This window comes from Acidovorax sp. SRB_24, assembly GCF_012931925.1.
In genome coordinates this window covers 1-48,168 of the sequence record NZ_MWOM01000029.1, presented here as the reverse complement: position 1 = coordinate 48,168, position 48,168 = coordinate 1, and the positions used below count along the sequence as shown (strand labels likewise).

General features: G+C 66.8%; 45 protein-coding genes and 1 pseudogene. 22 read left to right on the top strand and 24 right to left on the bottom strand.

The genetic code is table 11. The features are described 5' to 3' along the window. Positions 1-185 precede the first annotated feature (185 nt). From B2J89_RS11910 to B2J89_RS11860, 11 genes are all read right to left on the bottom strand, one after another. The gene (locus tag B2J89_RS11910; protein WP_169169300.1) at positions 186-1,067 is read right to left on the bottom strand and encodes an SAM-dependent methyltransferase; all 882 of its coding nucleotides are present in this window, start codon (positions 1,065-1,067) and stop codon (positions 186-188) included. Then, positions 1,064-1,684, bottom strand: a complete 621-nt coding sequence (locus B2J89_RS11905; RefSeq protein WP_169169299.1) for a DUF1415 domain-containing protein — start codon at positions 1,682-1,684, stop codon at positions 1,064-1,066. The genes B2J89_RS11910 and B2J89_RS11905 overlap by 4 nt, the downstream gene beginning before the upstream one ends. A 75-nt stretch (positions 1,685-1,759) precedes the next feature. Further along, positions 1,760-2,926: a deoxyguanosinetriphosphate triphosphohydrolase gene (locus B2J89_RS11900; protein WP_169169304.1), complete on the bottom strand. Its 1,167-nt coding sequence runs from the start codon at positions 2,924-2,926 to the stop codon at positions 1,760-1,762. A 57-nt stretch (positions 2,927-2,983) separates the two neighbouring features. Next, positions 2,984-4,186: a 3-dehydroquinate synthase gene (gene aroB, locus B2J89_RS11895; RefSeq protein ID WP_169169298.1), complete on the bottom strand. Its 1,203-nt coding sequence runs from the start codon at positions 4,184-4,186 to the stop codon at positions 2,984-2,986. Between the two features lie 113 nt (positions 4,187-4,299). Next, positions 4,300-4,878, bottom strand: a complete 579-nt coding sequence (locus tag B2J89_RS11890) for a shikimate kinase (protein WP_205763798.1) — start codon at positions 4,876-4,878, stop codon at positions 4,300-4,302. A gap of 10 nt (positions 4,879-4,888) precedes the next feature. Then, entirely contained in the window at positions 4,889-6,484 is a 1,596-nt protein-coding gene (locus B2J89_RS11885; RefSeq protein WP_205763797.1) for an Ig-like domain-containing protein, read from the bottom strand. Positions 6,485-6,499: 15 nt separating this feature from the next. Next, complete coding sequence (pilQ, locus tag B2J89_RS11880) at positions 6,500-8,638, bottom strand: type IV pilus secretin PilQ (RefSeq protein ID WP_169169296.1); 2,139 nt, start codon at positions 8,636-8,638, stop codon at positions 6,500-6,502. Then, positions 8,635-9,180, bottom strand: coding sequence for a pilus assembly protein PilP (locus B2J89_RS11875; protein WP_169169295.1), 546 nt, complete (start codon positions 9,178-9,180; stop codon positions 8,635-8,637). Before B2J89_RS11875 ends, pilQ begins: the two co-directional genes overlap by 4 nt. Further along, positions 9,177-9,848, bottom strand: a complete 672-nt coding sequence (locus B2J89_RS11870; protein WP_169169294.1) for a type 4a pilus biogenesis protein PilO — start codon at positions 9,846-9,848, stop codon at positions 9,177-9,179. Before B2J89_RS11870 ends, B2J89_RS11875 begins: the two co-directional genes overlap by 4 nt. 3 nt (positions 9,849-9,851) lie before the next feature. Further along, on the bottom strand, positions 9,852-10,478 hold the full coding sequence (locus B2J89_RS11865) for a PilN domain-containing protein (RefSeq protein WP_169169293.1): 627 nt from the start codon (positions 10,476-10,478) through the stop codon (positions 9,852-9,854). Further along, the gene (locus B2J89_RS11860) at positions 10,475-11,554 is read right to left on the bottom strand and encodes a pilus assembly protein PilM (protein WP_169169292.1); all 1,080 of its coding nucleotides are present in this window, start codon (positions 11,552-11,554) and stop codon (positions 10,475-10,477) included. The genes B2J89_RS11865 and B2J89_RS11860 overlap by 4 nt, the downstream gene beginning before the upstream one ends. Before the next feature lie 268 nt (positions 11,555-11,822). Between B2J89_RS11860 and B2J89_RS11855 the strand changes: the two genes are divergently transcribed. Continuing rightward, positions 11,823-14,228, top strand: a complete 2,406-nt coding sequence (locus B2J89_RS11855; protein WP_169169291.1) for a penicillin-binding protein 1A — start codon at positions 11,823-11,825, stop codon at positions 14,226-14,228. Between the two features lie 12 nt (positions 14,229-14,240). Here B2J89_RS11855 and cyaY read toward each other — a convergent pair whose 3' ends face one another. Then, on the bottom strand, positions 14,241-14,570 hold the full coding sequence (cyaY, locus tag B2J89_RS11850) for an iron donor protein CyaY (protein WP_169169290.1): 330 nt from the start codon (positions 14,568-14,570) through the stop codon (positions 14,241-14,243). 12 nt (positions 14,571-14,582) lie between these two features. Between cyaY and B2J89_RS11845 the strand changes: the two genes are divergently transcribed. From B2J89_RS11845 to B2J89_RS11835, 3 genes are all read left to right on the top strand, one after another. Further along, a complete protein-coding gene (locus B2J89_RS11845) occupies positions 14,583-14,798 on the top strand; it encodes a lipoprotein (protein ID WP_169169289.1) in 216 nt (71 codons plus the stop codon). Then, positions 14,795-16,072 carry a diaminopimelate decarboxylase gene (gene lysA / locus B2J89_RS11840; protein ID WP_169169288.1) on the top strand — a complete coding sequence of 426 codons (1,278 nt, stop codon included), beginning with the start codon at positions 14,795-14,797 and terminating at the stop codon, positions 16,070-16,072. Before B2J89_RS11845 ends, lysA begins: the two co-directional genes overlap by 4 nt. A gap of 104 nt (positions 16,073-16,176) precedes the next feature. After that, positions 16,177-17,004, top strand: a complete 828-nt coding sequence (locus B2J89_RS11835) for an MBL fold metallo-hydrolase (protein ID WP_169169287.1) — start codon at positions 16,177-16,179, stop codon at positions 17,002-17,004. Positions 17,005-17,086: 82 nt separating this feature from the next. On the opposite strand, the gene B2J89_RS11830 is transcribed toward B2J89_RS11835, so the two are convergent. The 5 genes from B2J89_RS11830 to B2J89_RS11810 all read right to left on the bottom strand — a co-directional run bounded on the left by B2J89_RS11830 (position 17,087) and on the right by B2J89_RS11810 (position 23,210). Further along, positions 17,087-17,737, bottom strand: a complete 651-nt coding sequence (locus tag B2J89_RS11830) for a protein-methionine-sulfoxide reductase heme-binding subunit MsrQ (RefSeq protein ID WP_169169302.1) — start codon at positions 17,735-17,737, stop codon at positions 17,087-17,089. A 97-nt stretch (positions 17,738-17,834) separates the two neighbouring features. Continuing rightward, positions 17,835-18,830: a protein-methionine-sulfoxide reductase catalytic subunit MsrP gene (gene msrP / locus B2J89_RS11825; protein WP_169169286.1), complete on the bottom strand. Its 996-nt coding sequence runs from the start codon at positions 18,828-18,830 to the stop codon at positions 17,835-17,837. A 131-nt stretch (positions 18,831-18,961) separates the two neighbouring features. Further along, positions 18,962-20,311: a c-type cytochrome biogenesis protein CcsB gene (gene ccsB / locus B2J89_RS11820; RefSeq protein ID WP_169169285.1), complete on the bottom strand. Its 1,350-nt coding sequence runs from the start codon at positions 20,309-20,311 to the stop codon at positions 18,962-18,964. Beyond that, positions 20,308-22,452 carry a cytochrome c biogenesis protein ResB gene (locus B2J89_RS11815; RefSeq protein ID WP_169169284.1) on the bottom strand — a complete coding sequence of 715 codons (2,145 nt, stop codon included), beginning with the start codon at positions 22,450-22,452 and terminating at the stop codon, positions 20,308-20,310. Before B2J89_RS11815 ends, ccsB begins: the two co-directional genes overlap by 4 nt. A 134-nt stretch (positions 22,453-22,586) precedes the next feature. Further along, positions 22,587-23,210, bottom strand: coding sequence for a cytochrome c (locus B2J89_RS11810; protein WP_169169283.1), 624 nt, complete (start codon positions 23,208-23,210; stop codon positions 22,587-22,589). A 72-nt stretch (positions 23,211-23,282) separates the two neighbouring features. On the opposite strand from B2J89_RS11810, the gene yihA reads away from it, so the two are divergent. Both yihA and B2J89_RS11800 read left to right on the top strand, forming a co-directional pair. Then, a complete protein-coding gene (gene yihA / locus B2J89_RS11805; RefSeq protein ID WP_169169282.1) occupies positions 23,283-24,026 on the top strand; it encodes a ribosome biogenesis GTP-binding protein YihA/YsxC in 744 nt (247 codons plus the stop codon). A gap of 96 nt (positions 24,027-24,122) precedes the next feature. Next, positions 24,123-25,031 (top strand): alpha/beta fold hydrolase, encoded by a 909-nt coding sequence (locus tag B2J89_RS11800; protein ID WP_169169281.1) that lies wholly within the window; start codon positions 24,123-24,125, stop codon positions 25,029-25,031. Between the two features lie 55 nt (positions 25,032-25,086). Here B2J89_RS11800 and B2J89_RS11795 read toward each other — a convergent pair whose 3' ends face one another. Further along, positions 25,087-25,956, bottom strand: a complete 870-nt coding sequence (locus tag B2J89_RS11795; RefSeq protein WP_169169280.1) for a lysophospholipid acyltransferase family protein — start codon at positions 25,954-25,956, stop codon at positions 25,087-25,089. Then, entirely contained in the window at positions 25,953-26,825 is an 873-nt protein-coding gene (locus B2J89_RS11790) for a lysophospholipid acyltransferase family protein (RefSeq protein WP_169169279.1), read from the bottom strand. The genes B2J89_RS11795 and B2J89_RS11790 overlap by 4 nt, the downstream gene beginning before the upstream one ends. A 132-nt stretch (positions 26,826-26,957) precedes the next feature. Between B2J89_RS11790 and metK the strand changes: the two genes are divergently transcribed. The 12 genes from metK (at position 26,958) to B2J89_RS11730 (ending at position 38,046) form a co-directional block, all read left to right on the top strand. After that, on the top strand, positions 26,958-28,145 hold the full coding sequence (gene metK / locus B2J89_RS11785) for a methionine adenosyltransferase (protein ID WP_169169278.1): 1,188 nt from the start codon (positions 26,958-26,960) through the stop codon (positions 28,143-28,145). Between the two features lie 163 nt (positions 28,146-28,308). Continuing rightward, complete coding sequence (locus B2J89_RS11780; RefSeq protein ID WP_169169277.1) at positions 28,309-28,494, top strand: DUF1328 domain-containing protein; 186 nt, start codon at positions 28,309-28,311, stop codon at positions 28,492-28,494. 107 nt (positions 28,495-28,601) lie between these two features. Continuing rightward, positions 28,602-29,444 carry a cysteine hydrolase gene (locus tag B2J89_RS11775; RefSeq protein WP_169169276.1) on the top strand — a complete coding sequence of 281 codons (843 nt, stop codon included), beginning with the start codon at positions 28,602-28,604 and terminating at the stop codon, positions 29,442-29,444. Positions 29,445-29,493: 49 nt separating this feature from the next. After that, positions 29,494-30,681 carry a nicotinate phosphoribosyltransferase gene (pncB, locus tag B2J89_RS11770; RefSeq protein ID WP_169169275.1) on the top strand — a complete coding sequence of 396 codons (1,188 nt, stop codon included), beginning with the start codon at positions 29,494-29,496 and terminating at the stop codon, positions 30,679-30,681. Between the two features lie 180 nt (positions 30,682-30,861). Continuing rightward, entirely contained in the window at positions 30,862-31,899 is a 1,038-nt protein-coding gene (locus B2J89_RS11765; RefSeq protein WP_169169274.1) for a bifunctional nicotinamide-nucleotide adenylyltransferase/Nudix hydroxylase, read from the top strand. A gap of 176 nt (positions 31,900-32,075) precedes the next feature. Next, complete coding sequence (locus B2J89_RS11760) at positions 32,076-32,366, top strand: co-chaperone GroES (RefSeq protein WP_169169273.1); 291 nt, start codon at positions 32,076-32,078, stop codon at positions 32,364-32,366. Between the two features lie 83 nt (positions 32,367-32,449). Beyond that, the gene (gene groL, locus B2J89_RS11755) at positions 32,450-34,096 is read left to right on the top strand and encodes a chaperonin GroEL (RefSeq protein ID WP_169169272.1); all 1,647 of its coding nucleotides are present in this window, start codon (positions 32,450-32,452) and stop codon (positions 34,094-34,096) included. 214 nt (positions 34,097-34,310) lie between these two features. Continuing rightward, positions 34,311-34,763, top strand: coding sequence for a DUF1924 domain-containing protein (locus B2J89_RS11750; RefSeq protein WP_169169271.1), 453 nt, complete (start codon positions 34,311-34,313; stop codon positions 34,761-34,763). Further along, entirely contained in the window at positions 34,760-35,254 is a 495-nt protein-coding gene (locus B2J89_RS11745; protein ID WP_205763795.1) for a diheme cytochrome c, read from the top strand. Before B2J89_RS11750 ends, B2J89_RS11745 begins: the two co-directional genes overlap by 4 nt. An 8-nt stretch (positions 35,255-35,262) precedes the next feature. After that, complete coding sequence (locus B2J89_RS11740; protein WP_169169270.1) at positions 35,263-36,009, top strand: cytochrome b/b6 domain-containing protein; 747 nt, start codon at positions 35,263-35,265, stop codon at positions 36,007-36,009. Positions 36,010-36,022: 13 nt separating this feature from the next. After that, positions 36,023-36,688, top strand: coding sequence for a response regulator (locus tag B2J89_RS11735; protein WP_169169269.1), 666 nt, complete (start codon positions 36,023-36,025; stop codon positions 36,686-36,688). Next, a complete protein-coding gene (locus B2J89_RS11730; protein WP_169169268.1) occupies positions 36,685-38,046 on the top strand; it encodes an ATP-binding protein in 1,362 nt (453 codons plus the stop codon). Before B2J89_RS11735 ends, B2J89_RS11730 begins: the two co-directional genes overlap by 4 nt. An 11-nt stretch (positions 38,047-38,057) precedes the next feature. Here B2J89_RS11730 and pgi read toward each other — a convergent pair whose 3' ends face one another. Next, positions 38,058-39,668 carry a glucose-6-phosphate isomerase gene (gene pgi / locus B2J89_RS11725; protein ID WP_240964993.1) on the bottom strand — a complete coding sequence of 537 codons (1,611 nt, stop codon included), beginning with the start codon at positions 39,666-39,668 and terminating at the stop codon, positions 38,058-38,060. A 24-nt stretch (positions 39,669-39,692) separates the two neighbouring features. Continuing rightward, the gene (tal, locus tag B2J89_RS11720) at positions 39,693-40,640 is read right to left on the bottom strand and encodes a transaldolase (RefSeq protein WP_169169266.1); all 948 of its coding nucleotides are present in this window, start codon (positions 40,638-40,640) and stop codon (positions 39,693-39,695) included. A gap of 183 nt (positions 40,641-40,823) precedes the next feature. Here tal and zwf point away from each other — a divergent pair, with 183 nt between their 5' ends. Continuing rightward, the gene (zwf, locus tag B2J89_RS11715) at positions 40,824-42,320 is read left to right on the top strand and encodes a glucose-6-phosphate dehydrogenase (RefSeq protein ID WP_169169265.1); all 1,497 of its coding nucleotides are present in this window, start codon (positions 40,824-40,826) and stop codon (positions 42,318-42,320) included. 86 nt (positions 42,321-42,406) lie between these two features. Continuing rightward, positions 42,407-43,252 carry a MurR/RpiR family transcriptional regulator gene (locus B2J89_RS11710; RefSeq protein WP_169169264.1) on the top strand — a complete coding sequence of 282 codons (846 nt, stop codon included), beginning with the start codon at positions 42,407-42,409 and terminating at the stop codon, positions 43,250-43,252. Here B2J89_RS11710 and B2J89_RS11705 read toward each other — a convergent pair. Next, the gene (locus tag B2J89_RS11705; protein WP_169169263.1) at positions 43,243-44,055 is read right to left on the bottom strand and encodes an IclR family transcriptional regulator C-terminal domain-containing protein; all 813 of its coding nucleotides are present in this window, start codon (positions 44,053-44,055) and stop codon (positions 43,243-43,245) included. The two genes, B2J89_RS11710 and B2J89_RS11705, sit on opposite strands and share 10 nt — an antisense overlap. 142 nt (positions 44,056-44,197) lie before the next feature. Here B2J89_RS11705 and B2J89_RS11700 point away from each other — a divergent pair, with 142 nt between their 5' ends. Next, complete coding sequence (locus tag B2J89_RS11700) at positions 44,198-45,847, top strand: acyl CoA:acetate/3-ketoacid CoA transferase (RefSeq protein WP_169169262.1); 1,650 nt, start codon at positions 44,198-44,200, stop codon at positions 45,845-45,847. Positions 45,848-45,878: 31 nt separating this feature from the next. After that, entirely contained in the window at positions 45,879-46,889 is a 1,011-nt protein-coding gene (locus tag B2J89_RS11695) for a tripartite tricarboxylate transporter substrate binding protein (protein WP_169169261.1), read from the top strand. A gap of 76 nt (positions 46,890-46,965) precedes the next feature. On the opposite strand, the gene B2J89_RS11690 is transcribed toward B2J89_RS11695, so the two are convergent. Together B2J89_RS11690 and B2J89_RS11685 are read right to left on the bottom strand one after the other, a co-directional pair. Next, the gene (locus tag B2J89_RS11690) at positions 46,966-47,949 is read right to left on the bottom strand and encodes a tripartite tricarboxylate transporter substrate binding protein (RefSeq protein WP_169169260.1); all 984 of its coding nucleotides are present in this window, start codon (positions 47,947-47,949) and stop codon (positions 46,966-46,968) included. A gap of 93 nt (positions 47,950-48,042) precedes the next feature. Next, positions 48,043-48,168 (bottom strand): annotated as a pseudogene (locus tag B2J89_RS11685) (electron transfer flavoprotein subunit alpha/FixB family protein); the annotation flags it as partial.

Here is a 48,168-nt window from a genome sequence, read left to right as displayed (position 1 = left end):
GACTTTCTTTCGGCGAAGCGAAAGAAAGTTACTGCGCCGCCGGGCGCACATCCCGGCCAGCAGCCCCCAGCAAAAAGCGCAGCGATAGAGTCAAAGCGAACTTAAACAAGATAGCAACCAGCGCTTACCCAGCAAGCACTTGAGGCCAAAAAGCCAAAAACCGTCTAATGCCGCCGCACCGGTCTTCACACCACCGCAGACACCGGCTCCAGCCCAAAGCGCGCACCCAGCGCCTGCTCCAGCCCGAACTCGGCCAGGATGGCACGCAGGCGCTCGGCCGCGCTGCGCTTTTTCTGGCCGGTGTAGCGCGCAATAATCAGCTCGTTCTTCATGCTGTGCTCCCAGCCCACCAGCTCGGTCACCGTCACCTGGTAGCCGCTGGCCTCCAGGTGCAGGCAGCGCAGCACATTGGTGATCTGGCTGCCCAGCTCGCGCGTGTGCAGTGGGTGGCGCCAGAGCTCGGCCAGCGGCGTGCGCGCCAGCTGCAGCGCCTTGCCTTGGCGCAGGCAAGCGGCCACCTCGGCCTGGCAGCAGGGCACGATGACCATGGCGCGCGCCTGCTTTTGCAAGCCGAAGGCGATGGCGTCGTCGGTCGCGGTGTCGCAGGCGTGCAGCGCGGTCACGATGTCGATGCGCTCGGGCAGCTCGGCGGCGCCGGTCGATGCGGCCACCGACAGGTTCAGGAACGACATGCGTCCAAACCCCAGCCGCTGCGCCAACGCGCGCGATTTGTCGACCAGCTCGGCGCGCGTCTCGATGCCGTAGATATGGCCGCGCCCCAGCGCCTTGAAGTACAGGTCGTAGAGGATGAAGCCCAGGTAGGACTTGCCCGCGCCATGGTCGGCCAGCGTGGGCGCGTGGCCATCCTGTGACAGCTCCTGCAGCAGCGGCTCGATGAACTGGAACAGGTGGTAGACCTGCTTGAGCTTGCGCCGCGAATCCTGGTTCAGGCGGCCCTCGCGCGTGAGGATGTGCAGCTCCTGGAGCAGCTCCAGCGACTGGCCGGGGCGCAGTTCGGACAGGTCCGGCGCCGCTCCTTTGGCGGCGGCCTTGTGGGCGGGCTTCATGCGCCGTCCTTCGCCGGCGCATGCGCCACCGGGCAGCGCGCGCCCACGTCCAGGGCCTGCCAACCCTCCATACCGAGCTTTTCCAGCACTTCGATGTTGCGCTCGAAAATGGCTTCCGCCTCGGGGAAGGCCTCGACCGCGCGGTCGATGCTGTCTTCGCGCAGCAGGTGCAGCGTGGGGTACGGCGCGCGGTTGGTGCAGTTGGTCACGTCGTCCGGCTCGGTGCCGGCGAACTGGAACTGCGGATGGAACGAGGCGACCTGCAGGATGCCGCCCAGGTCCATGGCGTCGATCAGTTCATCGACGACTTCGAGGAAGTCGTTGAAGTCGAGAAAATCACCGAGGCAGGCGGGCGCCATTAGCAGCGTGGTGTCGCGCTGGTCGGGCGCAATCTCGGCCAAGGCCTCCAGTTCGCGCTGCAAATCTTGCAGCAGCCCGCGCCCGTCGGTGGCGGCGCTCACCACGTAATGGATCTGCTCCTTGGTGTGCACGCCCTTGGCGAACGGGCACAGGTTGAGCGCGATCACCGCACGCTCCAGCCAGCGCACCGTGTCTTGCACCACGGTGTCGGAATCAAAGGATGCGGCCGGCAACGGGGCGGCGGAAGGCGTGGACATGCAATGGGTCTGAAGAGGAAAAGGGCCCGATTTTACCGGCCGCGCTCCCCAGGCCCGCCTTGCAGCGCGATGCCCTCAGCCCAGCAGGCGCTGTCCGGTCAGGCGCTCGTGCTCGCGCGCGGCATAGCGGTCGGTCATGCCGGCGATGAAGTCGGCCACGGTGCGCGCGCAGCCGTCGGGCCCCGCCGCCGCACGCGCGGCAAAGCGGGGCTTCATCTGCTGCGGCTGCGCCAGATAGAGCGCAAACAGCTCGCGCACGACCTGGCGCGCCTTGTCCGTCATCGCCACCACCTGCGGGTGGCGGTACAGGTTCTGGAACAGAAAGCGCTTGAGCTCCTGCGACTGCCCCCGCATGCCGGCGCTGAAGCCCACCAGGGCCGGCGCGGCGCGCACGGCGTCGACATCGCCCGGCCGGGCCTGCGCCAGCGCGGCCTGGGTGGCGTCGATCACGTCGTAGACCTGGGCGCTCAGCATGCGCCGGATGGATTCGTAGAGCAGGCGCCTCTGGCCCGCCGCAGCCCCCAGGTCCGGGTACTGCGCCTCGGCCTCGGCGCGGTAGCGGTCGAACAGCGGCACCTCGCGCAGCTGCGCGAGCGTGATCAGGCCCGAGCGCACGCCGTCGTCGATGTCGTGGGCGTTGTAGGCGATCTCGTCGGCCAGGTTGCACAGCTGCGCTTCGAGGCTGGGCTGCTGGCGCCGCAAGAAGCGCTGCCCCACGCCGCCGGGCTCGGCCGCCTCCAGCTGCTCGGCGTGCCGGCGCGAGCAGTGCTTGAGGATGCCCTCGCGCGTCTCGAACGTGAGGTTCAGGCCATCGAACTGCGGGTAGCGCTCTTCCAGCGCATCGACCACGCGCAGGCTTTGCAGGTTGTGCTCGAAGCCGCCCTGCCCGGCCATGCAGGCGTTCAAGGCGTCCTGCCCGGCATGGCCGAACGGCGTGTGGCCGAGGTCGTGTGCCAGCGCAATGGCCTCGACCAGGTCTTCGTTGATGCGCAGCGAGCGCGCCACCGAGCGCCCCAGCTGCGCCACTTCCAGCGAATGCGTGAGCCGCGTGCGGAACATGTCGCCCTCGTGGTTCAAGAACACCTGGGTCTTGTAGACCAGGCGCCGGAAGGCCGACGAGTGCACGATGCGGTCGCGGTCGCGCTGGTAATCGGTGCGCGTGGGCGCAGCGGGCTCGGGGTGGCGGCGCCCGCGCGTCAGCGCCGGGTCGCAGGCATAACGCGCCAAAGCAGGGTTTTCGATCAAATCGGCCTCTAGCGCTTTACCAGCAAGCGCTGGCAGCTATCAATTTATAAATGGTCAAGCGGCGCAGCAGGCGTCGATCACCGCGCGCACCAGCGCGTCGGGCGCGGCGCGCACGGCAGCGCGCCCCGGCCCGTCGATCAGCACAAAGCGGATTTCGCCGGCTTCGGACTTCTTGTCCACGCGCATCAGCTCCAGGTAGCGGCCGGCGTTGTCGGCAGCATCGAGCACCGCCCCGCGCAGCGGCAGGCCGGCACGCTGCACCAGCGCCTTCAGGCGCGCGGCAAAGGCCTCGTCCACCAGGCCGAGGTGGTGCGAGAGCTCGGCCGCCATCACCATGCCCGCACCCACGCCCTCGCCATGCAGCCAGGCGCCATAGCCCATGCCGGCCTCGATGGCATGGCCGAAGGTGTGGCCAAAGTTCAGGATGGCGCGCAGTCCGGCCTCGCGCTCGTCCTGCCCCACCACCGCGGCCTTGATCTCGCAGCTGCGCCGCACCGCATGCGCCAGCACCGTGCGCTCGCGCGCCAGCAGCGCGTCCATGTGGTCTTCGAGCCAGCCCATGAAGTCCATGTCGGCAATCGGCCCATACTTGATGATTTCTGCCAGCCCGGCGCTCAGCTCGCGCGCCGGCAGGGTGTCGAGCGTGGCCAGGTCGCAGACCACCAGCAGGGGCTGGTAGAACGCGCCGACCATGTTCTTTCCCAGCGGGTGGTTGATGGCCGTCTTACCACCCACCGACGAGTCGACCTGCGCCAGCAGCGTGGTCGGCACCTGCACAAAGGGCACGCCGCGCATGTAGCTCGCGGCGGCAAAGCCCGTCATGTCGCCGACCACGCCGCCGCCCAGCGCAAACAGCACGGTCTTGCGGTCGCAGCCGTTGGCCAGCAGCGCATCGAAGATCAGGTTCAGGGTCTGCCAGTTTTTGTGCTCCTCGCCGTCGGGCAGCGCCACCACATGCACCTGCGCGTATTTCGGCGTCAGTGCCGCGCGCAAGGCCTCGGCATAGAGCGGCGCCACCGTGGTGTTGGTGACGATGAGGGCGGCGGCGGCCTGGGGCAGCGCCGCGTAGGTGGCGGGGTCCCCCAGCAGGCCGGCGCCCACCACGATGGGGTAGCTGCGCTCGCCCAGGTCAATGGCGACGGTTTGCACACCCGTGGCCAGAGATGAGACCGGCAGAAAGGCGGGCGAAAACAGCGGCGCGGATGCGGCGCCTTCGCACTGCAGTGCGGGATTCGGGGAAGTGAGGGCAGTGGACATGGTGGGGCAAGTTTAGGGCAGGCGCGGCACTGGTCTGGCTGCACGCTCTGCGCGATAAAGCGCGTCAAAAGATTGCGGGACCGCCACGGGCGGGCAGGCCCAGCGGGCCAAGGTCACTGGCGGGGCACTGCGCCGCCCGGCCCACCCGCCCGCTGCCGCGGAAGCGCATCCGCCAACTCCAGCTGCATCACGACCATGTTCACCAGCGTGGCCACCGAGGGACGCCCGGTTTCAATGACGAAGTGGGCGGTTTCGCGGTAGAGCGGGTCGCGTTGCGCGTAGAGGCCGCGCAGGCGCCCGAGCGGGTCGTCGACCTGAAGCAACGGGCGCGTCGTGTCATGGCGCAGGCGCCGGTAGATGTCCTCGGGCAAGGCATGCAGGTACACCACGTGGCCGCGCTCGCGCAAGTGCGCGCGGTTGGCTGCGCGCAAGACCGCCCCGCCGCCCGTAGACAAAACCGCCGGCGTGGTGCCGGCGGTCAGTTCATCGAGCGAGGCTTCTTCGATAGCGCGAAAGGCCTCCTCGCCCTCGCGCTCAAAAAACTCCCGGATCGGGCACCCGATGCGGTGCTCGATCACGTGGTCGGAGTCGATGCACGCCACCCCCAACCGCCGGGCGAGATGCCGCCCGATGGTGGATTTTCCAGAGCCTGGGAGGCCAACGAGGACAACGCTGCTCACATTTTCACGCAAGAAGGGACCCTTAATTGGGCGTATTGCAGCCGTTCATACCATAGGGAGGTGTCAAGAATGAACCGTTCTTGTCATCGCCCTCGATGAAATCCGTTCGGTAGAGCTTCTCGACTACCCCTTCTGAACCGGCCACGCTGGTGGTGACTTTCACGGCATAGAAGAGCCAAGTCGCCACATTCATGGGGTATTCGACCTGGATGGTTGCACGGCCATTTGTCCCGGTTGTTTTTGCGCCTACATAAGACAAGACCACGTCGGCCTTTCGGGGGGATAGCACGCCATTGCCGTCGGCATCCTCACCGGCATCCAAGAAGCCATTGCGATTGATGTCCTCGTTCGAGCACAGGGAGCGTGGGCCGGCATACGGGCCCTTTCCATAAACACGCAGATCCACGCTTGCAGAAATTTGTGCATTGGGAACCGCGTTGCCTGCGGCATCCGCAACCGCAATGTCAAACTTCTTGATGTATGTAAGGTTATCCGCACCTCTGGCCAGCTCATTGTTATCACCCAAAGTGATGGAAAGCGGCTGGCTCGCAACAGTCATGGTTGCAGTTCTGAAATTTGGACAGGCACCGTTTGCGATCTCTGCATCGGTCATGCCATAGCAGACACGAATACGAACACCATCCGTTGGGCTGGATCGCGTTCCGGCAATATAGTCGGCCAAAGCTTGACCGTTGGCGTCGCTATACACCGTTGCAGCGCCTGTGGAAATCACTTCACCGCTGCCCAGCCCCGGCGGAACGATCTCGAATCGGGCGCGTACATTCTGAATAGCTTGGTTGGACGCGTTCTGAAAAACCGCCCTCAGGCCCGCCCGACTCGTGGTAGAGCCTGTCCCATTGGGCGCGATGGTGTTCGGCGTGATGGCCAAGCTGGCTGCACTGATCACTCCCGTGGCGTTGGGAATGCCGGTGCCTCCAGGGAGCAGAACCTGAACATCTTGGCGAACCGTCACACCAGACGCAGCGGCTTCAACCGAATAAGTTCCTGGAGTGCCAGGCACAGCCTGCAATTGCACCGAAGCATTGCCACTGCTATCGGTATTCAAACTCTGGGAGAAACCCAGTGTTCCCCCCAACTTGATAGGCGTCTGTGCGATACCAGACCCATTGACATCGGTCACTTTGATGGACAATGTCGCAGCCCCGCCCGGAAGAGGCGTGGCAGGAACCAAAGACAAGCCAACTTGGCTGCCTGTCACAGGAATAATTGCCGTTGCGGTTTGGCCTCCCATTTTCATTACCGCAGTGATTTCTCGATTGGCTTTGCTCCCCCCCACTGAGATCTTCCCAGACGCCTGACCCGTAGCGTCAGAAACCGCCACCAACGGCGTATAGACGCCGGAATTCACAGAAACCGTCAGAACGGAATTTGCTACCGGGTTGTTATTGGCGTCCAGAGCAGTGACAATTAACACTGCTTCATCCGCACCTGAGTTATTCAATGCATTCTTATCGAGACGATAAACAATGCTTGCAACGTTGGGTGAAACTGTCCCTCCTCCAGGCTTAGAGCCTGACTCACCCCCACCTCCACCGCACGCCACCAAGGCCAAAGACAGGCCCAATCCAAAAAGTTGCGTTATTTTTCTCATTTTCACCTCATACACCAATAATTAACGGACGGGTCCACGATCGGTAATCACTTTTGGCGTTATGAACACCAGCATCTCTCTTTTAGAAGATTCCTTCGTATTGTTCTTAAAGAGATGCCCCAGCACAGGCACATCCCCCAACAGCGGAATCTTGTTTTCCTGATTCGTTTCTTCCATTTCGAAAATTCCACCGATCACCACCGTACCGCCGTTTTCAATCAGGATTTGCGTCTTGATGTGCTTTGTATCGATCGCGACACCTTGCGTCGTGGTTTCGCCTCGGCTGTCCTTGTTGATGTCCAGGTCGAGAATGATGCTGCCTTCCGGCGTGATCTGTGGCGTCACCTCGAGCTTGAGAACGGCTTTTTTAAACGCAATGGTCGTAGCCCCGTTGGGGGCGGTGACCGAATAGGGATACTCCGTTCCCTGCTCGATCAAGGCCTTGGTCTGGTCGGCAGTGATAACCCGTGGGCTCGATACGATCTTGCCCTTGCCGTCGGCTTCCATAGCCGACAGTTCCAGCGTTAGGAACCGGTTGGCTGCCGAGTTGAAGATGGACAGCGCAAAACTGCCCACCCCCTGCACCCCGGACAGCCGCGCAGGCAGGTTCACGAAACTGCCCAAGGTGTCCACCTGCCCGCCCGCTCCACTGGTGGCCACGGCGTTGCTATAACTGGTGCCAAAACCAATGCGGTTGCCACCCCCGATGCCGTAGCCGCCATCGCCACCGCGGTTGGCACGCAAATCGGTTCCGCCCAGGCGCACGCCCAGCGACCGCCCGAAGGTGTCGCGCGCTTCCACGATGCGGGCTTCGATCAGCACCTGGCGCACCGCCACGTCCAGCGAGGCCAGCAGCTTGCGCACCTCTTCGAGCTTGGCTGGCGTGTCCGTCACGAACAGCTGGTTGGTGCGCGGCTCGGCAATGGCGCTGCCTCTTTCTGACAGGAAGCGCGTGGTGGCGCCACCGGTGCTTCCCTGGCTGGAGTTGGTGAGTTGGGCCACCATGTCGACGGCCTTGGCGTAGTTCATCTGGTAGGCCTGCGTGCGCAGCGGCTCCAGTTTCTCGATTGCCTGCGCGGCTTCAAAATCCTTGCGCGTGCGTGCGTCGATTTCGTCCTTGGGCGCAATCCAGAGCACGGTGCCCGCCTTGCGCATCCCCAGGCCCTTGGCATCCATGATGATCTGCAGTGCCTGGTCCCAGGGAACGTCCTTCAAGCGCAGGGTCAGCGATCCGGTCACCGTGTCCGACGTGACGATGTTGAAGTTGGTGAAGTCGGCGATCACCTGCAGCAAGGACCGCACCTCGATGTTCTGGAAGTTCAGCGAGAGCTTCTCACCGCTGTAGCCCGGGCCCTGCGTGAGCTTGGTCAGGTCCACCTTTTTCTGGCGCACTTCCACGACAAACTGGTTGTCGCTTTGGTAGGCGCTGTGCTCCCACTCACCCACGGGCTCGATCAGCATGCGCACCCGGTCGCCCTGCTGGCTGGTGGTGATGAGCTGGATGGGCGTGCCAAAGTCGGTGACATCGAGGCGCCGGCGCAGCCCTTCGGACAGGGAGGAGCGCAGAAAATCCACGGTAATGCCCTTGCCCTGCTGGCGCAGGTCCACGCCGACCTGGTTGCTGGCCAGGCCAACCACTACACGCCCCGACCCGTCAGGCCCGCGCCGGAAATCCACGTCCTTGATGGGCAGGATATCGCTGCTGCCGGGTTCGGCGAACACGGTGTTCTGGGCCGGCTGTCCGGACGCTGCGGCGGCGACAGGCTCCAGGGAGATGAGCAGCACCTTGCCCTGGATTTCTGCCCGGTAGGCCGTGGCTTGCTTCAGGTTGAGCACCACCCGCGAGCGGTCACCCGCCTGCACCACGTTGACAGACCTCAGGTTCCCCTGGTTCACCTCCACCAGCGAGCGCCCCATGGCATTCGACGTGCCCGGGAAGTCCAGGGCGATGCGGGCCGGCGACTGCGTGGCAAAGCCCGATGGAACCACCGACAGGGGGGTGCTCAACTCAATGCGCACGACTTCCGCACCGCCTTGCAGGGCGCCCGTCACAGCCTCGATGGCACTCTGTGCCAAAACCATGCCCGAGCCCAAAGCAGCAAGGGCCACCACAGCGGCCCGCCCCAGCGCCTTCATGATTGCGACGTTGTTTGGTTTCATTTTTTCGCCCCCTCTTGCAGCTCTAGCGATGCCGTGCGCTCAATCCAGTCGCCAGTGGCGTCCTGGACGATTTCGCGCATTTGAATGGCGGTTTCGGTAATTTTTGTGATGCGCCCATAGTTCTGCCCGAGGTAAGACCCCGCCTGAACCTGGTACAGCAGGTTGTCCACCTTCAACAGCGCGGTGGGCTTGCCAGACTTCTCCAGACTGCCCACCATGGACATGGTGTCGAGCGGAAACGCCTCCAGTGGCTCTTTGCGCCGTGCCATTTCAGGTGCGATCAGGGCGGCGTTGGACGCGACCTGTGCCGAGTCGCGTCGCAGCGCCTGGGTCAGCTTGAGCGGATTGAACGGCTCCATGCTGCCTTCGGCCGTGTATGCCTGGGGTTGGAACTGTTTGGGTTCGGTGATCGGCGTGACGCGGGGCTTTGTCTGCGCACGCTCGTCGGCCATCCACTGGCGCAACTCGTCTTCTCCCGAGGGCCCGCAGCCGGCGAGCGGCAAAAAACTCAGCGCGATCAGCACTGCTGTGGTGCGGTTCATTTTTTGCCCTCCGTCGCCTTGCGCTGCGCCTGCACCTCTTCAGGGTCCAGGTAGCGGAATGTGCGCGCCGTGGCATCCAGGGTCAGATTGCTGCTGTCCTTGGTCGCGGGAGCGATGGACAGGTTGTTCAAGGTGACGATGCGGGAAAGGTGGGCGATATCAGACGCAAATGCGCCCATATCGTGGTACTTGCCCGTGACCCGCACCGCGATGGGCAGCTCGGCATAGTAGTCGCGCACCACGATCTGTCCCGGACGGAACAGGTCGAACTGCAGGCTGCGGCCCAGGCCGGCCTGGTTGATGTCGGACAACAGGGCGGCCATTTCGGCCTTGCTCGGCAGTTGTTTCTCTAGCTGAATGACGTATTGCTGGATCTGCTCACGCTGCTTCTTGAGGGCATCCAGACTCACGGCTTTCACCAGCTTCTTTTGGTAGTCCTGCCGGAGCGTGACCTCTCGGGAGCGTTCGGCTTGCAGTTCTTCTTCGTAGTCGGTCAGCTTTGCAAACCACAAAACCACCGCAACGCCGATGGCGATGCCCGCGCACAGCAAATAACGCGGCAATGCAGGCCAGAGTGACGGGTCTTTGGGATCCAGATGGCTGAATTGGCGTTGCAAGTTGCGCTGCAGCTCGGCCAAATCGACGTTGGGGCTTTTTTTCTTCGCCATAGGTCACTTCCCCCCCGCAGGGGTGCCTGCCTTCGTGCCGCTCGCGGCATCCATGGCTTTTTGCACCTCGCTGGAACGCATCAGCTGGAATCGCAGATTGAACGTGGAAACGCGGCGCTGATCGCGCGCGGAAAGCGCCAGATTGCTCGCCACAATTTCGACGAGTTCGGGCTTGGACAGCCACGGGGTGTTGCTGGAGAGGTTGCGCAGCATTTCCGACACACGCTCATTGGACTGCGCCACGCCTTGCATCGTCACCGACTGGTCCGTCTGTTTGAGGCTGGTGACGTACACGCCGTCGGGCAACTGCTGGACCAGTTCGTTGAGCAGGTGCACGGGAAGATTCCGGTCCGACTGCAGGTCCTCCACCGCCTTTTGCCGCGCGCGCAACGATGCGATTTCTTCTTCGATCGTTGCGATTTCCTTGATTTGGTTTTCCAGCACCTTGATTTCGGTCTGCAAGAAATTATTTTTGTCTTGCTGGTCGGCAATCATGGTCTGAAACCACCAGTAGATGGCCGCAGCCAGGGCCAGCCCCAGCAGAAACGACAGGAACATGGTGACCTGAAACGCCTCGCGCCGGCGCTTGCGGGCCGCCTCCCGGTGGGGAAGCAGGTTGATCAAAATCACTGCAGGAACCTCCGCATCGCCAGGCCGCAGGAGGTCAGGTAAGAAGGGGCCTCGCGCACCATTTTTTTCATGCGCACGGAGCTTCCGACCTCCATGCCCTCGAAAGGATTGACCACATTGCAGGCAAAGCCGGTGTGCTGCACCACGGCCTCATTCAAGCCCGACAGCGGTGCCGAGCCGCCCGCGAGCAGAATGTGGTCGACCCGGTTATAGGGCGTGCTGGTGAAGAAAAATTGCAATGCCCGCCCCACCTCCTGGGCCATGCTGTCCACGAAGGGACTCAACACGGCCGAGGCATAGTCTTCCGGAAGATCGCCGCTGCGCTTCTTGCTTTCTGCCTCTTCGACCGAGAACCCATACTGCCGAACGATGAGTTGCGTGAGCTGTGCGCCGCCAAAGGCCTGGTCCCTGTCGTACAGCACCTCGTCGTTGCGGATGATCTGCATGCTGGTTGTCAATGCCCCCACTTCGAAAAGCGCCACCATGGCATCCACGCCCGCATTGGGAAGCGCCTCGATCAAGCGGCTGGCTGCCAGGCGCGAAGCGTGGGACTCGATGTCCACGATCGCGGCCTTGAGGCCGGCGGCCTCAGCCAACCCCTGGCGGTCCTGCACCTTCTCGCGGCGCGAGGCGGCGATCAGCACGTCGATATCCCCAGGCGCGTTCTTGCTGGGCCCGATGACGCAAAAATCCAGGCTCACCTCGTCGAGGGAAAAGGGAATGTATTGGTTGGCCTCGGACTCCACCTGGACTTCAAGCTCTTGGTCCGTCATGCCGGCAGGCAGGGTGATCTTTTTGGTAATGACCGCAGACGGAGGCAACGCCAATGCCACATTTCGGGTGCGGGTGCCACTTTTTTTGACGACGCGGCGCAGGGCTTCAGCAACTTCATCGAACTTTTCGATGTTACCGTCTGTAATCCATCCTCGTTCCAACGGCTCGATGGCACAGCGCTCCAAGACCAGGCCTCCTGCCTTGTCTTGGCCTAGCTCCACCAGCTTGACGCTGGAGGAACTGATGTCGATACCCAGCAACGGCGCGGATTGGCGACTGAACAGAGATCCTGCAGAGATCAAGATAGCCCCCTCTTATTGTCACAACGACACAACAAAACTTAACATTTCTCATGAATGCTATCAGTAAGCTTGGCCTGCGACCAAGACTTTCGCCGGCCCTGCAACGGCTGACCGTTGTCAAAAGCAGACGTTCCAGAGCCCTTCGTTGAAAGCCTGATTTCCCTCCTGCCCGCTTCGTACTCTGGAGCGCTGCAGCACGATCCCTTTTCCCATCCAGAAAATGCAGTGGCGATTTTTATAATGGCCACTTATTTCAATTCGGAGCGATATGCCGCCCCCAGCCCCGTCCAAACCGTCCAGCCCGGGTTCTTCCCGTGCCGCCTCTCCCCGCCCTGCTTGGTTGCGGTGGCTCCTGCGCCTTCTGCTGTGGGGCATAGGTCTTGCTGTTGCAGGGGCTGTCGCCGTGGTGTTGGTGATCGCTGTGGCCCTGTCCATGGCCTACCCGAACCTGCCCGATGTCTCGGAATTGGCAGACTACCGGCCCAAGCTGCCGATGCGTGTGTATTCGGCAGAAGGGGCTTTGCTGGGCGAGTTTGGAGAGGAGCGGCGCACCCTCACCCCCATCCAGGAGATCCCCCAAGTGATGAAGGATGCGGTTTTGGCGATCGAGGACACGCGCTTCTTCCAGCACGGCGGAGTGGATTACAAGGGCATGGTGCGCGCCGTGTTGGCCAATCTGGGGCGCGTGAAAAGCCAGGGGGCATCCACCATCACCATGCAGGTCGCGCGCAATGTTTACCTTTCGTCAGAAAAAACATTTACGCGAAAAATTTACGAAATATTACTCACATTCAAGCTGGAGCACCTGCTGTCCAAAAATCAGATTCTGGAAATTTATATGAATCAGATTTACCTGGGCAACCGTGCCTACGGCTTTGCCGCGGCTTCCGAAGCCTACTTTGGCAAGCCCCTGAAGGCCGTCTCGGTGGCGGAAGCGGCCATGTTGGCGGGATTGCCCAAAGCGCCTTCGGCCTACAACCCGATCAGCAACCCCAAGCGCGCCCGCATCCGCCAGCTCTACATCATCGACCGCATGGAGGAAAACCACTTCATCACACCCCAGCAGGCGCAAGAGGCGCGCAAAGAGGAGCTCACGGTTCGCAATGGAAGCAACAACACGCGCGTGCATGCCGAATACGTGGCGGAAATGGCGCGCCAGCTGATCTTTGCGCAGTACGGAAGCGAGGCCTACACCCGTGGCCTCAATGTGTACACCACCCTGAACGCTGCCGATCAGGACGCGGCCTACCAGTCACTGCGGCGCGGCATCATGGATTACGAGCGCCGCCAGCACTACCGCGGACCGGAAAAATTCGTCAGCCTGCCCACCGCTGCGCAGGAACTGGAAGAAGCCATCGACGACGCGCTGGCCGACCACCCCGACAACGGCGACCTCATGTCTGCCATGGTGCTGGAGGCCAGCCCCCGCAAGATCATCGCCGTGCGCCAGAACGGCGACAGCGTGGAGATCACCGGCGAAGGACTCAAGCCCGCCCAGTCGGGGCTCAGCGACAAGGCACCGCCCAACATCAAGCTGCGCCGCGGCGCCATCATCCGCGTCGCCAAAACAGCAAAGAACACGTGGGAAATCACGCAACTGCCCGAAGTCGAAGGCGCCCTGGTGGCCATCGACCCACGCAGCGGCGCGATCAAGGCTTTGGTGGGCGGTTTCGACTTTGACAAGAACAAGTTCAACCATGCCACCCAGGCGTGGCGCCAGCCAGGCTCAAGCTTCAAGCCCTTCATTTACTCCGCAGCCCTGGAAAAAGGCTTCACGCCCGCCACCGTGGTCAACGACGCACCGCTGTTCTTTGGCGCTGGCGTGACCGGCGGACAACCCTGGGAGCCCAAGAACTACGACGGCAGGTACGACGGCCCCATGACCATGCGCACGGGTCTGGCCAAATCCAAGAACATGGTTTCCATCCGCATCCTGCAGGCCGTCGGGCCCAAGAATGCGCAGGAATGGGTATCGCGCTTCGGCTTCGATGCCGACAAGCACCCGCCTTATCTGACCATGGCGTTGGGTGCGGGTTCGGTCACCCCGATGCAGATGGCGGTGGGCTTCTCGGTATTCGCCAACGGCGGCTACCGTGTGAACCCCTGGCTGATCGCACGCGTCACGGACCACAAGGGCCGCGTGCTTTCTGAAACCCAGCCTCCGGCCTTGGCCCAAAGCCAGCGCGCCATCGAGCCACGCAATGCATTCATCATGGACAGCCTGCTGCAGGAAGTCACACGCTCGGGCACTGCGGCGCGGGCCCAGGCCACGCTCAAACGCCCCGACCTGTACGGCAAGACGGGCACCACCAACGACTCGGTGGACGCCTGGTTTGCCGGCTTCCAGCCCACCATCGCGGCCGTGACCTGGATTGGCTACGACACGCCGCGCAACCTGGGCAGCCGGGAAACCGGCGGTGGCCTGAGCCTGCCAGTGTGGATCAGCTTCATGGACCGCGCGCTCAAGGGCGTGCCGGTGATGGAGTCCACGGTTCCGCCCGGTGTGGTCAATGTGGGCGGGGAATGGTTCTATGAGGAATTCAGCCGCAACGCCGGAGTTCCCAGCCTGGGGCTTGAAGACCATAGCGCGTCTGCGGGAACCGGAAGCCTTCCCTCGCAGGAAGCGCCTGCGCCCGAGGAGCGCAAGCGCATCCTCGACCTGTTCCGCAACTGACTGGCCGCGGGCTCAGGCGCAGAAGCGCAGCGCCAGCCCCGACTGTTCTGACGCATCGCGGCTCAGGCTGTTGAAAAACTCGCCCGCCCCCTTGGTGTCCTGCCACCGCTGGCCGTCGAAGCGATAGTGGTAGCCCCCGGACTTGGCCGCCATCCAGATTTCATGCAAGGGCTTCTGCTGGTTGATGATGATCTGGGTGCGGTTGGGGAAGGTGAGCGTGATCATGCCGCCCATGCGCTGGCTGTCCACGTCGGCGTCTGTCTCGTCGTTGATGCGGTCGCAGCATTGCTCAACGGCCAGCAGAAGCTGCTCGGCGCGGTCCAGGAATTCAAGGTCGGTCATTACAATTTAGGCATGTTGAAAGCGTTCCAAATTCTAGCGAGGAGCTTTGCCCTTGCCTCCAGCGTGGCACTCCTGGGCGCCTGCGGACAGCGGGGCCCGCTGTTTCTGCCGACCGAGCCCGCGGCCAGCCAGCGCGCAACGCTGCCCGAAACCCTGAAGCCCAACTCCTTGCGCACGCCCGCCCTCGCCGTCCCTCTTCCTTCCGCTCCCGCTCCTGCCACTCCATGACCCACCCTGCACTGCCCGGCCACCCCCACATCGCCTACCGGGGCGACGCCCTGTTCATTGAAGACGTTCGCGTCGACGACCTGGCCCAGGCCCACGGCACGCCCCTGTTTGTCTATTCCCAAGCCTCCATGCAGGCCGCGCTGGCGGCCTACCAGCGCGGCTTTGCCGGGCGCAAGCTGCAGGTCTGCTACGCTATGAAGGCCAATTCGTCGCTGGCGGTCCTGCAGTTCTTCGCGCGGCAGGGCTGCGGCTTTGACATCGTCTCGGGCGGCGAGCTCGAGCGTGTGGTCGCTGCCGGCGGCGACGTGCGCAAGGTGATCTTTTCCGGCGTGGGCAAGACGCGCGCCGAAATGCTGCAGGCGCTGCAGGCCGGCATCCTGTGCTTCAATGTCGAGAGCGAGGCCGAGCTCGAAGTGCTCAGCGAGGTGGCCACCGCATCGGGCCACACAGCGCCCGTCAGCATCCGCGTCAACCCCAACGTCGATCCCAAGACCCACCCCTACATCTCGACGGGCCTGAAAGGCAACAAGTTCGGCGTCGCGCACGAGCGCACGCTGGCGGTCTACCAAAGGGCGGCGGCCCTGCCCGGCCTCCACGTGGCGGGCATCGACTTCCATATCGGCTCGCAGATCACCGAGGCCACGCCCTACCTCGATGCAACCGACCGCCTGCTCGACCTGGTGCAGGAGATCGAGGCCGCTGGCATTCCCATCCACCACATCGATTTTGGCGGGGGCCTGGGCATCAACTACAACGGCGACACCCCGCCCGCCGCCGACGCGCTGTGGATGCAGCTGCTGGCCAAGATCGATGCGCGCGGCTATGGCGACCGCCAGTTCATGATCGAGCCCGGGCGCTCGCTGGTCGGCAACGCCGGCCTGTGCGTGGCCGAAGTGCTCTACCTCAAGCCCGGCGAGGAAAAGAATTTCTGCATCATCGACGCGGCCATGAACGACCTGCCGCGGCCCGCCATGTACCAGGCCTTCCACGGCATTGTCCCGCTGCAGCAAACCGGGGACGCCGCGGCGCCGGTCTACGACGTGGTCGGCCCGGTGTGCGAGAGCGGCGACTGGATCGGACGCGACCGTGCGCTGGCCGTGCAGCCCGGCGACCGCCTGGCGGTGCTGTCCGCGGGCGCCTACTGCATGTCCATGTCGAGCAACTACAACACCCGCGGCCGCGCCGCCGAGGTGCTGGTGGACGGGCCGCGCGCCCACCTGATCCGCGAGCGCGAGACGGCCCAGGACACCTTCCGGGGCGAGCGGCTGCTGTAAGCGCTTGGGCGCTTTGGGCTTGACCTGCGTCATCTTGATGTGAGTCAAGCCCGACACCACCGGGGCCGGTAGAGTCGCGGGCTTTATTGCACCGCAGCATCGCCATGCCCACCGAACTCTACCGCGACAGGAACCATGCCTGCTACATGTTCACGGACCTCATCGAGGAGGACGGGCAGGCGGTGCAGGCCAACCAGTTTCTGATCGTGGACGACGGCACGGGCGCCATCATCGACCCCGGCGGCAACCTGGCCTACAACGAGTTGTACATGGGCATGTCCAAGCACTTCTCGCCCCAGAAACTGTCGTACCTGATCGCCTCGCACGCCGACCCGGACATCATTGCCTCGCTGGACCGCTGGATGTCGAGCACCCAGGCCATGCTGGTCATTTCGCGCGTCTGGGAGCGCTTTGTCCCGCATTTCACCAAAGTCGGCAAGACCGAGAACCGCGTGATCGGCGTGCCCGACGCCGGCGGGAGACTGCCGCTGGGGCGCCGCGAGCTGTGGCTGCTGCCGGCGCACTTCCTGCATTCGGAAGGCAACTTCCATTTCTACGATCCCGTGAGCCGCATCCTCTTCACGGGCGACCTCGGCGTGTCCATGGTGTCGGGCGCCAAGGCCGCCCGCCCGGTCACCGACCTGCAGGCGCACATCCCGCTGATGGAGGGCTTCCACCGGCGCTACATGGTGTCCAACAAGATCCTGCGCCTGTGGGTGCGGATGGCGCGCCAGCTCGATATTTCCATGCTCGTGCCCCAGCATGGCGCGCCCATCGTGGGCCCCCAGGCCATCGCCGATTTCTTCGAGTGGATCGACCACCTGATGTGCGGCATCGACCTGTTGGACGACCGCGCCTACCAGCTGCCCACCGCGGCCATCGAGCCCGTCGCGCACACGCTGTGCCCCGCGCTGCGTGCCGCCACGGGTTGAAGGCCGGTCGCAACGATTTTTTGCATCAAACAGGGCTCTAGCCCTTGTCCAGCAAGCGTTGTAAGCTGCATTTTCAATAGCATCAAGCCTGGCGGGCGCCTGCCGCTGGCCCGGCCGCAGCGCGGCCGGCGCGCCGCTTCTGGCGCCAGTGGTGCGCCACCCGCCAGCCCAGCAGCAACGCCAGCACGCCGCCGTACACCGCCACTTCGCTGAAATCGTTCTTGCCCGCACGCATCCAGAAGAAATGCAGGATCGCCAGGCCCGCCACGGCGTACACCAGGCGGTGCAGCGCGCGCCAGCGTGGTGCACCGAGCCAGCGGATCGCGCGGTTGAACGAGGTGGCCGCCAGCAGCGACAGCAGCAGCAGCGCCGTCGAGCCCACAAGGATGAATGGGCGCTTGGCGATGTCGCGCGCGATGTCGCCCCAGTCCAGCCCCATGTCGAACCAGGCATAGCTGAGCAGGTGCAGCGTGGCGTAGAAAAACACGAACAGGCCGAGCATGCGGCGAAAACGCGCCAGCGACGGGGTTGCGGTGAGCACCCGCAGCGGCGTCACGGCCAGCACGATGCACAAGAAGCGCAGCGTCCAGTCGCCCAGCGAACGGATCAACGCCTCGGCCGGATTCACGCCCAGCTGGTCGCTGGCGGCCGCATAGAACAGCCACGCAAAAGGCAGCAGCGATGCCGCAAACACCAGGGGCTTGGCGGCGGGGCGCAGCAGCAGTTTTTTGATGTCCATCGATCGTCACCCGGCAAAAAACGGGGCAGAGAACGCGCGTGCCCCAAAGGCAGAGTGCGCAGCGCCTGCGGCGCTGTGCCGCGCCAAGGCTTCAGTAGAACTTCTTGAGGTCCATGCCCGCGTACAGCTGGCCGACCTGCGCTTCGTAGCCGTTGAACAGCAGCGTCTTGCGCCGCTTGGCGAACAGGCCGTCCTCGCCGATGCGGCGCTCGGTGGCCTGGCTCCAGCGCGGGTGGTCCACGTTCGGGTTCACGTTCGAATAAAAGCCGTATTCGTTGCGCGCGGCCTTGTTCCAGGCGGTGCCGGGCTCTTGGTCGGTGAAGCGGATCTTGACGATGCTCTTGGCGCTCTTGAAGCCGTACTTCCAGGGCACGACGATGCGCACCGGCGCGCCGTTCTGGTTGGGCAAGACCTCGCCGTACATGCCGAAGGCCAGCAGGGTGAGCGGGTGCAGGGCCTCGTCCATGCGCAGGCCCTCGGTGTAGGGCCAGTCGAGCACGCGCGAGCCGATGAACGGCATGGTCGCCTTGTCGGCCAGGGTGACGAATTCGACGTACTTCGCGCTGCCCAGCGGCTCCACCCGCTTGATGAGCTCGGACAGCGAATAGCCCACCCACGGGATCACCATCGACCAGCCCTCGACACAGCGCAGGCGGTAGATGCGCTCTTCCTGGGCGCTGAGCTTGAGCAGGTCTTCGATGCCGTACTTGCCCGGCTTCTTGACGAGGCCCTCGATTTCGACCGTCCAGGGCGCGGTCTTGAGCGTGTGGGCATGGCGCGCGGGATCGGCCTTGTCGGTGCCGAATTCGTAGAAATTGTTGTAGCTGGTGACGTCCTGGTAGCTCGTCAGCTTTTCCATGGTGACGGCGCCTGCCACGGCGGACTTGCCGCTGGCCAGTGCCGCCAGCTTGCCCGGGCGCGCTACCTGGGCCAGCGCCTCGCGCCCGGCCCAGCCCGCCAGCGCCGCGCCCGCAACGCCACCCGCGAGCAGGCGCAGCATGTTGCGCCGGTCTTCGTACACCGCGCGCGGGGTGATCTCGGAAGCCAGGGGGTGGATGAAACCCGCACGACGGGAAATTGGGGACATGGAAGGCTCCGGTGATTTGGTGAGGCTGTGGCAGGTAGAGGCGAGAAATCTGAATTCGTTTCCCGATACCGAACAGTCTTTGTGCAGACGAAGCCTTTCCTGTCGTCTTTAATCCCCTGTGCGTGCCGCCCTCACAGGGTGCCGTAGCTGTGCAAACCGCTAAGGAACATGTTCACGCCCAGGAAGGCAAAGGTAGTGACCACCAGCCCCACCAGCGCCCACCAGGCCGACACCGCGCCGCGCAGGCCCTTCATGAGCCGCATGTGCAGCCAGGCCGCGTAGTTGAGCCAGACGATCAGCGCCCAAGTCTCCTTCGGGTCCCAGCTCCAATAGCCGCCCCAGGCCTCGGCCGCCCACAACGCACCCAGCACGGTGGCGATGGTGAAGAAGGCAAAGCCGACGGCGATGGCCTTGTACATGACGTCGTCGAGCAGCGCCAGCGGGGGCAGCTTGCTGGCGATGCGCTGGCGCCCAAACAGGATGCCGCCCACGATCAGGGCCGACACGCCGAAATACACCATCCAGTAGCTGCCGCCCGCGCCTTCGCCGGCCGTGGGCCGGAACACCACGGGCTCGAAGCACAGCACCACGCCGAGCACCCACAGCGGCGCCAGCTTGTACCAGCGCGTCTCGCCGGCCGACTGCTTGATCAGGTAGGCAAAGGCCACCATGGCCGAGAGCGCAAAGGTGCCATAGCCGATGAAGTTGGCCGGCACATGCAGCTTCATCCACCAGCTCTTGAGGGCCGGCACCAGCGGCTGGATTTCGTGCGCCTCGCGCACCACGGTGTACCAGAGCAGGAAGCCCACGGCGGCGCTGACCACCAGCATGACGAAGGCGCCCAGTGCGCGCGTGCGGTACTGCTCTTCGTAGTAGAGGTAGAACGTGGCCGTCATCCAGCAGAACATGACGAACACTTCATAAAGGTTGCTGACCGGGATGTGGCCCACGTCGGCGCCCACCAGGTAGCTTTCGTACCAGCGCACCAGCGTGCCGATCAGCGCCATGCCCACGGCCACCCAGGCCAGGCGCGAACCGATCAGCGACAGGGTGGCGCCCTCGCCGCGCGCGACCATGCTGATCCAGTAGAAGGCCGTGCTCATGAAGAACAGCATGCTCATCCACAGGATGGCCGACTGGCTCGACAGGAAGTACTTGAGCCCGAACACCGTGTCGGCACGCGCCAGACTGCCCGCGCCATCGACCTGGTACAGGGCTATGGCCAGCAGCGCACAGCCGGCGGCCGCCAGCATCAGGGTGCGCAGCGGGCGCCAGAACCACCCCAGCCAGATGGTGGAAGGTATGGCCCCCAGCAAGATGCCTTTTTCGTACACGTCCATGTAGGCCGCATAGCGCTGCAGCGCAAACAGCCCGCCGCCGATCACCAGCGCGGCAAACAGCCAGTCCAGCCAGTTGCGCTGCGAGAAATAGCCCTCGTTCAGTTTGAGCGTGGTCGTGGTGGTGCTAGCGGCCGTGTTCATGCATGGTCTCCTGCGGGGCGCACCCCGATGAGTTTCTCGGTGATCTGGGCGAATTCTTGGTCGCCGTCCATGGTCTTGCGGTTGGTCGACAGCGCCATGGTGGCATGGGTGTGGTCGCCCTGCGGCACCAGCCAGACCCAGATGCGCCGCTCGCGGATGTACAGCATGGCAAAAACGCCCAGGATCAGCAACGCGCAGCCCAGATAGACAATGTTCTTGCCAGGGGCACGCGCCACCTGGAAGACGCTGGCCTGGACCTGCTTGAAGTCGGTGAGTGCGAACACCAGCGGTGCCGGGTAGATCTGCGCGTCGCTGAGCGCCAGCACGGACTGCGTCATGAAAGACTGGGTCTCGGTGCTCGACTCCAGCGGCGGCAAGCCGGCGCGCTCGCGCGTGAGCTGCGCCAGCTCGAACAGCGTGCCGTTGAGGATGCGCACCAGAACCTCGCCGGCACGGCTGCGCTCGGCTTCGGGCACGTTGGCTTCCATGAAGTCGGAGAGGGCCGGCAGCCCGCCATGGGGCTTGCCGTCGGCACCGACCGTGCCGGCAAACAGCGTCAGCGCGCGCGCGGCCGACTCGGTCAGCTGCTCGGTCAGCTCGCGGCGCGAAGGATCGACCGCCTGCGCCACATAGCGACGCACGGCCATCTGGCGCGCCGCCGGATCGGCCAGCGCGGCGCGCAGCTGCATGAAGCCGTCGATGCGTCCCTGGTCATCGGCCGGCACGCGCAGGTAGCGGAAGGGGTCGGCCGGGTTCTCGCGCACACCCAGCAGGAACACCTGCGGCCCGCCGTCGCCCAGGGACACGGGCAGCATGTAGTTGTGGAATTCGCGCGCCTGGCCCGCCGCATCGCGCAGCTTGTAGCCGATGCTCGGGCCCACGTTGCGCAGTTCCTTGGTGGTCACGGTCTTGTTGGCCGCGCCCAGGCGCGCGTCGATGGACTGGCGCAAATCGACCTTGCGCACATCGGTGCCCGAGCCCGCGCCTTCGCCGGCAAAGTTTTCGACGTTGATGGTGCGCAGCGAGGTGAACTCGAGCGTCAGCGCCTCGCCCCCCGCGCCCTTGACCGGTTGCGCGTTGCCGCCGATGACGCCCTGCACGTCAAACGGCTGCATCCCGGCTGCCATGGGCAGAGCGCGCAAGGAAACGGACGAGCCGCCGTCGTCGAAGCTCGACTGGTAGATTTCAACGCCCTTGTAGCTGGCCGGGTGGTTGACCTCGATGCGCGCCGGCGTGGCCTCGCCCGTGGCCTTGTCGTGGATCACGACCTCGCTGGCGAACAGCTTGGGCATGCCGGTGGAGTAGTGCTCGACGATGAACTTCTTGAGCTCGACGGTGAACGGCAGGTCCTGCAGCAAGATGCCGTCGGACTGGCTCAAGATGGCGGTGCCCGCCTGCGTGCCCTCGGACACCAGCAGGTTGCCGCGGAAGGTCGGGTTGCGCGGGCTCAGGCGGTGCTGCGGCGCCACCTCGGAAATCAGCCCGCCGCCGGTATAGGGCACCTTGCCGTTGAACCACATCTGTGCGCGCACGACCAGGTCGCCATCGAGCAGCCCGCCCACGCACACCAGCACGATGGCGCTGTGCGCGGCGATGTAGCCGATCTTGTTGGCCGCCCCCGCCTTGGCCGCTACCATCCAGCCCGAGCCGGGACCGGCGGGCGTGTCGCGCTGCTGCAGCTTGATCTTCCAGCCGCCGCCCACCAGCATCTCGCCGATGCGCCGCGCCTCGCTGGCGCTGTCGCCGCCCAGGTCGGCCTGGGCCTTGTGGTGGAACGCGCCCAGGCTCTTTTCGCGGATGTTTTCCTTGTAGGTGCCCAGGTCGGCCAGGATCTTGGGCGTGTTGCGTGCAATGCACAGCGAGGTGCTGGTGACCAGGAAGGCCAGGATCAGCAGGAACCACCAGGCGCTGTAGACCGCATTGAGCTTGAGCGCGGCGAACACGTCGGCCCAGAACGGACCGAACTGGTTGACGTAGTTGACGGCCGGCTCGTGCTGCTTGAGCACCGTGCCGATCACCGAGGCGATGCAGATCACCGTGAGCAGCGCAATGGCAAAGCGCATGGACGACAGCAGCTCGACGCTGGCGCGCAGCGCCTGCGAACCCGCTGAGGGGCGAACGCCTAGGGTGTTGTCAGACATGGAAGAAAGGTGGTCCGAGGCCGAAATAAAAAAGGCGGGCCATCTGGAGGATGGGCCCGCCCTTCTTGGGGTTTGTTATTGGCGGTTGGTTCCGTGCCTGAACCCGAGGGCTGGTCAGGCGCGGTGCAGGGTTCTCAACGCAGGCCGGCGATGTAGTCCGACACGGCCTTGATTTCGCGGTCGTTGAGCTTGGCGGCCACGTCCGTCATCTGCGCGCTGTTCTTGCGCACGCCGTCGCGGAACTGCACCAGCTGGGCCGCCGTGTAGTCGGCGTGCTGGCCGCTCAGGCGCGGGTATTGGGCGGGAATGCCGGCGCCGTTGGGGCTGTGGCAGCTGGCGCAGGCGGCAATGTTGCGGTCGGCAATGCCGCCGCGGTAGATGCGCTCGCCCAGGGCGACCAGTTCCTTGTCCTTGGCGAAGCCGGGCTTGCCGGGCTTGGAGGCCACCCACCAAGCGATGTTCTTCATGTCGTCGTCGGTCAGCATGGAGGCGAAGCCCTGCATCACGGGGTTGGCGCGCTTGCCGGACTTGAACTCCTGCAGTTGCTTGACGAGGTACTCGGGGTGCTGCTGGGCCAGCTTGGGGTTGGCGGCAATGGACGAGTTGCCATCGGCCGCATGGCAGGCGACGCACACGGCGGTGTAACTGGCCTCCCCCTTGGCAAGGTCGGGCTTGGCCGCAGCGGCGCCCGCAGAGAATGCCGGGAAAGCGGGAGCCGCCAGCGCGGCAGCCATGAGCAAGGAGGCGAGCAACTTCATATCGGGGACTTCTTAGGTAGGGCGCAAAACCCCGCGATTCTACAATGAGGCTCCATAGCCTCCCTCCAGCCCATGACTGCCCCTTCTTCCGCGCCCTCCCCCACCGGCGCCGCCGCCGCCCCCGACGCCCGCTCCGCCATGGGCTGGATGCACACCGCGCGCTTTCTGACCACGGCCGCCCAACTGCACCAGCTGCCCGAGGTCGACGTGCCCGAGATCGCCTTCGTCGGCCGCTCCAACGCGGGCAAGTCCTCGTGCATCAACACGCTCACGCAGCAAAAGCAGCTGGCCTTCGCCTCGAAGAAGCCCGGCCGCACGCAGCACATCAACCTGTTTTCCCTGGGCCGCCAGGGCATCACCGACGCCGTGCTGGCCGACCTGCCCGGCTATGGCTACGCGGCCGTCTCGCGCTCGGACAAGCTGCGCTGGCAGCAGGTGATGGTGAACTACCTGGTCAGCCGCGAAAGCCTCACCGGCATCGTGCTGCTGTGCGACCCGCGCCTGGGCCTGACCGGGCTGGACGAGGCGCTGCTCGAAGTGATCCGCCCGCGCGTCGAGGACGGCCTGAAGTTCCTCGTGCTGCTGACCAAGGCCGACAAGCTCACGCGCGCCGAGCAGACCAAGGCCCTGTCGATTGCGCGACTGCAGACCGGCGGCGGCGAGGTGAGGATGTTCTCTGCGCTCAAGAAACAGGGCGTGGACGACGCCGCGCTGCTGCTGTGGCACTGGGCGCACCCGGGCGCCGACGGCGCCGCGGCGCCGGCCGCGGGCACTGCTGCGGATGCCGCCGACGGCGAGCCGCCCGCGCTCGACTGAGTGCGCCGGCCGGACATGGGCGCGTCTATTTTTGGATAAAAATCGGCTCTAACGCATGCCTGTCATGCGCTAACAGATCGCTTTTCAGGAGCAAACATGCCGCACACCGCCGACATCGCCCTGCCGCACGGCACGCACCTGCACTGCCACGTCGCAGGCGAGCGCGGCCGCCCGGTGCTCATGTTCCTGCACGGCTTTCCCGAAGGCGCCTTCATCTGGGACGCGCTGCTGGCGCATTTCGCGCAGCCCGCGCACGGCGGCTACCGCTGCGTGGCGCCGAACCTGCGCGGCTTTGGCGCGTCGAGCTGCCCGGCCGAACCCGAAGCCTACCGCGCCAAGCACCTGGTGCAGGACATCACGGCGCTGATCGCCACCGAGTGCGCGGACGGCGCGCCGCTGGCCTGCCTGGTGGCGCACGATTGGGGCGGCGCCGTGGCCTGGAACCTGGCCAACCAGCGCCCCGAGCTGCTGCACCGCCTGGCGATCGTCAATGCGCCCCACCCCGGCGCCTTTCTGCGCGAACTGGAGCACAACCCGGCGCAGCAGGCCGCCAGCCAGTACATGCACTTCCTGTGCCGCCCCGATGCCGAGGCGCTGCTCGCGGAAGACGATTTCCGCCGCCTGTTCGCCTTCTTCCACGCCCCCGATGTCCCAGCGCCCGCCTGGCTGACGGACAGCGTGCGCGCCCAGTACCGCGCGCTATGGCAGCAGGGATTGACCGGCGCCTGCAACTACTACCGCGCCAGCCCGCTGCGCCCGCCGCGCGCGGCCGACCCAGCCGCGCAGGCCCTGGCGCTGCCCGAATCCATGCTGACCGTGCAGGTGCCCACGCTAGTGCTCTGGGGCATGGAGGACCCGGCCCTGCTGCCCGGCCTGCTCAATGGCCTCGACGCGTGGGTGCCGCAGCTGCAGTTGCAGCGCGTGCCGGGCGCCTCGCACTGGCTGCTGCACGAGCAGCCCGCGCGCGCCACGGCCGAGCTGGAGCGCTTTCTGCAATCGAATTGATAGCTGCCGGCGATTTCTGGACAATCGCTGGAGCCGTTTTTGACCGAAATTCCTGTCAGGAATACAGCGACGGCTCGCCCTCGGGCCGCGTCTTGAAGCGCTTGTGCACCCAGTAGTACTGGCCCGGCATCGTGTCGATCCAGCCCTGCAGGCGCTGGTTCATGAGCGCCGCGTCGGCCTCGGCGTCGCCGCTCGGGTAGTCCTGCCAGGCCGGCAGCAGCTCGGCGCTGTAGCCCGTGGGCGTGAGGCGGCCGATCAGCGGCACGACCTTGGCGCGCCCCAGCCGCGCAAAGCGCGACATCGAGGTGATGGTGGCCGCCGGCACGCCATAGAACGGCACGAACACCGAGTCGTTGCGGCCGAAGTCCATGTCAGGCAGCAGGTACAGCACGCCGCCCTGGCGCAGGCCGCTCACGATGGGCTTGACGCCGTCGCTGCGGTTGAGCATGCGGCCGTTGCCAAAGCGCTGGCGCCCGGCGCGCACCACGGCGTCGACCACCGGGTTGGGCAGCGGCGTGAAGATCGAGGTGAACGGCCGGTCCGAGGCCAGCGCCACGGCCACGCCGGCCGCATCGAGGCCATAGAAATGGGGCGCGAAGATGATGGTGGGCGCGTCGCCCTCGATCTCGTGCAACGCGCCATGCAGGTGCAGGCGCTGCTCGACCACGCGGCGCGGCGCAAACCACAGCCAGCTGCGGTCCAGCCAGGTCTGGCAGTAGGCGACGAAGGACTCGCGCGCCCAGGCGCGGCGCTGGGCCGGCGAGGCGCCCGGAAAGCACAGCGCCAGATTGCGCAGCGCCACCTTGCGCCGCTGCGGCACCAGCACATAGAACAATTGCCCCAGCACCCAGCCCAGGCCGCGCAGCACCGGCAGCGGCAGGTGGGCGAGCACGCGCAGCGCCCACACGCCCAGGCGGCCCATCATGCGACGCCCTCGGCACCCGGGGCAGCGCCCTTGCCGGCCGGCGTGTCGGCACGCGGCTGCTTGTAGCGCGCATAGCCCCACAGGTACTGCTGGGGCGACTGCCGGATCAGGTGCTCCATGGCGCGGTTGATCTGCGCCACGGCCTCGTCGAGCGAGGCCGACAGGGGCTCGGGCAGGGCCTCCACGAACAGCGTGTAGCCCGCGCCGCGCGGCAGGCGCTCGCAGCGCACCAGCAGGACGGTGGCGCCGGTCTGCTGCGCCAGGCGCGCGGCCAGCGTCATGGTGTAGGCCGGGCGGCCAAACACCGGCGACCACAGGCCCAGGCCCTCGGGCGGCACTTGGTCGGGCAGCAGACCGACCGACTCGCCACGGCGCAGCGCCTTGATCATCTGGCGCACGCCCGACAGCGTCGTCGGCACCGAGTCCATGCCCGGGCGCGTGCGCGCCGTCTCCATCACCTTGGCCAGCCAGGGCTGGCGCGCCGGGCGGTACAGCACGGTGATCGGCCCGCGCTGCCGGCCCCAACGCTGCGCCACGGCCTGCGCCGACATCTCGAAGCACCCCAGGTGCGGCGTGAGAAACACAATGCCGCGCCCGCGCTCCCAGGCCTGCTCGACCACCTCGGCGCCCACGATGGCGCAGGGCATGGGCGCGCCCATCCACAGGCGCGGCAGCTCGGCCACCATGCGCCCGGCGTGGCCGACGGCGCCGCGCACCTGCGCAAAGCCGTAGCCCGCGACGGCGGCGTTGGCCACGAACCGGCGCCGGTACGTGGGCGAGAGCGCAAGCACCAGCCAGCCCAGGGCCGCGCCCACGGCGTGGAGCAGCCACAACGGCAATGCGGAAAAAAGGCGAAAAAGGAAAGGCATTAAAATAGGGGGGTCGCTGAGTTAAATGAGCAACTTGCAGGGCGACGTAAAACAAAGCTGCTAAAGCGTTCGCCGAAGGCTCCAGTGGCCGGGGGCAACGCCCCACATGCCAAGACACAGGAGTTTATTCAAATGGCGAACGACTTTCTTTTCACCTCTGAGTCCGTCTCCGAAGGCCACCCCGACAAGGTGTCTGACCAGATCTCGGACGCCATTCTCGACGCGATCCTGGCCCAGGACCCGCACGCCCGCGTGGCGGCCGAGACGCTGTGCAACACCGGCCTCGTGGTGCTCGCCGGCGAGATCACGGCCAAGCCCGGCGTCAACGTGGACTACATCCAGGTGGCGCGCGACACCATCAAGCGCATCGGCTACGACAACACCGAGTACGGCATCGACTACAAAGGCTGCGCCGTGCTCGTGGCCTACGACAAGCAAAGCAGCGACATCGCCCAGGGCGTGGACCACGCGTCGGACGACCACCTGAACACCGGCGCCGGCGACCAGGGCCTGATGTTCGGCTACGCCTGCGACGAGACGCCCGAGCTGCTGCCCGCGCCGATCTACTACGCGCACCGCCTGGTCGAGCGCCAGGCGCAGTTGCGCAAGGACGGGCGCCTGCCCTTCCTGCGCCCCGACGCCAAGAGCCAGGTCACCCTGCGCTATGTCGACGGCAGGCCGCACAGCATCGACACCGTGGTGCTCTCGACCCAGCACGCGCCCGAGATGAGCCTGGGCGACAAGATGACGCCCGCGTTCTACGAGGCCATCCGCGAAGAGATCATCCGCCCGGTGCTGCCGGCCGAGTGGCTGACGCCCGAGACCAAGTACCTGATCAACCCCACGGGACGCTTCGTCGTCGGCGGCCCGCAGGGCGACTGCGGCCTCACGGGCCGCAAGATCATCGTCGACACCTACGGCGGCGCCTGCCCGCACGGCGGCGGCGCCTTCAGCGGCAAGGACCCGACCAAGGTCGACCGCTCGGCCGCCTATGCCGCGCGCTACGTGGCCAAGAACATCGTCGCCGCAGGCCTGGCGCGCCAGTGCCAGATCCAGGTGGCCTACGCGATCGGCGTGGCGCGCCCGATGAACGTGACCGTCTACACCGAAGGCACGGGCGTCATCCCCGACGACCAGCTGGCCAAACTGGTGCAGGAGCATTTCGACCTGCGCCCCAAGGGCATCATCCAGATGCTCGACCTGTTGCGCCCGATCTACGAGAAAACCGCCGCCTACGGCCACTTTGGCCGCGACGAGCCCGAGTTCACCTGGGAGCGCACGGACAAAGCGGCAGCCCTGCGCGCGGCGGCGGGCCTGTAAGACTGGGACGCCGCATAGCTGCTTCGGCGGCCGTGCCGCGGCAGCATCAGCCCTCTCCTACAGCCAGCCGTCCGCCCTGCCGACGGCACGTTGCCGGCGGCACGGCTACCTTGGACACCCCAGCCACCGCAGGCCTCGCCTGCCTACGTCCAAGGAGCTCCCCATGCTGAAGTACGCCATTGTTTTTGCCGTGATCTCGCTGATTGCCGGCGCGCTCGGTTTCACCGGCGTGGCCGCCGGCTCGGCGGGCATTGCCAAGATCTTGTTCATTCTGTTCCTGGCGCTGGCGGTGCTGTTCGTGGTGCTGGCGGTGCTCGGCATTGGCGCGGCGCGCAAGACCTTGAAATAGGCGCCCGCTGCCCCAGTGCAGCGCCCGGGCAGCGCGCCCGGGTCTCCCCTCCTCGCGGGTTCAGGCAGGCCGCGCCTACACTGCCTGCCTGAACCCTGAGGAAGCCCATGACCCGCATCCAGCTCCTGGCCATCGATCCGCAGAACGATTTCTGCGATCTGCCCGCCGACTGGCCCCCCACCGACCCCGCCACCGGCACGCGCATGGCGCCCGCCCTGCCCGTGGCCGGCGCGCACGCCGACATGCTGCGCCTGGCCCGCTTCATCGCCGCACAGGGCGCAGCCATCGATGCCATCACCCTCACGCTGGACTCGCACCAGCGCCACGACATCGCCCACCCCGGCTTCTGGCAGGGAGAAGCCGGCGGCGCCGTGGCGCCGTTCACCCCGATCACCGCCGCCGAGGTGCGCGCCGGCGCCTATGCGCCGCGCGATGCGGCCGCGCTGCCGCGCACGCTGGACTACCTCGACGCGCTGGAGCGCCAGGGCCGCTACACGCTGATGGTCTGGCCCGTGCACTGCGAGATCGGCAGCTGGGGCCACGGCGTGCACGCCAGCGTGCTGGCCGCCTGCGGCGACTGGCAGCTGCAGCGCCAGCGCGCCGTCCACCACGTTTTCAAGGGCATGAACCCCTGGACCGAGCACTACAGCGCGCTGCAGGCCGAGGTGCCCGACCCGGCCGACCCGGGCACGCAGCTCAACACCCGCCTGCTCGCCGCGCTGGACACGGCCGAGCTGCTGCTGGTCGCCGGCGAGGCCAGCAGCCACTGCGTGCGTGCGACCACCGAGCACCTGGTGGCGCACCTGCCCGGCGGGCGGCCCGAACGCATCGTGCTGCTGACCGACTGCATGGGCCCGGTGGCGGGCTTCGAGGCGCAGCACGCCGCCTTCCTGGACGCCATGCGCGCCCAGGGCGTGCGCCTCGCACATTCGAACGAAATCACCCTATAACGCTGACCCACACAGCGCCGACAGCTATTGAATAAATAGCACACAAGACATGCCTGCCATCCTCACCAGCCTGCTCGACACCGACCTGTACAAGTTCACCATGTGGCAGGCCATGCTGCACCGCCACCCGCAAACGCAGGCCGAGTACGAATTCGTCTGCCGCAACACGCCCCAGTACCCGCTGGCCGAGCTGCTCGACGAAGTGAACACCGAACTCGACCACCTGTGCCGCCTGCGCTTTGCGCCCGACGAGCTCAACTACCTGGCGGGGCTGCGCTTCATCCGCTCGGACTTCGTCGACTTCCTGCGCATCTTCCAGTTCCAGCGCGCCTTCATCCGCGCCACCGCCGAGGGCGATCAGCTGCGCATCGTGGTGCGCGGGCCGCAGGTGCATGTGATGGGCTTCGAGATCCATGTGCTGTCCATCGTCAACGAGCTGTACTTCCGCCGCTTCGACCCCGCCGCCGCGCTGGCCGAAGGGCGCGTGCGCCTGGAGCACAAGATCCACCAGCTGCAGGAGCTGGCCAGCGAAGTGGCGCTGGCCCACCCGTTCGAGCTGTTCGACTTCGGCGTGCGCCGGCGCTATTCGGGCGCCTGGCAACGCGAGGTCGTGCAGGCGTTCGCGCGCGAGACCGGGCAGTGGTTCAAGGGCACTTCGAACGTGCTGCTGGCGCGCGACCTGGGCCTGGTGCCGATCGGCACCATGGCGCACGAATACCTGCAGACCTACCAGGCGCTGGGCGTGCGCCTGCGCGACTTCCAGAAGGCCGCGCTCGAAGACTGGGTGCAGGAATACCGCGGCGATCTCGGCATCGCCCTGACCGACACCGTGGGCATGGACGCCTTCCTGGCCGATTTCGACCTCTACTTTGCCAAGCTGTTCGACGGCCTGCGCCACGACTCGGGCGACCCCATCGCCTGGGGCGAAAAAGCCCTGGCGCACTACGACAAGCTGCGCATCGACGCGCACACCAAGCGCCTGGTGTTCTCCGACAGCCTCGACGTGCCGCGCGCGCTGCAGCTCTACCACCACTTCGGCAACCGCACGCAGTTGGGCTTTGGCATCGGCACGCAGCTGGCCAACGACATGGGCCTGCCCCCGCTGCACATCGTGATGAAGCTCACGCACGCCAATGGCCAGCCCGTGGCCAAGCTCTCCGACAGCCCCGGCAAGCTGCTGTGCGACGACCCGACCTTCCTGGCCTACCTGCGCCAGGTGTTCAACGTCCCGGCCTGAGCACAGGCGGGAACGCCGCAGCGCAGGAGATCGCATCGCGCTTCAAAATCAGGAGCGCGGTGCGCAGCGGCGCTCTGCACTTCGGATATAAAACCACCTCAAAGCCAGAACAAATCGGCGCCAGACGCTCTCATTTTTGATAACCGGTGCCTCGCGCGGCACCGGGCAGCCCCCAGACACATGTACGACACCGCCATTTACATCGGCCGCTTCGAGCCCGTCCACAGCGGCCACCTGGCCCTGCTGCAGCGCGCGCTGGCCAGCGCGCGCCAGGCCATCGTGGTCGTCGGATCGGCCTGGCAGGTGCGCTCGCCCAAGAACCCGTTCACCTGGCAAGAGCGCGCCGAGATGCTGCGCAACGCCCTGCCCGAGGCCGACCGCGCGCGCCTGCAGGTGCTGCCGGTGCGCGACTACTACAACGAAGCGCTGTGGGTCCGGGCCGTGCAGCGCGGCGTGGCCGCGCTCGTGCCGGCCGGCGCGCGCATCGGCCTGGTCGGCCACTTCAAGGACGCCACCAGCAGCTACCTCAGCGCATTTCCGGGCTGGGAACTGATCCCCGTCGAGCGCCAGGGCAGCATCGACGCCACCACCATCCGCGACGCCTACTTCGGCGCCACGCCCGCCACCGCGGCCGACGCGCTGGCGCCGCTCGCGCAGCAGATCCCCGCCAGCACCCTCGCCGTGCTCACCGCGTTCGCGCAGCAGCCTGACTACCCGGTGCTGCAAGAGGAGTGGCGCATGCTGCGCGCCTACCACCAGGCCTGGGCGCAGGCGCCCTTCCCGCCGGTGTTCGCCACCGTCGACGCGGTCGTGCGCTGCCAGAACCATGTGCTGCTCATCCGCCGCGCCCATGCGCCCGGCAAGGGACAACTGGCCGTGCCCGGCGGCTTCATCGAACAGCGCGAAACCGTCTGGCAGTCCTGCCTGCGCGAACTGGCCGAAGAAACCCACTGCCAGCTGCCCGACGCCACCATGCGCGCTGCGTTGAAGGAGGTCGCCGTCTTCGACCACCCCGACCGCAGCCAGCGCGGGCGCACCATCACGCACGCGCACTATTTCGACCTCGGCGGTGCGCCGTTTCCGGCCGTCCAGGCGGACGACGATGCGATGCAGGTGCAGTGGGTAGCGATCGACCAACTGGCGGCGCTGGAAGAGGCGTTCTTCGAAGACCACTTCCACATGCTCGACCACTTCTTTAGCCTCACCACCCAGGCCTGAGACGGCGCAGCGCGGCCCGACCGACCAGCAGGCCCTTGAAATCGGCGCAAATGCCCTTATCATTAGCACTCAACGCCAGAGAGTGCTAACAACGCTGTCTGGCCGAAGTTTGGCGGCGCCTGAGAGGTCAGGCGCTTTTTGATGTAGCAAAACCTTTTTGAACCCAGGAGATCGCAATGAAACTTCGCCCCCTTGCTGACCGCGTGATTGTCAAGCGCATCGAAAGCGAAACCAAGACCGCATCCGGCATCTTCATCCCCGACAACGCCGCTGAAAAGCCCGACCAAGGCGAAGTGCTGGCCGTCGGCCCTGGCAAGAAGAACGACAAGGGCGAACTGGGCACGATGAGCGTCAAGGTCGGCGACCGCGTGTTGTTTGGCAAGTACAGCGGCCAGACCGTCAAGGTCGATGGCGACGAGCTGCTGGTCATGAAGGAAGACGACCTGTTCGCAGTCGTCGAAAAGTAATCCGCAAGCTATCGAATCAATAGCTACTGGCGCTTGTTTGACGGGCGCTGGACCGTATTTCACTTAAATTCAGGAGCTCCAACATGGCAGCAAAAGACGTAGTTTTCGGCGGCGAAGCCCGCGCACGCATGGTCGAAGGTGTGAACATCCTGGCCAACGCAGTCAAAGTGACCCTGGGCCCGAAAGGCCGCAACGTGGTGCTCGAGCGCTCGTTCGGCGCCCCCACGGTGACCAAGGACGGCGTGTCCGTCGCCAAGGAAATCGAACTCAAGGACAAGCTGCAGAACATGGGCGCGCAGATGGTCAAGGAAGTCGCTTCCAAGACCTCTGACAACGCTGGCGACGGCACCACCACCGCCACCGTGCTGGCCCAGGCCATCGTGCGCGAAGGCATGAAGTACGTGGCCGCCGGCATGAACCCCATGGACCTCAAGCGCGGCATCGACAAGGCCGTGACGGCCCTGGTCGCCGAGCTGAAGAAGGCCTCCAAGGCCACCACCACCTCCAAGGAAATCGCCCAGGTCGGTTCGATCTCCGCCAACTCTGACTCCAGCATCGGCGAAATCATCGCCAATGCCATGGACAAGGTCGGCAAGGAAGGCGTGATCACCGTGGAAGACGGCAAGAGCCTGGACAACGAACTCGACGTCGTCGAAGGCATGCAGTTCGACCGCGGCTACCTGTCGCCCTACTTCATCAACAACCCCGAAAAGCAAGCCGCAATTCTGGAAAACCCCTTCGTGCTGCTGTTCGACAAGAAGATCAGCAACATCCGCGACCTGCTGCCCACGCTGGAGCAGGTCGCCAAGGCCGGCCGTCCGCTGCTGATCATTGCCGAAGACGTCGAAGGCGAAGCCCTGGCGACGCTGGTCGTGAACACGATCCGCGGCATCCTGAAGGTCGTGGCCGTCAAGGCCCCGGGCTTTGGCGACCGCCGCAAGGCCATGCTGGAAGACATCGCCATCCTCACGGGTGGCAAGGTCATCGCTGAAGAAGTGGGCCTGACGCTCGAGAAGGTCACGCTGGCCGACCTGGGCCAGGCCAAGCGCGTCGAAGTGGGCAAGGAAAACACCATCATCATCGACGGCGAAGGCCAGGCCGCTGACATCGAAGCGCGCGTCAAGCAAGTGCGCGTGCAGATCGAAGAAGCCACGTCCGACTACGACCGCGAAAAGCTGCAAGAGCGCGTGGCCAAGCTGGCCGGCGGTGTGGCCGTGATCAAGGTCGGCGCTGCCACCGAAGTCGAGATGAAGGAAAAGAAGGCACGTGTCGAAGACGCCCTGCACGCCACCCGCGCTGCCGTGGAAGAAGGCATCGTGGCCGGCGGTGGCGTGGCCCTGCTGCGCGCCCGCCAAGCGGCTGGCGAGATCAAGGGTGACAACGCCGACCAGGAAGCCGGCATCAAGCTGGTGCTCAAGGCCATCGAAGCGCCCCTGCGCGAAATCGTCGCCAACGCCGGTGGCGAGCCCTCGGTGGTGGTCAACGCCATCCTGGCTGGCAAGGGCAACTACGGCTTCAACGCTGCCAACGACACCTACGGCGACATGATCGAGATGGGCATTCTGGACCCGACCAAGGTCACGCGCACCGCACTGCAGAACGCCGCTTCGGTGTCCTCGCTGATGCTGACGACCGAGTGCATGGTCGCCGAATCGCCCAAGGATGAGTCCGCCGGCGGCGGCATGCCCGACATGGGTGGCATGGGCGGCATGGGTGGCATGGGCATGTAATCGCCATCGGGCGGGGCTGGCCCCGCCCCGAGGCGCCCGCCTCACCTTTCCAAAAAGCCCGCAGGCCTCACCGCCTGCGGGCTTTTTTCATTGGATTGCTACATGGTTCATAGCGTGCTGCGCTTTATCCATCAGTGCCAGAGCCACTTTGGATGCATAAAACTGGCCTCAGGCAAAGCGCCCGCACCCTGGCGCGCCCGTTAAGCCATTCTTCATGCCCGCCCCGCACCATGGCGGCATGCACACACCTCCCCGCCCCTTCCTCGCCGCCCGGACCGCGCTGCTGGCGCTGGCCTGCACCCTGCCCCTGGCACATGCCGCCGACACCACCGCGGCCTTGCAGATGCAGCGCTGGAGCGATGCCTCCGGCGCCCCGGTCAGTGCCGAACGCGGCCGCGTGTTCTTCACCAGCCGCCATGGCGGCGAATGGTCGTGCGCGTCCTGCCACGGCAACCCGCCCACCGCACCCGCACGCCACGCCTCCACGGGCAAAGCCATTGCTCCGCTGGCGCCCGCGTTCAATCCCGAACGCTTCACCGACAGCGCCAAGGCCGACAAGTGGTTTCGCCGCAACTGCAAGGACGTGCTGAAGCGCGAGTGCACGGCGGCCGAAAAAGCCGACGTGCTGGCCTGGCTGCTGCAATTCAACGCCAAGGACAGGCCATGACCCGCTTCCCCCCTTCCCGCCGCGCGCCCACTGCCCGGCGCGCCACCGTCTTCGTGGCCCTGGCCTGCGCGCTGCCCGCCGCCTTTGCCGACAGCCGCGAGATGCCCACCAAAGCCATGTTGCCGGCCTACCAGCAGGATTGCGCCTCTTGCCACATGGCTTACCCGCCGGGGATGCTGCCCGTCCGTTCGTGGGATCGCATGATGAAGGGCCTGGACCAACACTACGGCACCGACGCCTCGCTCGACCCGGCCCTGGTGCGCAAGATCAACACCTGGCTGCAGGCCCACGCCGGCACATACAAGCGCGTGCGCGAAGAGCCGCCGCAGGACCGCATCACCCGCTCGGCCTGGTTCGAGCGCAAGCACCGCGAGGTAGCGCCCGCCGTGTGGCAGCGCGCCGCCGTCGGCAGCCGCGCCCATTGCATGGCCTGCCACACCCGCGCCGACCAGGGCGACTTTGACGACGACCGCGTTCGCATCCCGAAGTGAGTACCACCATGGCCACCGACACCCTTTCCCCATCGTCTTCCGCTGCTGCTGCCACCCGGCCACCCAGCCGGCGCGTGACCGATGCCAGCACGCGCATGCTGCACTGGCTGATCGCCTTCAGCTTCATGGGCGCCTACCTCACGGCCGATGGCGAGCGCTGGCGTTTGGTGCATGTCACGCTGGGCTACACGCTGGCGGGGCTGGTGGTGGCGCGCCTGTTGTGGGGGTTTCTGGGGCCACGCCAGGTGCGGCTGTCGGTGCTGTGGCGCCGCCTCAAGGGCTGGCCGGCGTGGCTGAAGTCCCTGGCCACCGTGCGCTCGCCCGGTGCGTTGCAAGCGGCCTGGAAGCCGGGGCAGAACCTGCTGATGGTGCTGGCTATCGCGCTGATCCTCGCGCTGGTGCTGCCGCTCACGCTCAGCGGCTACGCCGTGTGGGACGAATGGGGCGGCGAATGGCTGGAGGACGTGCACGAATTCTTCGGCAACGCCCTGCTGGCGGTGGTGCTGGCGCACATCGGCCTGATCGCGCTGCTGAGCGCACTGCGGCGCAAGAACCTGGCGCGGCCCATGCTCACGGGCCGCGTGCCCGGCACCGGCCCCAATCTGCCCGAACGCAACCACGCGGTTCTGGCAGCGCTGGTGCTGGCCTGCGTGCTGGTCTTCTGGGCCTGGCAGTGGCAGGCGGCGCCGCCAGCGCCGGCGCAGGACGCCGCGCACTGGAGCGAGAATCACCGACACGATGGCGACGACGACTGACTGAAAGGCACGCATGCGCATCCTGCTGGCCGAAGACGACGAACTGCTGGGCTCGGGCATCCGCGCCGGGCTGGCGCAGCACGGCTTTGCGGTGGACTGGGTGCGCGACGGCATGGCGGCAGAGCGCGAGCTGGCCACGGGCGCCTACCAGGCCTGCGTGCTCGACCTGGGCCTGCCGCGCCAGGACGGCATGGATGTGCTGCGCCAGGCGCGCGCACGCCGCATTGCCACGCCCGTGCTGGTGCTGACGGCGCGCGACGCCGTGCCGGCGCGCATTGCCGGGCTGGACGCGGGCGCCGACGACTACCTTGTCAAACCCATCGATTTGCACGAACTGGCCGCGCGCCTGCGCGCGCTGGTGCGGCGCGCCCACGGCCAGAGCGAGGGGCGCCTGGCGGCCGGCAACGTCGAGCTCGACCCCGCCGCGCACCGGGTGTGGCAGGGCGGCGCACCGGTCGATCTGTCGAACCGCGAATACGACCTGTTGCACGCACTGCTGCTGAACGCCGGGCGCGTGCTCTCGCGCGAGCAGCTCGAGCAGCGCCTGTACCAGTGGGGCAGCGAGATCAACAGCAACGCCGTCGAAGTGCACATCTACCACCTGCGGCGCAAGCTGGGCATGGCGCTGATCGAGACCGTGCGCGGCATTGGCTACCGCATCGGACACGCTGCCCCATGAACGGCCTGCCCGCTACCCGAGCACCGCGCTCGCTGCAAACGCGGCTGCTGTTGGCGGTGCTGGCGCTGGTGCTGCTGGCCTGGGCCAGTGCCGCCGCCCTCACCTGGCACGAGGCCGAGGACGAGGTGGGAGAACTGCTCGACGCCCATCTGGCGCAGACCGCCGCCCTGCTGCGCCTGCAGCCGCTGGACGCGCTGGACGACGACCAGCTCAACGAAGCCTCTGAGCTGGACAAGCACCAGCACCATGTGGTGTTCCAGCTCTGGCACGACGGCCAGCTGCTGGCGCGCTCGAAAAGCGCCCCCGCCGAGCCCCTGACCGAGCGGCGCAAGCGGGGTTTTGCCGACAGCGAGGTCGCAGGCCACGCCTGGCGCGTGTTCGTTACCCCAGGCCGGGAAAGCGATGTGCGCATCCTCGTGGGCGAACAGCACTCGGTGCGCCAGGACATCGTGCTGGCCAGCGTCAAGGGCATGCTCAAGCCCCTGGCGTGGGCGCTGCCGCTGCTGGCGCTGGGCATCTGGTGGGTCGTGCGCGGCCTGGTACGCCCGCTGCGCCAACTGGGCGGGGCCGTGGCGCAGCGCCAGCCGCAGTCGCTGACGCCGCTGCCCACGGCCGGCGTGCCCCCCGAAGTGCTGCCGCTGGTGGCGGCACTCAACGCCCTGTTCGAGCGCATGGCGGAGCTGCTGGCGGCCGAGCGGCAGTTCACTGCCGATGCCGCGCACGAGCTGCGCACCCCCATTGCCGGCATCCGCATGCAGGCCCAGGTGGCCCAGGGCGCCACGCAGGACGCCGAGCGCGCCCAGGCGCTGGCGGCCACGGTGCGCGGCTGCGACCGCGCCACGCGCCTGGTCGAGCAACTGCTGCAGCTGGCCCGGCTGGACGCCGATGCCGAGGCCACCGACCCCGCCGTCCCGCCCACCGACCTCGCCGAGGTGGCGCGCACGCTTGCGGGCGAGCTGGCCGGCACGGCCGAGTCACGCGGGCAGCGGTTGGCGCTGGACCTCGCTGGCCCCACGCCGGTGCCGCTGGCCGAGCCCCTGGCGCGCGTGCTGCTGCGCAACCTGCTCGACAACGCGCTGCGCTACAGCGCCGACGGCGCGCAGGTGCAGCTCCACATCGGCCCGGCCACGCCGGGTGGCGCGGCGCAGCTGTGCGTGCAGGACAGCGGCCCCGGTCTGCCCGACGCCGACATCGCCCGCCTGGGCGAGCGCTTCTTTCGCGTGCTGGGCACCGGCCAGAGCGGCAGCGGCCTGGGCTGGTCGATCGTCCAGCGCATCGCGCGGCTGCACGGCCTGCGCGTGCAGGTGGACCGCAGCCCGGCACTGGGCGGGCTGCGCGTGGCCATCACCTGGCCCTGATCCTGCGGTGCCTACTGCGGCCCCGGCCCGGCGTGCAGGCGCCGCAGCAGGCCGGCCGTGGCGCCGTCCAGCCCGGTGGCGTCACCTGTCGCCAGGCGCGGCTCGATGTTGGCGGCCAGCTGCTTGCCCAGCTCCACGCCCCACTGGTCAAAGCTGTTGATGCCCCAGATGGAGCCGGCCACGAACACACGGTGCTCGTAGAGCGCGATCAGTGCGCCGAGCGACGCCGGATCGAGCTGCTCGAGCAGCAGCACGGTGCTGGGCCGGTTGCCGCTGAAATGGCGGTGGCCGCAGGCGCTCGCGCGCCCGAGCATCAGCGCCTTGGCCTGCGCCAGGGCGTTGGCCACCAGGCGCGGGTGCTGCTCGGGCAGGTCGCGCCCGCCGCGGCGCAGTACGATGAACTCGACCGGAATCACGTCCGGCCCCTGGTGCAGCATCTGGAAGAACGCGTGCTGCCCGTTGGTGCCGGGCTCGCCCCAGACCACGGGCGCGGTGGCATAGGGCAAGGCGCGGCCCTGCCAGTCCACGCCCTTGCCGTTGCTCTCCATCTCCAGCTGCTGCAGGTAGGCCGAGAGGCGCCGCAGGCCGTGGCTGTAGGGCGCGATGCAGCGGCTCGTGAAGCCGTGGAAGTTGCGGTACCAGACGTCGAGCAGACCCAGGCGCACCGGCAGGTTGCGCTCCAGCGGTGCACTGCGGAAATGTTCGTCCATCGCGTGCGCGCCGGCCAGCAGCTGGCGAAACGCCGGTGCGCCCACGGCGATGGCGATTGGCAGGCCGATGGCCGACCACAGCGAATAGCGCCCGCCCACCCAGTCCCAGAAGCCGAAGGTGGTCGCAATGCCGAAGTCGCGTGCGGCTGCGATGTTGGTCGTGAGCGCGGCGAAGTGGCGCGCCAGCGGCACGGGCGCGTCGGCGTCCAGGCTGCCGCCGTGCGCCAGGAACCAGTCGCGCGCGGCATGGGCGTTGACCATGGTCTCGGCGGTGGTGAAGGTCTTCGACGCGATCAGGAACAGCGTGCGTTCGGGCCGGAGCTGGCGCAGCAGGCAGCCCAGCTCCATGCCGTCGACGTTGGAGACAAAGTGCACGCGCTGGCCCTGGCGCCACAGGTCTTCCAGCGCCGTTACCACCATGGCCGGGCCCAGGCCCGAGCCGCCGATGCCGATGCTGACGATGTCGGTGATCTGCGCATCGGCGCGCACGCTTTCCGCATAGGCCAGCATGGCCTGCAGCGTGGCCTGCACCTCGCGGTTCGCGCAAGCTATGAAATCAGTAGCTATTGGCGCTTGATGGGCGGTCGCTGGAGCCGGATTTCGCAACAAATGGTGCAGCACCGCGCGCTCTTCGGTGGTGTTGATCGCCTGGCCGGCCCACATGGCGTCGCGGTGCTGTTCGAGGCCACATTCGCGCGCCAGCGCGAGCAGCAGGCGCTCGGTGGCGGCATCGACGCGGTTGCGCGAGAGGTCGGCAAAGACGTGCGGTGCCTCCTGGCTGAGCGCGCCAAAGCGGCCGGGATCGGCGGCAAAGGCCGCGCGCATGTCGAAGCCGCGGCCCACGCGGTCGAAATGCGCGTGCAGCGCGCCCCAGGCGCGCGTCTGGTCACAGCGGGCGCGCTGGCCGGTCAAGGGGGCGGGGCCGTGCGCTGTCATTCAGGCGGCGAGCATGAGCTGCTCGAGCTTGAGGGCATCGGCGGCAAAGGCGCGGATGCCCTCGGCCAGCTTCTCCGTGGCCATGGCATCGTGGTTGAGCGCGTAGCGAAATCCGGCCTCGTCGTAGTTCACGGCCGGCAGGTCCAGGGCCCGGGCTGCGCCCGTATCGAGCGCGCGCGCCAGCGGCGCCTCGGCGGTGGCCAGCTGCGCCAGCAAATCGGGCGCAATCGTCAGCAGGTCGCAGCCCGCCAGCGCAGTGATCTGGCCGACATTGCGGAAGCTCGCGCCCATCACTTCGGTGGCGATGCCGAAGTGCTTGTAGTGGTTGAAGATGGCGCGCACCGATTGCACGCCGGGGTCGTTGGCACCGGCCATGGCGCCTTCGTCCCAAGCCGCGCCGGCCTGCTTTTTGTACCAGTCGTAGATGCGGCCGACAAACGGCGAGATCAGTTGCACCTTGGCCTGGCCGCAGGCCACGGCCTGCGCGAACGAAAACAGCAGCGTGAGGTTGGTGTGGATGCCGCGCTGTTCGAGCTGGCGCGCCGCCTCGATGCCCTCCCAGGTCGCGGCCACCTTGATGAGCACGCGGTCGATGTGCACGCCCTCGGCCTGGTACAGCCCGATGATGCGCTCGGCGCGCGCCACGGTGGCGCTGGTGTCGAAGCTCAGGCGCGCATCGACCTCGGTGGAGACGCGGCCCGGGATGATGGACAGGATCTCGCAGCCAAAGCGCACCAGCAGGCGGTCCATGACTTCGCCCAGGTCGCGGCCGCGCCACTTGGCCACGGTGTCCTGCAGGAGTGGCGCGTAGTCGGGCTTTTGCACGGCCTTGAGGATCAGCGAGGGGTTGGTGGTTGCGTCCTGCGGGCGAAACTGGGCCAACTGGCGAAAGTCGCCGGTGTCGGCCACCACGATGGTGAACTGTTTGAGTGCGTCGAGCTGGTTCATGGCAACAAATCCTGGAATCCGGGCAAAGCCCTGGCGACGGGCCGGGGCGGCATGAGAACGTGTCTACGTTCTCGCAGTCTCCAGTGTATTCGGCCGGCCGCCGCACCTGCGCAGCACCGGGCGCCGATGAACCCCGGTTACATTGCGGTGACTCTTTTGTTCACTTCCTGTTCTTGCCTTGCCATGAGCTTCGATCTGGTTTTGTTGGGTGGCACCGGTGACCTGGCCTGGCGCAAGCTGCTGCCGGCGCTGTTCCAGGCGTTTCGCCACGGCTCCTTGCCCGCGGACGGGCGCATCGTCGGCGTGGCGCGCGAAGCGCTCGACGACGCCGCCTACCGCGCCTGGGTGGCGCAGCGCCTGGGCGGCGTCGAGGGCGACAAGCGCCCCAGCCCGGACGAGTTCGCACGCTTTTCGGCGCTGCTGCACTACGTGCGCGCCGACCTGTCGAACCCCGCCGACTACGCCGCGCTGGCAGCACGCCTACGCCAACGCGAAGCGCAGGCGGTGGTGCTGTACCTGGCGACTGCCCCGGCGCTGTTTGCCACCGTGGCCGAGCAGCTGGGTGCCGCTGGCCTCGCTACGCCGCGCACCCGCATCGTGCTCGAAAAGCCCCTGGGCCACGATCTGGCCAGCAACCGCGCCATCAACGCCACGGTGCTGCGCCACTTTGCCGAGCACCAGGTGTTCCGCATCGACCACTACCTGGGCAAGCCCTCGGTGCAGAACCTGCTCGCGCTGCGCTTTGGCAACGCCTTGTTCGAACCGCTGTGGCGGCGCGAGACCATTGCCAACATCCAGATCACCATGGCCGAGACGCTGGGCGTGGAAAAGCGCGGCAGCTTCTACGACGGCACGGGCGCGCTGCGCGACATGGTGCAAAACCACGCGCTGCAGCTGCTGTGCGCGATCGGCATGGAGCCGCCCGCGAACGCCGGCGCCGACGCCATCCGCGACGAAAAACTCAAGGTGCTGCGCTCGCTGCGCCCCTGGACCCCCGACACCCTGGCACGCGACGTGGTGCGCGGCCAGTACGGCGCCGGCCAGATCAATGGCGAGCGTGTGGCCGGCTACCGCGACGAGAGCGGCGTGGACCCGGCCAGCCGCACCGAAACCTTTGTGGCGCTGCGCACCGAAATCAATAACTGGCGCTGGGCCGGCGTGCCCTTTTACCTGCGCACCGGCAAGCGCCTGGCGGCGCGCGAGGCCTTCATCGTGGTCAACTTCCGGCCCACGCCGCACGCCATCTTCCGCACCCCGGCGGACGGCGCCAACCGCCTGGTGATCCACCTGCAGCCGCGCGACGGCCTGGACCTGCACCTGTTTGCCGCCGCGCAGGCGCCGCGCGGGCCGGCCGCGCAGCACCCGCTGCCGTTGCAGCCGGCGCAGAGCACGTCGGCACCGCTGTCGCCGGTGTCGCTGAACATGGACTTCGACCAGCGCTTTGGCACCGAGCGCGTCGGTGCCTACGAGCGCCTGCTGCTCGACGTGCTGGCCGGGCGGCTGAACCTGTTTGTGCGCAGCGACGAGCAGGAAGCGGCCTGGGCGTGGGTCGAACCCATCCTGCACGCCTGGCAGCACGCCGAGGACGGGCCGCGCCACTACGCCGCCGGCACCTGGGGCCCGAGCGCGGCGAGCGCGCTGGTCGCACGCGACGCGCAGTGCTGGACCGAGGAATGCTAGCGACGTGTCGAAGGTGTCGGCGGCGACCGCGCTGATCCCCGCCCCGTCCGCTGCGCTTTTCACCTGCACTCTCTGCCTTTCACACCATGCTCGACCGCATCGCCGCATCCCTTTCCTCCCTGGCCCCGGCCGAGCAGCGCGTGGGCCGCCTCGTGCTGGCGGACGCGCGCGCATTCGCCCGCCTTCCGGTGCGCGAATTGGCCGCGCGCTCGCAGGTCAGCAAACCCACCGTGGTGCGCTTTTGCCGCAGCATGGGCTATGACGGCCTGGCCGACTTCAAGCTCAAGCTGGCCGGCAGCGTCAGCGAGGGCGTGCCCTTCATCCACCGCAGCGTGGACGCCGACGACAAGACCAGCGACGTGATGGTCAAGGTGGTCGACAACGCGGTGGCCGCCTTCCTGCAGTACCGCAACGCCGCCAGCACCGTCGCCATCGAGCGCGCGGCCAGCGCCATCGCCGCCACCTGGCAGACCGGGCGGCGCATCGAGTTCTATGGCGCGGGCAATTCGGGCATCGTGGCGCAGGACGCGCAGCACAAGTTCTTCCGCCTCGGCGTGATCAGCCTGGCCACCAGCGACGGCCACATGCAGGTCATGAGCGCGACGCTGCTGGGCCCGGGCGACTGCGCAGTGATCATCTCCAACTCGGGCCGCACGCGCGACCTGATGGACGCGGCCGACATCGCGCGCAAGAACGGCGCCACCACCATCGCCATCACCGCCAGCGGCTCGCCCCTGGCGGCCGCGTGCGCCATCCACCTGGCCGCCGACCACCCCGAGGGCTACGACCGCTACAGTCCCATGGTCTCGCGCCTGCTGCACCTGCTCGTCATCGACGTGCTGGCCACCTGCGTGGCGCTGCGCATCGGGCCGCCGCTGCAGCCCATCCTGCAGCAGATGAAGGACAACCTGCGCGCCAAGCGCTATACCTGAGGGCCGGCGCTGCGCGCGCCGAGGATCGCCTCGATCCGCTGGGCCGCCCGCTGCAGCGCGGGAAGACAGTCGCGCACCAGGTCCTTGCGCGTGCGCCGTCCCAGCACCATGCTCAGGCCCAGCGCGGCCACCACCCGGGACTGGCTGTCGCGCAGCGGCACGGAGAGGCCGCCAAAGCCGTCGGCCATTTCGCTGTCGAGCACGCAGTACCCGTCCTTGCCCGCGCGCTGGAGGATGGCCTGGAGCGCGGCGGGATCGGTCGTGGTCGCCGGCGTGAGCGGCAGCAGGCTGGCCCGGCCGAAATAGGCCGACAGGGCGGGCCCGTCGAGCGCGGCGAGCAAGACACGCCCCATCGAGTGCGCATAGGCGGGCAGCTGCCGCCCCACGCCCAGATCGACCCGCAGCAGCTTGCGCGGCTCCTCGCGCGCCAGCAGCACCACGGCGTCCTGGTCCAGCACCCCGAGCGAGCAGGTTTCCTGCAGCTCCTGTGCCAGCGCCTGCATCACCGGCTGCGCCAGCACCGGCAGGCTCATGGAGGCGAAATACGCATGGCCCAGCTCCAGCACGCGGGGCGTGATGGAAAAGCGGCGCGCATCCTGCGCCACATACCCATGGTGCTGCAGCGTCAGCAGCAGGCGGCGCGCGGCGGCGCGCGTGACCCCCAGTTCCTCGGCCACCTGCTGCATCGTCATGGCGGGCACGCCCTGGCCAAACAGGCGCAAGAGCGCCAGCCCGTTCGACAAGGCGTCCAGCAGCTCCGGCTCTTTCTTGGCCGACTCTTCGCAGGCAGCAGTGGCAGGCATTTCCAACCTCGTTCAAGGGCAAGCCGGGGATTGTAGGAGCCGCCTGGCGCTTGCGTCGTCTGCCAATGCGGCTTAGGATTACTCAATTGGCGAACATTTGTTCGCTAAACAGCATTCTCACCTATTGCTCAATCCGTTCACAATGAGAATCATCTGCGCAGACCAGGCCGCGGCCCTCGTCCCTTCCGGCGCCACGGTGGCCTGCGCAGGCTTTGTCGGCGCGGGCCATGCCGAGGCCATCACCTCGGCGCTCGAGCGCCGTTTCCGCGCGAGTGCCCAGCCGCGCGACCTGACGCTGGTCTATTCCGCCGGACAGGGCGACCGCGGCCTGCGCGGCGTCAACCATTTCGGCCAGCCGGGCATGACCCGGGTGGTCTGCGGCGGGCACTGGCGCTCGGCCCCGCGCCTGGCCACCCTGGCACTGCAAGAGCAATGCGAGGGCTACAACCTGCCCCAGGGCGTCATCAGCCACCTGTACCGCGCCATCGCCGGCGGCAAGCCGGGGGTGTTGACGCCCATCGGCCTGCACACCTTTGTGGACCCGCGCACCCACCTGGACGCGCGCTACCACGGCGGCGCCATCAACCAGTCGGCGGCCCACGCCGTCGCCGAAGGGCGATCGCAGTGGGTCGAGGCGCTGGAGTTCCGGGGCGCGGAATACCTCTTCTACCCCGCGTTCCCCATCCACTGCGCGCTGATACGCGCGACGGCGGCCGATGCGCGCGGCAACCTGAGCACGCACGGCGAGGCCTTCCACCACGAACTGCTGGCCATCGCCCAGGCCGCGCGCAACAGCGGTGGCATCGTCATCGCGCAGGTGAAGAACTTGGTCGAGTGCCACGAACTCCTGCACGCCATCCATGTCCCGGGCATCCTGGTGGACTACGTGGTGGTCTGCGACGACCCGGCGCACCACCAGATGACGTTCTCGGAGAACTTCAATGCCGCCTACACCCAGCCCTGGCGCGGAAAGCGGGTCCAGGCGGCCCCGCAGGCACCCGGCGCGGCCGCGCCGCTGGACGCCCGCACCATCGTCCAGCGGCGCGCCGTGCTGGAACTGCAGCGGCTGCAGCCGCGCGTGGTGAACCTGGGCGTCGGCATGCCCGCGGCCGTGGGCGCGCTGGCGCAGCAGGCCGGGCTGTCGGGCTTCACGCTCACCGTCGAGGCCGGGCCCGTGGGTGGCACGCCGGCCGATGGCCTGAGCTTCGGCGCGTCCGCCCACCCCGAGGCGGTCATCGACCAGCCGGCGCAGTTCGACTTCTACGAGGGCGGCGGCATCGACCTGTCGATCCTCGGGCTGGCCGAGCTCGATCCCCAGGGCAACGTGAACGTCAGCAAGTTCGGCGAAGCGGGCGAGGCATCGATCGCGGGCGTGGGCGGCTTCATCAACATCACCCAAAGCGCCAAGGCCCTGGTCTTCATGGGCACCCTCACCACCGGCGGCCTGCAGGTCGCGGTCGAGGACGGGGCCCTGCGCATCGTGCAGGAAGGGCGGGTGCGCAAGCTCGTCGACCAGGTGTCGCACCTGAGTTTCAACGGCCCCTACACCGCCAGCCGCGGCACGCCCGTCCTCTACATCACCGAGCGCGCGGTGTTCGAGATGCGGCCCAACGCCCAGGGCGAGCAGCGCCTGACCGTCGTCGAGCTGGCGCCCGGCATCGACCTGCAGCGCGATGTGCTGGCGCAGTGCGCCGGCCCGCTGGAGGTGGCGCCCGACCTGCGCAGCATGGACCCCAGCATTTTCCGGACCGGGCCTTGGTGCCCGACCCATCCACCGGTGGCGGCCGATTGAGCCACACCGCTAGCAACCCCGAGAGGAGACCATGAAAAGCACCCCTACCCACCGCAGCACCGCCGCCCGCCGCCACGTCTTGAGCGGCCTGGCCGCGGCCCTGGCACTGCCCTTGTTCGCCGGCCAGGCCATGGCCCAGAGCTACCCGAACCAGCCCATCAAGCTGATCGTCTCCTTCCCTCCGGGCGGGCCGACCGACACGGCGGCGCGCATCATCGGACAGAAGATGAGCGAGGGCCTGCAGCAGCCTGTGATCGTCGAGAACCGGGCCGGCGCCTCGGGCATGCTCGGCACCGAGGTCGCGGCGAAGAGCCCCGCCGACGGCTACACGCTCGTCATGCTGGCATCGCCCACCCTGCTGGCCAACCACCTCTACGAGCAGAAAAAGTACGACCTGTTCAAGGACTTCACGCCGATCGGCACGGCCTACGACCTGCCCATCGTCATGGTGGTCAACCCGCAGGTGATGCCCGATGTGACGGGCCTGCAGCAGCTCGTGGCCAAGGCCAAGGCCCAGCCCGGCAAGCTCAACTACACCAGCGCGGGCAACGCCAGCTTCGGCCACCTGTCGACGGAACTGCTCAAGAACCAGGGGCAATTCGACATCCAGCACATCTCGTACCGCGGCAGTGCGCCGGCCATCACCGACCTGCTCGGCGGCCAGGTGCCGATGATGTTCTCGGACATGATTGCCGCCCTGCCCCACATCAAGGCCGGCAAGCTGCGCGCCATTGCCGTGGGCTCTTCGAGCCGCGTGGTCTTCACGCCCGAGGTCAAGACCGTGGCCGAGCAGGGCTTCCCTGGCTTTGAAGCGGTCGCCTGGGGCGGACTGCTCGCCCCGCGCTCCACCCCTGCCGATATCGTGGCGCGCCTGGGCCTGGAGTTGCAGAAGGCGCTGGCCGACAAGACCGTGCAGGAAAAGCTCCAGCAGGCCGGCACCACGGCCGCCTACGCTCCTCCTGCCGGCATGACGAGCCGCATGCAAAAGGATTTCGAGAAGTGGGGCAAGGTCATCCGCGACAACGGCATCCGCAGCAACTGAAGCTGAACGCAGAAGGCCGCAGCCATCGGCTGCGGCCTTCCAAGGTCGTGCAGCTGCGCCTGCAGCTGCACCGCGCTCAGTCCAGCTTCACGCCGGCGTCGCGGATCACCTTCCCCCATTTGGTGGTTTCCGACGCCAGGAAAGCATCGCACGCCTCGGGCGTGGTGCCTTCAGCGAACGTGCCCATGGCTTCGAGCTTGGCGCGCGTCTCGTCGCTGTGGATGATCTGGTTGACCGCTTCCGACACGCGCTTGACGATCTCGCGCGGTGTGCCGGCTGGCGCGATCATGCTGGCCCAGGTGCTGCCCAGCATGCCGGGCATGCCCTGCTCCACGAAGGTGGGCACATCGGGCAGGATCGGCAGGCGCTTCTCGCTGGCCACGCCTATGAGGCGGATGCGGCCCGCCTTGGCGGGCTGGATCAGGTTCGGCGGCGGGTCCAGGAATAGCGGCACCTGCCCGCCCATCAGGTCGGTCAGCGCGGGCGTGGAGCCCCGGTACGGGATGTGCACCATGTAGGTCTTGGTCAGCGTCTTGAACAGCTCGCTGGTCAGGTGCGCGGCCGAGCCGCTGCCCGAGGACGCGAAACTCACCTTGCCAGGGTGGGCCTTGGCGTAGGCCACCAATTCCTGGGTGTTCTTGAACGGCGCGTTGGGGGCCACCGCAGCCACCAGCGGCGACACCCCGAGCAGCGAGACGCCCACTAGGTCCTTGCGCGGGTCGTAGGGCAGCTTGGGGTAGAGGGTGGTGTTGGCGGTGAAGGCCGGGATCACGACGCCGAAGGTGTGCCCGTCGGGCGCCGCCTTGGCGACCGCATCGACGCCGATGATGCTGTTGGCACCGGGCTTGTTGTCGATCACCACCGGCTGGCCCAGCTGCTTTTGCAGGCCCACCTGCAGCAGGCGCGCCATCTGGTCGGTGAAGCCGCCCGCCGTGTAGGGCACGACGATCTTGATCGGTTTGCTCGGCCAAGCCGCCTGTGCCAGCGCTGGCAGGGCCGCGCTGGCCAGTCCGGCGGTGGCGGCCTGCATGAGGGTGCGGCGGGAAAGGGGAAGGGCCATGGGTTTTGTCTCCGGTTATTTTTGAATAAAAAATGGCTCTGGCGCTTACCAGCTATGCGTTTACAGCTCTCATATCGGTAGCGCCAGAGACGCTCAAAGGGCCTTGACCAATTCCGGCACGGCCGCAAACAGGTCGGCCTCGAGCCCGTAGTCGGCGACCGAGAAGATCGGCGCCTCGGGGTCCTTGTTGATCGCCACGATCACCTTCGAGTCCTTCAT

What these genes read in the sequence shown, in the direction of transcription:
- B2J89_RS11795 (WP_169169280.1), bottom strand. Translation starts at nt 25,956, where the DNA reads ATGATGGGCCGCCTGGGCGTGTGGGCGCTGCGCGTGCTCGCCCACCTG.
- ccsB (WP_169169285.1), bottom strand. Translation starts at nt 20,311, where the DNA reads ATGAACACGGCCGCTAGCACCACCACGACCACGCTCAAACTGAACGAG.
- B2J89_RS11800 (WP_169169281.1), top strand. Translation starts at nt 24,123, where the DNA reads ATGCCGCACACCGCCGACATCGCCCTGCCGCACGGCACGCACCTGCAC.
- B2J89_RS11810 (WP_169169283.1), bottom strand. Translation starts at nt 23,210, where the DNA reads ATGAAGTTGCTCGCCTCCTTGCTCATGGCTGCCGCGCTGGCGGCTCCC.
- B2J89_RS11775 (WP_169169276.1), top strand. Translation starts at nt 28,602, where the DNA reads ATGACCCGCATCCAGCTCCTGGCCATCGATCCGCAGAACGATTTCTGC.
- B2J89_RS11845 (WP_169169289.1), top strand. Translation starts at nt 14,583, where the DNA reads ATGTTGAAAGCGTTCCAAATTCTAGCGAGGAGCTTTGCCCTTGCCTCC.
- zwf (WP_169169265.1), top strand. Translation starts at nt 40,824, where the DNA reads ATGAGCTTCGATCTGGTTTTGTTGGGTGGCACCGGTGACCTGGCCTGG.
- B2J89_RS11760 (WP_169169273.1), top strand. Translation starts at nt 32,076, where the DNA reads ATGAAACTTCGCCCCCTTGCTGACCGCGTGATTGTCAAGCGCATCGAA.
- B2J89_RS11815 (WP_169169284.1), bottom strand. Translation starts at nt 22,452, where the DNA reads ATGTCTGACAACACCCTAGGCGTTCGCCCCTCAGCGGGTTCGCAGGCG.
- yihA (WP_169169282.1), top strand. Translation starts at nt 23,283, where the DNA reads ATGACTGCCCCTTCTTCCGCGCCCTCCCCCACCGGCGCCGCCGCCGCC.
- msrP (WP_169169286.1), bottom strand. Translation starts at nt 18,830, where the DNA reads ATGTCCCCAATTTCCCGTCGTGCGGGTTTCATCCACCCCCTGGCTTCC.
- aroB (WP_169169298.1), bottom strand. Translation starts at nt 4,186, where the DNA reads ATGTCCACTGCCCTCACTTCCCCGAATCCCGCACTGCAGTGCGAAGGC.
- B2J89_RS11780 (WP_169169277.1), top strand. Translation starts at nt 28,309, where the DNA reads ATGCTGAAGTACGCCATTGTTTTTGCCGTGATCTCGCTGATTGCCGGC.
- B2J89_RS11875 (WP_169169295.1), bottom strand. Translation starts at nt 9,180, where the DNA reads ATGAACCGCACCACAGCAGTGCTGATCGCGCTGAGTTTTTTGCCGCTC.
- tal (WP_169169266.1), bottom strand. Translation starts at nt 40,640, where the DNA reads ATGAACCAGCTCGACGCACTCAAACAGTTCACCATCGTGGTGGCCGAC.
- B2J89_RS11910 (WP_169169300.1), bottom strand. Translation starts at nt 1,067, where the DNA reads ATGAAGCCCGCCCACAAGGCCGCCGCCAAAGGAGCGGCGCCGGACCTG.
- B2J89_RS11695 (WP_169169261.1), top strand. Translation starts at nt 45,879, where the DNA reads ATGAAAAGCACCCCTACCCACCGCAGCACCGCCGCCCGCCGCCACGTC.
- B2J89_RS11735 (WP_169169269.1), top strand. Translation starts at nt 36,023, where the DNA reads ATGCGCATCCTGCTGGCCGAAGACGACGAACTGCTGGGCTCGGGCATC.
- cyaY (WP_169169290.1), bottom strand. Translation starts at nt 14,570, where the DNA reads ATGACCGACCTTGAATTCCTGGACCGCGCCGAGCAGCTTCTGCTGGCC.
- B2J89_RS11790 (WP_169169279.1), bottom strand. Translation starts at nt 26,825, where the DNA reads ATGCCTTTCCTTTTTCGCCTTTTTTCCGCATTGCCGTTGTGGCTGCTC.
- B2J89_RS11710 (WP_169169264.1), top strand. Translation starts at nt 42,407, where the DNA reads ATGCTCGACCGCATCGCCGCATCCCTTTCCTCCCTGGCCCCGGCCGAG.
- B2J89_RS11750 (WP_169169271.1), top strand. Translation starts at nt 34,311, where the DNA reads ATGCCCGCCCCGCACCATGGCGGCATGCACACACCTCCCCGCCCCTTC.
- B2J89_RS11705 (WP_169169263.1), bottom strand. Translation starts at nt 44,055, where the DNA reads ATGCCTGCCACTGCTGCCTGCGAAGAGTCGGCCAAGAAAGAGCCGGAG.
- pncB (WP_169169275.1), top strand. Translation starts at nt 29,494, where the DNA reads ATGCCTGCCATCCTCACCAGCCTGCTCGACACCGACCTGTACAAGTTC.
- B2J89_RS11905 (WP_169169299.1), bottom strand. Translation starts at nt 1,684, where the DNA reads ATGTCCACGCCTTCCGCCGCCCCGTTGCCGGCCGCATCCTTTGATTCC.
- B2J89_RS11855 (WP_169169291.1), top strand. Translation starts at nt 11,823, where the DNA reads ATGCCGCCCCCAGCCCCGTCCAAACCGTCCAGCCCGGGTTCTTCCCGT.
- groL (WP_169169272.1), top strand. Translation starts at nt 32,450, where the DNA reads ATGGCAGCAAAAGACGTAGTTTTCGGCGGCGAAGCCCGCGCACGCATG.
- lysA (WP_169169288.1), top strand. Translation starts at nt 14,795, where the DNA reads ATGACCCACCCTGCACTGCCCGGCCACCCCCACATCGCCTACCGGGGC.
- B2J89_RS11870 (WP_169169294.1), bottom strand. Translation starts at nt 9,848, where the DNA reads ATGGCGAAGAAAAAAAGCCCCAACGTCGATTTGGCCGAGCTGCAGCGC.
- B2J89_RS11700 (WP_169169262.1), top strand. Translation starts at nt 44,198, where the DNA reads ATGAGAATCATCTGCGCAGACCAGGCCGCGGCCCTCGTCCCTTCCGGC.
- B2J89_RS11730 (WP_169169268.1), top strand. Translation starts at nt 36,685, where the DNA reads ATGAACGGCCTGCCCGCTACCCGAGCACCGCGCTCGCTGCAAACGCGG.
- B2J89_RS11835 (WP_169169287.1), top strand. Translation starts at nt 16,177, where the DNA reads ATGCCCACCGAACTCTACCGCGACAGGAACCATGCCTGCTACATGTTC.
- pilQ (WP_169169296.1), bottom strand. Translation starts at nt 8,638, where the DNA reads ATGAAACCAAACAACGTCGCAATCATGAAGGCGCTGGGGCGGGCCGCT.
- metK (WP_169169278.1), top strand. Translation starts at nt 26,958, where the DNA reads ATGGCGAACGACTTTCTTTTCACCTCTGAGTCCGTCTCCGAAGGCCAC.
- B2J89_RS11745 (WP_205763795.1), top strand. Translation starts at nt 34,760, where the DNA reads ATGACCCGCTTCCCCCCTTCCCGCCGCGCGCCCACTGCCCGGCGCGCC.
- B2J89_RS11765 (WP_169169274.1), top strand. Translation starts at nt 30,862, where the DNA reads ATGTACGACACCGCCATTTACATCGGCCGCTTCGAGCCCGTCCACAGC.
- B2J89_RS11690 (WP_169169260.1), bottom strand. Translation starts at nt 47,949, where the DNA reads ATGGCCCTTCCCCTTTCCCGCCGCACCCTCATGCAGGCCGCCACCGCC.
- B2J89_RS11740 (WP_169169270.1), top strand. Translation starts at nt 35,263, where the DNA reads ATGGCCACCGACACCCTTTCCCCATCGTCTTCCGCTGCTGCTGCCACC.